This is a genomic window from Xylanibacter ruminicola (assembly GCF_900107775.1).
Classification (GTDB): domain Bacteria; phylum Bacteroidota; class Bacteroidia; order Bacteroidales; family Bacteroidaceae; genus Prevotella; species Prevotella ruminicola_C.
In genome coordinates this window covers 173,852-230,566 of record NZ_FNRF01000005.1, presented here as the reverse complement: position 1 = coordinate 230,566, position 56,715 = coordinate 173,852, and the positions used below count along the sequence as shown (strand labels likewise).

Here is a 56,715-nt window from a genome sequence, read left to right as displayed (position 1 = left end):
TTGGTAAGCTTACCCAGCATAGCAGGCTGACCGATACCAGCCATATCCTTCAAACAGATCTCCTCGGCACCAGCAGCGATTACCTCGTCGGCAATAGCAGCATAGTACTCAACGGTGTGAACTGGCGAAGTGGTGATACACAATGTAGCCTGAGGTGTCATACCACCCTCCTTGGCCCACTTGATACTTGGAATGATATTACGGGTATCGTTCAATCCACAGAAGATACGAGTGATATCTACACCCTGAGCGTGCTTAACCTTATACATCAGTGCACGAACATCATCGGGTACAGGATACATACGGAGTGCGTTGAGACCGCGATCCAGCATGTGAGTCTTAATGCCAACCTCGTTGAAAGGCTTACAGAAAGCACGAACAGCCAGGTTAGGATTCTCACCTGCCATCAGGTTCACCTGCTCAAAGGCACCACCATTGGTTTCTACTCGGGCAAAACAGCCCATATCGATAATGGCGGGCGCAATGCGTTCCAGCTGGTCTTTACGAGGCTGGAATTTGCCTGAACTCTGCCACATGTCTCTGTAAACGAGACTGAATTGAATCTTCTTTTTTGCCATATTTTATAAGCTTATTTTCAAAATTTGAATGCAAATATAGCACTTTTTCTGCACATAGCGGTATTATTACTAATATTTTTATGTTTTTTAGCGCATTCATTTCTTTCGACACCGAAAGAAACGAATCAAAGAAAGGTGCGAAAACGTCCTGAGCTCGGAGGCCGGCACACAAATTCTTCAAATCACTCAAAGAACTCGCTACGCTCAAACAGCTTTTCGTATTTCGTTGCTCAGATTGCGTTCCGCAATCAGAGACTCAATGTTGATTCAAAGAATTTGCATTCCTCTAAAGACCTCCTCGTGCGGAATGTTTTCGAACGTTTTATCCCAACGAAGAAGTGCGTAAGACAAAAGTAACTAGAGAAAAAGAAAGTAATCCCAAAAACATTCCGCACGAGGAGGTATTTATAGGATGTACTATTATCGGAATCATTTTCGATTCTTGTATCGCGTAAGCGAGACAAGCAAATCGACATGAGGAGCTGTTTGAGCGAAGCGAGTTCTCCGAATGATTACGATAATCGGACATCCGGCCTCCGAGCCAGGACGTTTTTGGGACTACTTTCTTTTTCGACCCACGCGAGGACTACTTTTTCGTTTCCGCGAACTAACTAATCAAATCATTTGAAAGTGTGATTCATTAGTCTTTGTTCGGCGAGGGTTTCGAATTTGGTGCCGGGGCGACCGTAGTTGGCGTAGGGGTAAATGCTGATACCACCACGGGGAGTGAAAAGACCGATTACCTCGATGTACTTGGGATCCATGAGACGAACCAAGTCCTTCATAATCACATTCACACAGTCCTCATGGAAATCACCATGGTTACGGAAGCTGAACAGATAGAGCTTCAAACTCTTACTCTCCACCATCTTCTCACCCGGAATATACATAATCTTGATCTCAGCAAAATCAGGCTGACCCGTGATAGGGCACAACGATGTAAACTCAGGACAGTTGAACTGCACCCAATAATCATTCTCAGGATGCTTGTTCATAAACGTCTCAAGCACCTCGGGTGCATAATCACTCTTGTACTCAGTCTTCTTACCGAGTGCCTGCAAACCTTCTTGTTCTCTCATCATAAACATTCTTTTAGTCGCTAAAGCTTTGTAAAAGCGAGCAAAGCTCGAGCGAAACATTAAACACTATAGTTCCTTGACCTTGAAGATGTTGTACGTTACATCCTTGTCGAACACATCCTCGTGGTCGTGCTTCTTGGTAAAGTTTACCACACGGATGGTTACAGGAAGTGCAATGATTTCGTAAACCGTCTTCAGTGTTACCTGTGTGATAACCAGCGATGGCATCTCCTCCCAGGGGATAACACCACCCAGCGCCAGGGGGAAGAAGATGATTGAGTCGGTAAGCTCACCCCAGACAGTACTCATCACTGCACGTGCCGAGAAATTCTTACCGTTCGAACTCAACTTCATCTTACTCATCACGTAGGCATTCATAAACGATCCTGCCAGGAAAGCCAGGAACGATGCACCGGCGATACGAGGCGCCAATCCGAAAATCTGATGGAATCCCTCCTCGCCATGCCAGTACGAGGCACCAGGAATCCAGTCGGCGATGGCACCAAACACCACAAACATAAAGTTCATGGCAAAGCCCAGCCAGATGAGCAGACGCGTACGACGGTATCCCCACACCTCGCAAACCACATCGTTGATGATGTAACTTACGGGGAACACAATGAGTCCAGCCGTCATGTTAGCAGGTCCAAACGAAATCTGTTTTGTCTCCAATACGTTTGCCGTAATCAGGCACACGCAAAACAGTATGCCGTAAAACATAAACAGCACACTGATCCTCTGATTGTCTTTTAATTTTTCCATATTTCTTGTTTTTTTAAAGGGGGTGTTCAAGTACCCCTGTTATCCACTATAAAAGATACAGCAACCAACCCATGTAGCCCATAAAGGTAAGTATCAGTACCCATCCCTCGCGGCGCGATACAAAATACTTGGTGATTGCAAATATCCACATCAGTCCAATACTAATCAGCATCATCATCAGGTCGACGATGGTGATACCCATAATGCGCATGGGGTGAACCACCGAAGTGATGCCGAGAATAAGCAGAATATTAAACACATTCGAGCCGATGACATTTCCGATAGCCATGGCCGAACGACCCTTGTAAGCAGCCACCACGCTGGTAGCCAACTCGGGTAGCGACGTGCCGCCAGCCACGATGGTAAGACCTACCACACTCTGACGGATACCGAAACGATAAGCCACATAGGTAGCACCGTTTACAAAGATATGACTGCCCACGATTAAGCAGCCCAGTCCGAGACCAATCCAGAACAGGTTACGCCACAGGTGCGTATAATCCTTCTTGGGCTTTTCGCGCTCCACACCCAGTTCCTCGTCAAGGAAATCCAACTTTCCATCTTTTGCAGCCATCTGGAAGGTGTAAACCATAAAGGCCACAAAGCCGATGAGCAGGATGATACCATCCGAACGACTGATTTCGTTACCCCACAGGTGTACCGAGCCCATATCGTCGGCACAGAGCATAAAGAGTAGCAACGAGGCACCGATAGCAAAGGGAATATCCTTCTTTACCGTGTTGGGCGCCACAGCGATTGGCGCTACTGCAGCCGAACAACCTACAATAAGCAGGGTGTTGAAGATGTTAGAACCTATCACATTACCTACAGCCAGATCGGGTGTACCCTTCAGGGCCGACATCAGACTCACAAACAGCTCGGGCGCCGAAGTGCCGGCAGCTACGATGGTAAGACCTATCACGATTTCGGGCACACGCATGTCGCGGGCCAGCTTTGAGGCTCCATCCGTCATACGATCGGCTCCCCAGATAACGAGGATGATACCTACGACGATCAGTCCGATGTTAAATAATGTCATAGTTTTCTCGGTTTTTATTCCATGTCGCTGATAAACGCATCCAAACTGCGACGATCCTTCTTGGTGGGACGACCGGTACCACGGGCACGATCAACGAAACCACTGATACGCGTCATCTCCAGCAGTTCGTACTGCTCAGGAGCCGTCACATTCTCGTAGATTTCGGGCAGGAGTTTTGCTCCTACACGCTGTTCGATAGTCTTCAGAATACGGAACGAGTAGGTAATGGGCGGTTTGCGCACGCTTACAGTCTCGCCTACCTTCACCATACGCGAGGGCTTTACGTTCACCCCACCGATGGCAACGCGACCGTTCTTACAAGCATCGGCTGCAATAGAGCGGGTCTTAAAGATACGCGATGCCCAAAGCCACTTGTCAATTCTTGCTTCTTCCATAAACTATTTCTTACCCAGTTTGTTAAACTGGTTCATAGTGATATCGATACCAGCCAACACAAAGCTCTTGATAATTTCGCAAGCAGTATCGATGCTTGGTGCGAGGGTTTTCATATCCTCCTCGTCGTACTTGCCGAGCACCCAATCCACCTGCATGCCGCGTGGAAAATCGTTGCCGATACCCATACGCAAGCGAGCATAGTTCTGTCCGATGAGCTGCTGAATATGGCCCAATCCATTATGTCCACCATTAGAGCCACCAGCCTTCAAGCGGAAAGCACCGAGAGGCAGAGCCACATCGTCGCTGATAACCAGCAAACGGTTCTGTTCGATATTTTCCTTATTCAGCCAGTAACGAACGGCGTTACCGCTCAGGTTCATGTAGGTGGATGGCTTAAGCAGGATAACCTTACGGCCCTTCAGCGATGTTTCGGCCACAAAACCATAGCGTTTATCTTCAAAATGAATATTGGATGCCTTGGCAAAAGCATCCAATACCATAAAGCCTGTATTGTGGCGGGTGTTCTCGTACTCGTCGCCGATATTTCCCAGTCCAACAATCAAGTACTTATCCATTCGCAAACGAATTAGATAAATTACTCAGCAGCCTGGGCAGCTGCAGAACGAGAAGCACGTGTAGCCTTAACTGAGCATACTACAACCTGAGCAGGAGTAGCGATCTGCAGACCATCGAAGTTCAGCTCAGCTACCTTGATAGCCTTACCGAGCTTGAGCTCTGTAACGTCTACATTCAGAACCTCAGGAATCTGCTTGTAAGGAGCTGTTACGTTCAGTGTGCGAACAGCCTGGCTCAGACGACCACCATCACGAACACCCTGAGCGTGACCAACGAGCTTAACAGGGATACCAATTGTGATTGGCTTCTCCTCGTTTACCTCATAGAAGTCAACGTGCAGCAGAGCATCTGTTGTTGGGTGGAACTGGAGCTCCTTCATTACAGCCTTGTGAGCCTCACCATCGATAGTCAGGTTTACAACATAAACATCAGGTGAATAAACAACACGACGGAGCTGTGAAGCAGGAATAGCAAAAGACATTGAAACGGGCAGACCGTTCTCACCCTTTGCCTCACCGTACATGTTACAAGGTACAAGACCCTCCTTACGCATTTCCTTGCTGGCCTTCTTGCCAGTTGTGGCACGCTTCTGGCCACTTACGCTAATTTCTTTCATAAATGTGTTACTCTAAATTAAGTTTAAAAATTTACGTTTTGCTTAATTCGCCATCACACGAATCTCGGCACGAAGCCGAAAAAGCGGTGCAAAGGTACTACTTTTTTTGATACCAACCAAATATTTGGCTAAAAAACCTCAATTTTCTGTATTTTTCTTGCTTATTCCGACCTTTTTTACTAATTTTGCAGCCGATTTAAACGAAAAGTTTATATATAAATAGGTATAATAATAAAAAACATCAAGTGAGATGATTAACAGAGAAATTATCAGAATTAAGATTGTTCAGTTAACCTACGCCTACTATCAAAACGGTAACAAGAACATCGACACGGCTGAAAAAGAGTTATTTTTCAGTCTCTCGAAAGCTTATGACCTCTACAACTACATGCTGGCCCTGATGGTGGCCGTAAATAAAGAAGCAAGCCGCCGTATGGAGGTGATGGTACAGCGTGCCAAGCGTGAAGGCACACCCGAGCCATCGCAGCGTTTTGTATTGAACCGTTTTGCCATTCAGTTGGCCGAGAATAAGCAGCTTAACGACTTTATCAGCACCCAGAAGAGCGGTTGGGACGAGAATGCCGCATTTGTAGCATCGCTGCTCGAGAAGATTGAGCAGAGCGAGGTTTACCAGGAGTATATGAACAACCCCGAGGATAGCTACGATATCGACCGTGAGTTCTGGCGCAAGATATATCGCACCCTGATTCAGGACAACGACGAGCTCGACGCTATTCTGGAGGACCAGAGCCTGTACTGGAACGACGATAAGACCATCGTTGATACATTTGTACTGAAGACCATCAAGCGTTTCGACGAGGCTAACGGCCCCAAGCAGGAGTTGTTGCCCGAGTGGGACAGCGAAGAGGAGAAGGACTTTGCGCGCAAGGTGTTCCGTGCAGCCATCATGAATGCCGACGAGTACCAGCGCTACATGAGCGAGGCTTCGCGTAACTGGGATTTCTCACGTCTGGCTTACATGGATATCATCCTGATGCAGATTGCCATCGCCGAGATGATGACCCTGGCCAACGTGCCCATCAGCGTAACCATCAACGAGTACGTTGAGATTGCCAAGTTCTACTCTACCCCCAAGAGCGCCGGCTACATTAACGGTATGCTGGATGGCATCGCCCGCAACCTGGTTGAGAGCGGACGCCTGGCTAAGTTCATCGAGCCTAAGAAGGAGAGAGAATATAAACCCAAAAAACAAATTATAACAAAGAAACATGACTAATTTTGTACTCGCTGCACAGGCAGCACAGAACGGTGGCGGTATGAGCATGATTATCATGATGGTAGCCGTATTTGCCATCATGTGGTTCTTCATGATCCGCCCACAGCAGAAGAAACAGAAGGAAATCCAGAAGTTCCAGAACGAACTTTCGGAAGGTACCGAGGTTGTTACCGGTGGTGGTATCCACGGCACAGTTAAGAGCATCGACCTGGCTAAGAACACAGTCGACATCAAGATTGCTCGCGACGTGGTTGTTACCGTCGAGAAGACATCGGTTTACAAAGATATGGCAAGCACCCAGCAGGGCAAGTAAATGAAGAAATTTCTGGGAAGCATTGCACGGTTACTGCACAAGCTCCTTTTTAGCAAGACTAATAAGGAGCTGCTGCTTTTCGTGTTCTTCCTGGCACTTTCGGGCATCTTCTGGCTGCAAACCACACTTAACGAGGTTTACGAGCGCGAGTTCGCCATCCCCGTGTCGGTAGTAGGCATTCCGAAGAATGCTGTGCTCACCAGCGACGAGACTGATACGGTGCGCGTAACCATCCGCGACAAGGGCATCACACTCCTTACTTATATGTATGGCGACATACTGCGTAAGGTAAATGTGAACTTTAAGAACTACTCGCACGGCAACGGTACTGGTGTGATTTCGCAGCAGGAAATACAGAAGTTGGTTTACCAGCAGCTGGCCAGCGGATCACGCATCACGGCTATGAAGCCCGAGAAGCTGGAGTTCTATTACAACTACGGCGACAAGAAAACGGTGCCCGTACGCTGGAGCGGACGTGTAATTCCCGAGGAGCTGTTCTTTATTTCGCGTGTGGCTTACAGTCCCGATAGCGTTACCATCTACGCTTCGCCCGAAAAGCTTGACAGCATTAACGTGGTTTACACCGAGCAGCTTAACTACGCCAACTTCCGCGATACGCTGCGTGCCAACTGCGAACTGGCCAAGATTAAAGGCGTAAAGATGATACCCGACCATGTGCGGGTTACCTTCTGCACCGACGTACTTACCGAGGAGAGCATCGAGGGTGTACCCATCAAGGCCATCAATCTGCCTAAGGGCAAATCTATCCGCACGTTCCCATCGCGCGTAAACGTAACATTCGTAACGGGTGTTAGTGTGTACCGAAATCTTAAGCCTACCGACTTCTACGTGGTGGCCGATTACAATGAGATTAAGGACCACCCGCAGGAAAAGTGCCACATTTATCTTAAGAGTGTGCCACGCGGCATTTCCAGAGCACGTTTGGAAACCAGCATGGTTGACTATCTGATCGAATCCGACGAAGAATGAAAGTAGGTATTACGGGCGGCATTGGTAGTGGTAAAAGCTACGTGTGCCGTGTGCTGAAAGAGCAGGGCATCGAAGTTTTCGATTGCGACAGCGAGGCCAAACGCCTGATGCGTAACTCGCCTGAGCTGCGCCAGCAACTTACAGCGCTGATTGGTCCCGAAACCTACACCCCCGAAGGCACGCTGAATAAGGCCGCTGTGGCCAAATTCCTGCTGGCATCGCCCAGCAATGCCAAGGCCATCGACGCCATAGTACACCCAGCCGTGTTCGACGCCTTCCGCCAAAGCGGGTTGAACTACATGGAAAGTGCCATCCTGTTCGAGAGCGGCGCCAATGTACTGGTAGATAAGGTGATTGTGGTGATAGCGCCCAAGGAGATTCGTCTGCAGCGTGTGATGGAGCGCGACGGTATCAGTCGCGAACAGGCGCTGCAATGGATGAACCGCCAGCTACCACAGCAGGAGGTGATACGTAAGGCCGACTTTGTGCTGATTAACGATGGAGAAGCTGATATAGATAATCAAATTAATAAAATAATAAAACAATGCAACAAACCATTTTAGCTATTGCCGGCAAGCCCGGTTTATACAAGCTTGTTACCCGCGGTAACAACAATCTGATTGTAGAGGCTCTGGATGCTACTCACAAGCGTCTGCCCGCCTTCGCAACCGATCGCATCACATCACTTGGCGATATCGCCATGTTTACCGAGACTGATGATGTGCCCCTGACAGATGTTCTCGACAACCTGAAGAAGCTGGAGAACGGTAAGCGTGCCAGCATCAACGAGAAGAAGGCTTCGAGCGCCGAGCTGCGCGAGTACTTTACTAAGGTACTGCCCGAGTGGGATCAGGACCGCGTAAAGGATAGCCACATCAAGAAGCTCATCACTTGGTACAACATCCTTATCGAGGCCGGTATCACCGACTTCAAGGACGAGGAGCCCGAGAGCGAGAGTGCCGAATAGTTTTTTGGGCACGGATTACACGGATTAACACGGATTAATTATTTAAAAAAAAAGGCACGACTTCGTAATAAAAGCCGTGTCTTTAATTTATTAAAGCCGCGTAAATCCGTGCCTAAAAAAAATCCGTGTTAATCCGTGTAATCCGTGCCTAAATCTTCTTTGCTTCGAAGGTTTGTTTGATTTTCTGTTCGCGATGTTCTACGCGAACCTCGATACCAAACTTTTCGTGGATATGCTCGGCTAAGTGCTGAGCCGAATAAACCGAACGGTGCTGACCACCCGTGCAACCGAACGAGAACATCAGACTGGTAAAGCCACGCTGAATGTAGCGGCGCACATGTGCATCGGCCAACTTATAAACCGAATCCAGGAACGTTAGTATCTCACCATCATCCTCCAGGAATCGTATCACTGGTTCATCCAGACCCGTCAGCTTTTTGTAAGGCTCGTAACGTCCCGGGTTGTGCGTGCTGCGGCAGTCGAACACATAGCCACCACCGTTGCCGCTCTCATCCTCGGGTATACCATTGCGATACGAGAAACTGAACACCTTAACCACCAGCGGTCCCTGCGCATCGTACTTCGAGAATGTAGCCGGTCCGTCCTGTGGATGGGCCTTATAAGGGTTCAAATCAGTCGTCTTATAACCATCGGCACGACTGGCCACCGTCTCAATCTGCTGGAACTGTGGCAGCTCTGTCAGCTTCTGCAGAATCTCCATCAAGTATGGATAATGCCAAGGCGTGCTGCTTGCCAACAACTCGCGAAGGTTCTGTATGGCAGGTGGAATGCTCTCAATAAAATGCTTTTTCTGCTCAAAATAGCCGCGGAATCCATAGGCGCCCAGCACCTGTAAGGTACGGAACAGCACAAACAGCGACAGACGATTTACAAAGTGGCGCACCGTGGGCACCTCGATGTAGTTCTTCAGCGAGTTGTAGTACTCGTACACCAGTTCACGGCGCAGCTTGTGTGGATACTTAGCCGAGGCCTGCCACAAGAACGAAGCAACATCGTAGTAAAACGGACCTTTTCGGCCGCCTTGGTAATCAATAAACCAAGGGTTACCATCGTGGTCGAGCATCACGTTGCGGGCCTGGAAGTCGCGATACAGAAACGAATCGCTCTGTTCCGAAGTCAGGTCCTTCGCCATCAGTCGGAAGTCGGCCTCCAGCTTCAACTCGTGGAAATCAATCTCCGTAGCCTTCAGGAAACAGTACTTAAAGTAGTTCAGGTCGAACAGCACACTGTCCACGTCAAACTCCGCCTGTGGGTAGCAGTTCTCGAAATCCAGATCGCGTGCGCCCTGTACCTGCATCTTAGGCAGCTCGCGAATGGTACGCTTCAGCAGTTCCTGCTCTTTCAGGGTGTAACGTCCGCCCGCTTCGCGACCACCACGGATGGCGTCGAAAAGCGACATGCTACCCAAATCGGTTTGCAGGTATCGCAGCTGGTCGTCGCTGGCAGCCAGGATCTTTGGCACCGGCATCTGCAGACGTGTAAAATGCTTGGTAAGATAGATAAACGCATGGTCCTCGTCGCGACTGGTACCTATCACGCCTATCACCGATTGTCCCTGCTGGTCGGTCAAACGGAAGTAAGTGCGGTTACTACCGCCCCCGGGAATCTGCTGAACGTTAGCCGGCTCAGCCCCCCTCCACTCTGTATATAAATCGATAAGTTTCTGCATAACGCCTGCAAAGTTACGAATAAGCGAGCAAAAATCCAAATATATTTGAGATTTTTCGAGCGGGAGTATCTTCGAGAAGAAGGGAAAAAGATCTGAAAGATATTAACAAAACAAGGAGTTCGCTGCATCACGCGGCGAACCCCTTTTATTTACCTATTAACTTAAAAAAACAATTTATTTATACTTCCCAACCGATGGCCGAGGCACCGAGAACGGCTGCGCTAGCGCCATCGAGACCTGAAACGAGGAACTTGGCCTTGTTCTTGAAGATTTTAAGAACATGGGCATCGTAAGCCTCGCGGATAGGTTTCATAATCAGCTCGCCAGCCTTAACCATACCACCGAAGAAGATGAATGCCTCGGGTGATGAGAAGGCAGCGAAATCGGCACAAGCCTCGCCAAGCATCTTGCCAGTGAACTCGTAGATGTCCTTAGCCAGCTCGTCGCCCTTACCGGCAGCGATTGAAACATCGAGCGATGTGATATCCTCAGGGTTCATATCGCGCAGCAATGATGGACGGTCGGTCTTAGCCAGCATCTCACGAGCAGTACGAGCCACACCTGTAGCCGAGCAGTAGCACTCCAAGCAGCCTGTACGACCGCATCCGCAAGCGCGACCTTCCTCGCCACGAACCATTGTTACGTGACCCAGCTCGCCTGCAAAACCATCATGTCCGTAGAGCAGCTGACCGTTAACAACAATACCTGAACCTACACCGGTACCAAGAGTGATAACGATGAAGTTCTTCATGCCACGAGCCACACCATAAACCATCTCGCCGATAGCAGCGGCGTTAGCATCGTTGGTAAGGGCTACGGGAATGCCTAATGCATCGCTGAACAGCTTTGCCAAGGGTACTACACCATTGTGAGCCCAAGGCAGATTAGGAGCAAACTCGATTGTGCCGTTATAATAGTTGCCGTTAGGAGCACCAATACCCATGGCCTTGATTTTCTCGATACCGCCAACCTGCTCGATGATAGGCTGCAAAGCCTGAACCGATGCGGCTACGTAATCATCAACATTATCGTAACCACCAGTTTTGATGGCAGTTGTGGCCTTGATATCGCCACGGGCATCAACAATACCAAATACTGAATTGGTTCCTCCTAAGTCTAAGCCAATAACGTAAGGCTTAATTTCTGCGTTCTGTTCGTTCATAATTATAATAAGTTTATTAGTCTATATTAATATCGTATTTTGATTTCAAGGCACAAAATTACTAAAAAATTCGGCATAACACTTGACTTTTTACGGAAATTAACCATTATTTTATAAAAGAATGACTAAAATCAGCCGTAAGCGGAAAATTTTTCGTAACTTTGCACCCGTTATGCCCATTCATATACCAATAAATATATTAGACTTCATCTTCAAGGGGATGTTGATCGGTGTGATTGCCAGCGCACCGATGGGACCGGTAGGTATTCTGTGCGTACAGCGCACACTGAATAAAGGCCGCTGGTTTGGCTTTGCCACAGGCATGGGTGCCGCTGTGAGCGACATTATCTATGCGGCGTTTGCTGGCTACGGAATGTCGTTTGTGATGGATTTTATCACCAACGATCAGAACAGATTCTATCTGCAGATTGCGGGTAGCATTTTATTGCTGTGCTTTGGCTGGTACACCTACCAAACCGACCCTACACAGAAAATGCACCAGAGCGGCAAGCAGCAAGGCACACTGTGGTACAACACGTGGACAGCCTTTCTGGTTACGTTCTCTAATCCGCTCATCATCTTCCTGTTCCTGGCCATGTATGCCCAGTTTGCCTTTGTGCTGCCCAACCATCCGTTCGAGATGATTGTGGGCTTTGCAAGCATCGTGGCAGGCGCCATGCTGTGGTGGTGGGGACTGACATGGCTGGTAGATCAGATACGCACTAAGTTTGATACTAACGGTATCAAGATCATCAACAAAGTAATTGGCGTGGCTGTGATCGTGGGCAGTATCATCATGCTGCTCGGATTAACCACCAACCTGGTAAGATTATTCTAGCATAAAATATGTTTATAGCAAACGAACTTAGAAAAACCAACATTGCCGAGTATCTGCTGTATATGTGGCAGATGGAAGACACGGTGCGAGCATTCGACTGCTCGCTGCAACGCATCAAGCGCGAGTACATTGAGCGCTTTGACTACAACGACGAACAGAAGGAAGAGGAGACCGACTGGTTTGGCAACCTGATACGCATGATGAATCAGGAGGGATGCCGCGAGCAGGGACACCTGCAGATTAACAAGGTAACCATGCAGATGCTGATTGAGTTGCACCAGCAGCTGTTACAGAGCAGCAAATTTCCCTTTTACAACACGGCTTACTACAAAGTGCTGCCCTTTATCGTAGAGCTGCGCAACCGTGGCGCCAACAAAGAGGAGAACGAGATTGAAACGTGTTTTAACTCGCTGTACGGAGTGATGCTGCTGCGCCTGCAGAAGAAGGACATTTCGCCCGACACCGCACATGCCGTCAAGGAAATCACAACCTTTATCGGCATGCTCTCAGATTATTATAAGAAGGACAAAGAAGAAGGACTAAAGTTCGAATAAAGTTTTTAGGCACGGATTTCACGGATTTACACGGATTAATTAATAAATTTATTCATCATGAAATAATAAAGGTTACGGAATAATTCGGAAGCGGATAAATAAAAAATCCGTGTTAATCCGTGTAATCCGTGCCAAATATGAATGAAGCGTATGAGAATACTGATTACCGGCTGTAACGGCCAACTTGGAAACGAAATGCAGCTGCTGGAAAAAGAAAACCAGCAGCACACCTATTTTAATACGGATGTGGCCGAGCTGGATATCACCGACGAGGCTGCCATCAACCGATTTGTAACCGACAACGAGATTGACGGTATTGTGAACTGTGCCGCCTATACAGCCGTGGATAAGGCTGAAGAGAACCAGGAGCTGTGCCACAAACTGAACGCCACCGCCCCAGGACTGCTGGCCAAAGCCATTGAGAAGCGTGGTGGATGGATGATTCAGATTTCTACCGACTATGTGTTCGACGGTACTAATCACCGTCCCTATACCGAGCAGGATAGTGTATGCCCCAACAGCACCTACGGTCGCACCAAGCTTGCAGGCGAGCAGGAGGTGATCAATGGTTGCAAGCGCTCGATGATTATCCGCACAGCATGGCTGTACTCTACATTCGGCAACAACTTTGTGAAGACGATGATTCGCCTGGGTAAGGAGAAGCCCGAACTGGGTGTGATCTTCGACCAGATAGGTACGCCCACCTATGCACGCGACCTGGCAGTGGCCATCTTTGCCGCCATCAATCAGGGCATCGTACCTGGCATTTATCACTTCAGCAACGAGGGTGTTATCTCGTGGTACGACTTTACCAAGGCCATCCACCGCATTGCCGGTATCAAGGACTGCAAGGTGCGCCCCCTGCACACCACAGAGTACCCTACTCCCGCCGCCCGTCCACACTACAGCGTGTTAGACAAAACAAAAATAAAGCAGACCTATGGTATAGAGATACCATATTGGGAAGAATCATTAAAAGATTGTATTGAGAAATTATGAATCAGGAAATAGAAAGAAGACGTACATTTGCCATCATTTCGCACCCGGACGCGGGTAAGACTACGCTGACAGAGAAGTTTCTGCTGTTCGGTGGACAGATACAGGTGGCTGGAGCTGTAAAAAGCAACAAGATTAAGAAAACTGCCACCAGCGACTGGATGGATATCGAGAAGCAGCGTGGTATCTCTGTATCGACCTCTGTGATGGAGTTCGATTACACCCCCGATGGCAAGGACATCGAATACAAGGTGAACATTCTGGACACCCCAGGTCACCAGGACTTTGCTGAGGATACCTTCCGCACACTCACCGCTGTAGATTCAGCCATTATCGTAGTGGATGGTGCCAAAGGTGTTGAGACTCAGACCCGTAAGCTGATGACGGTGTGCCGCATGCGCAAAACACCCGTTATCATCTTTATCAACAAGATGGACCGCGAAGGTCGCGATCCCTTCGACTTGCTCGACGAACTGGAGCAGGAACTCGAAATCAAGGTTCGCCCACTGTCTTGGCCTATCAATCAGGGTGCCAAGTTCAAGGGCGTTTACAATATCTACGAACAGAAGCTCGACTTGTTTACACCCGACAAGCAGCGTGTAACAGATAAGGTTGAGGTTGACATCGACAGCGAAGAGCTAGACCAGCGTGTAGGCGAGGAGAATGCCGCCAAATTGCGCGAGGATTTGGAGCTGGTGGATGGTGTTTACCCCGAGTTCGACGTAGAGACATACCGCGAGGCCGAAGTGGCCCCCGTATTCTTCGGATCGGCCCTGAACAACTTTGGTGTACAGGAGTTGCTCAACTGCTTTGTTGAGATTGCACCATCGCCCCGCCCCACCAAGGCCGAGGAGCGCGATGTACAGCCCGAGGAGAACAAGTTTACAGGATTTATCTTTAAGATTACCGCTAATATCGACCCCAACCACCGCTCGTGTATCGCATTCTGTAAGGTATGCTCTGGTAAGTTCCAGCGCAACCAGCCTTACCTGCACGTGCGCCAGGGTAAAACCATGCGTTTCTCAAGCCCCACACAGTTTATGGCACAGCGTAAGAGCACCATCGACGAGGCTTGGCCAGGCGATATCGTAGGTTTGCCCGATACAGGTGGCATGTTTAAGATTGGCGACACACTGACCGAAGGCGAAAAGCTGCACTTCCGCGGACTGCCTTCGTTCAGCCCAGAGCTGTTTAAGTATATCGAGAACGACGACCCCATGAAGGCCAAGCAGCTGCAGAAGGGTATCGACCAGCTGATGGACGAGGGTGTGGCACAGTTGTTCGTAAACCAGTTTAATAATAGAAAAATTATCGGAACCGTAGGTCAGCTGCAGTTCGAGGTTATCCAGTACCGTCTGGAGAACGAGTACAACGCCAAATGCCGCTGGGAGCCCGTACATCTGTATAAGGCCTGCTGGATTGAGAGCGACGATCCACAGGAGCTGGAAAACTTTAAGAAGCGCAAATACCAGTACATGGCCAAGGATAAAGACGGCCGCGACGTGTTCCTGGCCGATAGCGGCTACGTGCTGAGCATGGCGCAGCAGGACTTCGAAAACATCAAGTTCCACTTTACAAGTGAGTTTTAATTATGAAACAAGAAGACGATATTAAACAGGCCGTAGAATGCATGCGTAAGGGCGGTGTAATCCTCTACCCCACCGACACCGTTTGGGGTATTGGTTGCGATGCTACCAATGCCGAGGCCGTGAAGCGTGTTTACGAGATTAAGCAGCGCGAGGATTCGAAGGCGCTGATTTGCTTGGTGGATAGCGATGCCCGCATGCAGCGCTACTTCCGCAATGTGCCCGATGTGGCCTGGCAGTTGATTGACAGCTTGAAAGAGGCCACCGATGCCAAGCCTACCACGCTGATTCTGGATGGCGCTATCAATCTGGCCCCCAACCTGATTGCCGAGGATGGCAGCTTAGGTATCCGTATCACCAACGAGCCTTTCTCGAAAGAGCTCTGCTTCCGTTTCCAGAAGGCCATCGTATCAACATCGGCCAACATCAGTGGCGAGCCAGCAGCACAGAACTACTGCGACATCGATCCACGTATCCTTGAGGCTGTAGATTACGTATGCTGGAGCCGTCGTCAGGAGCACAAGCCCCACACACCCTCGAGCATCATCAAACTGAAAGAAAACGGCGAAGTTACAGTAATACGAAAATAATAATTAGGCACGGATTACACGGATTTACACGGATTAATATATTTAACAAATGAATGAAACTGGCAACGGACAAAACGGAAAACGGATAATAAAAAAATCCGTGTTAATCCGTGTAATCCGTGCCTAAAAAAAATATGGAGACAACAGTTGTAGATAGAAGACCGGAGTGGCTGAAGCGCTTGCACGACTGGCGCGTGGAGCACGTGAGCGAGAGGATGTTTATGATTATCCTCGCCCTGCTTGTGGGCTTTTTCGCTGCCGTGGCTGCCTTTGTGCTGCACTGGATTATCAACCAGATTGTAACGCTGCTCACCAGCTCGTTCAACCAGAGTCGTGCCAACTGGCTCTATCTGGTTTACCCCGTTGTGGGTATCTATCTCACGTCGCTGTTTGTGCGCTATATCGTAAAAGATAACATCTCGCACGGTATCACGCGCATTCTCTATGCCATCTCATCCAACCGCTCGCGACTGAAATCGCACAACTGCTGGTCGAGTGTGATTGCTTCGGCCATCACCATCGGATTTGGAGGATCGGTAGGAGCCGAGGCACCTATCGTGCTCACAGGTTCGGCCATCGGTTCAAACCTTGGACAGCTGTTCCATCTCGACCGAAAGATGCTGATGACACTGGTTGGCTGCGGTGCTGCAGGTGCTATCGCCGGTATCTTTAAGGCCCCGATAGCCGGACTGGTGTTTACGCTCGAGGTGCTGATGATTGATATGACCATGTCGGCCCTGCTACCTATCCTGGTATCATGCGTAACAGCCACCGTGTTTACCTATATTTTTAGTGGCGACTCATCGCTCTTTACCTTCCATCTGGATAGCGAGTGGAGCGTGGAGCGCATACCGGCCTGCATAGGCTTAGGTATTGCCTGCGGACTGGTTTCGCTGTACTTTATCCGCATGATGGGAGCCTGCGAGGATGTATTCTCGAAATTCAAGGATAAGCCCTACGTAAAGCTGGCCATCGGCGGCACCACGCTTAGTTTGCTTATCTTCCTGTTCCCCGCGCTGTACGGCGAGGGTTACAGCAGCATTAACCTACTGTTGAACGGACAGAATGCCGACGACTGGAACCGCATACTTAACAACTCGATGTTCTCGGGTCAGGGTTCGCTGTTGCTGGTATATATCGCCCTGGTACTGTTTACCAAGGTAGTAGCCACATCGGCCACCAATGGTGGAGGCGGCTGCGGTGGAACATTCGCACCATCGCTGTTTATCGGATGCTTTACCGGCTTCCTCTTTTCGCGACTATGGAACATCAACTCCATCGGTGTGTATGTGCCCGAGAAGAACTTTGCGCTGCTGGGTATGGCAGGTGTGATGTCGGGTGTGATGCACGCGCCGCTTACGGGTATCTTCCTGATAGCCGAGCTGACTGGCGGCTACTCGATGTTTATGCCGCTGATGATTGTGAGCGTGGTGGCCTATATGACCATCAGCATTTTCGAGCCTCACAGCATCTATGGCTCGCGCCTGGCCAAGCAGGGAAAACTGCTCACCCACCATACCGACCACGCTGTGCTGACGCTGATGAATCTCGACTCGGTAATTGAGCGCGACTACCTGGGTGTCGAACCCGATATGGAGCTGAACGAGATTGTACACAAAATCAGTCGCAGCCACTCCACAGTACTGCCCGTGCTCGATGCAGGCGGCAAATTGCTGGGCGAGATCGACATTATGAAAATCAGAAACGTAGTATTCAGAATAGAACTCTATCACCACTTCAAGGCGTCGCAGTTGATGACCGATCCCAAGGCACTGCTTACCGACGGTATGCCCATGCGACAGGTAATGCGCACCTTCGACCGCACTGGCGCTAACTGGCTACCTGTGCTCGATGCCGAGAACCGCCTGAAGGGCTACATCTCGCGCCAGCGCATATACACAATGTATCGCAAGATGGTGGCCGATATGAGTGAAGACTAAAAAACATAGCAGATGAAGAAGGAAGATTTACGAATTGTATTTATGGGAACACCTGAGTTTGCGGTGCCAACACTGCAGGCTTTGGTTGAGAACGATTATAACGTAGTGGCTGTAGTAACACAGCCCGACAAACCCGTTGGTCGCCATCAGACAGAGATGCAGCCATCGGAGGTTAAGAAGTATGCCCTCGAGCACAACCTGCCCGTACTGCAACCCGTAAAAATGAAGGATCCCGAGTTTGTAGAGCAGTTGCGCAGCTATCAGGCCAACCTGCAGGTGGTAGTAGCATTCCGCATGCTGCCCGAGGTAGTATGGGATATGCCCGCATACGGCACCTTTAACGTACATGCCGCTTTGCTGCCACAGTATCGCGGTGCAGCCCCCATCAACTGGGCCGTTATCCACGGCGAAACACAAACAGGCGTAACCACCTTCTTCCTCGACCACGATATCGACACTGGTCGTATCATCATGCAGAAGCCTTTCGCTATCCCCGACACAGCCGATGTAGAGTACGTGTACGACGGATTGATGCATCTGGGTGCCGAGATCTGTCTGGAGACATTAGAAAAGATTATCGTTGCCGATGGACACCCCGAGAGCATTCCTCAGGAGCAGATGATACCCGTAGGTAGAGAGCTGCACGCAGCACCAAAGATATTCAAGGAAACCTGCGAGATTAACTGGAACCAGCCAGCTAAGCAGGTTTACGACTTTATCCGTGGTCTTTCGCCCTATCCCGGTGCCTGGACAACATTGGTATCGCCCGATGGTAAGGAAACAGTGCTGAAGATTTTCAAGACCAGCAAAACTGGAAATACCACTGGCGAGCTTGGCCACACCGCCATTATCGACCGCAAGCCCTGCATCAAGGCAGCCGACGAGTTGCTGATGATCGAGGAGCTGCAGTTGGCAGGAAAAAAGCGCATGAATGGCAAAGATTTCCTGAATGGCATTAAAAATTTCGATAATTATATAATAAAATAAGGTATATTTGCGTTACTATAAATAGGTAGAACAATAAAAACAGATTGCCTATGAAGATTTTTACTCCAGACGACAACATGTTCAGCGAGAAGACGTACAAGCCGCGCAAGCAAACGCTCGACCTCATTCGTCTTGTTGCATACACCTATCGTAGTAACTGCAACAAAACGTCGAACCTGAACTAACTTAAAAAATTATGGCATTAGTATCACCATCATTACTTGCCGCAGATTTTCTGCATCTCGACCGCGACATCGATATGATTAATCGCAGTGAGGCCGACTGGCTTCATCTGGATGTGATGGACGGATCGTTCGTTCCCAACATCTCGTTTGGTTTCCCCGTACTCGAGGCAGTAGCAAAAGCTTGCAAGAAGCCACTCGATGTACACTATATGATAGAGCACCCTGAGCGTTACATTGCACAGACAGCCAAGTTGGGTGCTATGATGATGAATGTGCACTACGAGGCTTGTGTGCATCTGCATCGCACCATTCAGGAGATTCACCAGGCTGGCATGAAAGCCGGTGTAACACTGAATCCAGCCACGCCCGTTAGCGTGTTAGAGGATATCATTAACGATGTGGATATGGTACTGCTGATGAGCGTAAACCCCGGCTTTGGCGGACAGAAATTTATCGAGAACACCATCGATAAAGTAAAGCGCCTGCGCCAGCTGATCACTGAGAAAGGCAGCCACGCACTGATTGAGGTTGATGGAGGTGTGCAGGGTGAGACAGCCCCACGCTTGGTAGCAGCAGGTGTTGATGTGCTGGTAAGTGGCAGCTACGTGTTTGGCGCAGCCGATCCCGAGGGCATCATCAAGTCGCTCCGCTCACTCTAAGCTGAGATTCAGATTATATTCGCGCGAGTATTTGCGCATGTTGATCAGGGCGTAACGCATACGTCCTAACGATGTATTGATGCTGCATCCCAACTCCTCGGCTATCTCCTTGAACGACATATCCTGGAAATATCGCATATACACCACCTCGCGCTGTCGTGCAGGCAGGGCATTCATCAGCAGCACCAACTGCTTCAGCGTGCGCTGGTTGGTAAGCTCGGTCTCGCGATTGATATCTACCAGCTCGCTACTTTTCACGGCACTCAGATCGTTCTCCTTAGGCGCATCTACCACAAAATTCTTCTTCTGGTCGCGATAGTAATCAATCACCACATTATGTGTCACGCGAATCATCCACCACTGCAGTTTTCCCGTTTCGGTATACTGGTGGTTCTGTATCTTGCTGATAATCTTCAGGAACGTTTCCTGAAACAATTCATTAGCCAACTCCTCATCCTTCACTGCACTCATAATGTAGCTGAAGATGATGTCCTGGGTACGTGAGAGTAACTCGTCGAATGCATGGTTATTACCATCTAGGTAAGCCTGAACCAATTCCTGGTCAGTCATACTTGTAAATGTACTCATATGCTCAAAAATTTAAAATTGAGTAGAGTTTGTTTCGATAGGCAATAATCATTTAAATTGTTAATAATCTGCGGCAAAAATAGATATTTTTATCCAAATCACCAAAAAAAATGCTCAAAATCTTAACATTGTGACATTTTTTTACTACTTTTGCAGTATCTAAGTAACCTAAAAAAGGAAAAAATATGAAACTATTCGTACCAGGACGCCTGTGTCTGTTTGGTGAACATACCGACTGGGCGGGACACTACCGAACAATGAATGCCGACATTAAACCTGGAGCAGCTATCGTGACGGGTATCGAACAGGGAATCTACGCCGAAGTAGAGAAGTCGAGTATTTTTGAGCTTTACAGCACAGCCGATGAGATTAAGAATGTGTGGCAGGATTTCAGCTGTCGCATGGACGAGACTGAACTAAAGCGTATTGCAAAAAGTGGATCGTTCTTTTGCTACTGTGCGGGTGTGGCATCGTACATGCTCGAGTGGTATAAGGTAGGCGGTGTGCGCATTCGCATCACCGATATGACGCTGCCTATGAAGAGTGGCTTGTCGTCGTCGGCAGCCATCTGTGTGCTGGTGGCACGCGCTTTTAATCAGTTATATAATCTGAATCTCAACACGCTCGGCGAGATGAACATTGCCTACTTAGGCGAGTTGCGCACCAGTAGTCGTTGCGGCCGCTTAGACCAGGCCTGCGCATTTGGTGTAAAGCCTAACCTGATGACCTTTGATGGCGACGAGATCGAGGTGCGCTCGCTGAACGTAAAGAAGCCCTTGCACTGGGTGTTCGCCGATTTGTGCGCCGAGAAGGATACCATCAAGATTCTGTCGGATCTGAACAAGGCCTACCCCTTCCCCAATAGCGATGCCGAACGTGCCGAGCACGAAGCCCTGGGACAGCTTAACCTGGATATCGTTGATCGTGCCATCAAATACATGGCTGCCGGCGATGCCGAGAGCCTAGGAAAACTGATGACCGAGGCCGAAGCGATGTTCGACGAGAAGATAGCGCCTATGTCGGATGCCCTGCACTCACCCAAGCTGCATGCCACCCTGCAGGATCCCAACATACAGCCACTGGTATGGGGTGGTAAAGGTGTAGGTTCGCATGGCGATGGTTCGGTACAGTTCCTGGCCCGCGATGCCGAATCGCAGCAAAAGGTGGCCGATTACCTCAATGCGCATGGCATGAAGGCCTACACGCTCACCCTGAAACCCGTGCACACCGTGCGCCGTGCTATCGTGCCCGTGGCAGGTTTCGGTACGCGTCTTTACCCCGCCACACGCGTCATCAAGAAGGATTTCTTCCCCATCCCATGTCCCGACGGCATGGTGCGCCCAGTGATACTCATCCTGCTCGAGGAGCTTATCCAGAGTGGTATCGAGGAAATCTGTCTGGTGTTAGGTTCCGAGGAGGAGCGCCAGCAGTATGCCGAATTCTTCGAGCATCCCCTGCCCGATGAGCATCTGCGCAAGCTGAACCCCGAAGCCCAGGAGTACGAGAATCATATATTAGATATTGGTAAGAAGCTGCACTACGTATATCAGCGCGAAAAGCGTGGCTTTGGTCATGCTGTTTACCAGGCAGCGCAGTTTGCAGGTAACGAGCCCGTATTGCTGTTGCTGGGTGATACACTGTATCGCAGCGATTCAAATAAGCCTTGTGCCTTACAGATGATCGAGGATTACGAGCGCTACAACCGATTGATGGTAAGTATCCATCCTATCCCCCTGGCCGAAGTGAGCCGCTATGGCATTCTGCATGGTGTTTGGGAGGATAACGACCACACCATCCTGAATGTGAACGCCATGTGCGAGAAACCCAAGGCCAGCTATGCCGAGGAGTTCTTAGGCGTACGCAACAAGAAAGGCGACAAGGAGTACTACAGCGTATTCGGACAGTATATCCTTACCCCCGAGGTATTCTCGCAGTTACACGAGGACATCATGCAGAAGGAGATTGAGGGCGACCATGTAACCGAGATTGAGCTCACTGCAGCCCTCGAGGCTGTTCGCAAGCGCAGTGGCATGGTAGGTGTAAGGTTGCGCGGACGTATGTACGACATGGGTAATCCGTCATCGCTCGCCAAAGCGACACTTGAATTTCCACAACCATAACAATAAAGAATCCCGCACTTAAAAATGCGGGATTTCTTATTTTATTTTATTAAGCTTAATAGATATTTGCCGTAATCGTTCTTGGCCATCGGTTTGGCCACCTCCTCAAGCTTCTCCTTGCTTATCCAGCCACGCTTAAAGGCTATCTCCTCTAAGCAGGCCACCTTCAGCCCCTGGCGCTTCTCGATGACCTCGATAAAGGTCGAAGCCTCAGAGAGCGAGTCGTGAGTACCGGTATCCAACCAAGCAAAGCCACGCTGCAAGGTCTGCACCTTCAGTTTCTTCTGTGCCAGATACTCCTGGTTAACGGTGGTAATCTCCAGCTCGCCACGTGCCGATGGTTTGATGTGCTTGGCAATCTCTACCACGCTGTTGGGGTAGAAATAAAGGCCCACCACGGCATAGTTCGACTTTGGGTGCTCAGGCTTCTCTTCGATACTCAAGCAGTTACCCTCACCATCAAACTCAGCCACACCATAGCGCTCGGGGTCGTTCACATAATAGCCGAACACAGTAGCCTGTCCACGCTTCTCGGCATTCTCAACACTCTCCTTCAGCAAGCCTGTAAAGCCCGAACCGTAGAAGATGTTATCGCCCAGTACCAGGCAGGCGCAGTCGTCGCCAATAAACTTCTCACCTATGATAAATGCCTGTGCCAGTCCATCGGGTGATGGCTGCTCGGCATACTCAAAACGCACACCGTAATCCGATCCGTCGCCCAACAAGCGCTTAAAACCAGGCAGGTCGTGTGGTGTCGAGATTATCAGAATCTCGCGGATACCAGCCAGCATCAGTGCCGAGATGGGGTAATAAATCATCGGTTTGTCGAAAATAGGTATCAGCTGCTTACTGATGCCCTTAGTAATGGGGTAAAGGCGTGTACCTGAACCACCAGCCAAAACAATTCCTTTCATACGTTGATATTTAAAATTTGGTGCAAAGATACAGTTTTTGGCACGGATTACGCGGATTACACGGATTTTTTATATAAAATTATTATTAATCTGTGTTAATCCGCGTAATCCGTGCCTAATTTTTATTAATTTTGCAGTCGATTTGTAATTATAAATAGATTTTTATGGGATTTTGGAATAAATTATTTGGCAATAACAGCGAACAGAAGGTTGGCGGCATGGAGGATTTCATGACGCTGATTCGCGTATATTTCCAGGCAGCCATGGCAGCCGACTTGGGAATTACCAACCTCGCTGCCCTGCCCGACCTACGCGTGTTTAAAACCACACTCAAGGTTCCCACTGTTAACAATAAGTTAGGTGTTGGCGAACGTAGCCGCTGTAAAAAGATGCTCAAGGAGATGTATGGCATGGACGACGATTTCTTTAAGGAGATCGACTCAAGCCTGCGCAAGCGTTGCAAGAAGATTCAGGATGCACAGACCTATCTGCTGCAGTTCCAGGGCTTTACTCAGGACATCATGATGCTTACCGGCAACCTGATGAAGTTTAAGCTCCGCCTGCCCGGATTCATGAAGAAGGCACTCTACACCATGACCGAGAAGACCGTGAACGACATCTTTAACAAGAACGACTTTACCGACCCCGCCGTACTGAAGAGCGTGGTAGCCGTTCGCGAGTACAATCGTCGCTTAGGTTTCTCACAGAAGTGGGTTACCGACTTTGTGTTCAAGGTGGTGATGCTGGCTAAGAAAGAACCTAAGCCCGCACAGGACGAGAAGTAAAAAGCTTAAAATATCTTAAAAGATAGCTAATACGCTATACTTTAAAAGATAAATTATATAACTTTGTACACCAAATAGTTATATCATGAGTGCAAACGAGCAAACAATATTGGCGTTCGAGACGCGTGTAAGACAGATGATTCTCCACTTCAAGCAGTTGAAGAAGGAGAACGAGGATCTTCTGGCACAAATCGAAAAGGGTAAACAGGACATAGCCGACCTGCAGGCCAAGCTTACTCAGGCACAGAATGATTTCAATTCACTGAAGATGGCTAAGATGATGCAGATTACCGATGGTGATCTTGAAGGCGCAAAAGCCCGCGTCACCAAGATGATAAAAACGGTTAACCAGTGTATAGCCATTCTGAGCGACGAACAATAAATAAAAGGTGCCCACAATGACAGAAGTGAATAACGAGAAACTACATATCAGGTTGCACGTCTACGACGAAGAAATCGAGGTAACCATCAAGCGTTCCGACGAGGAATTCTATCGTAAGGCAGCCAAACTCATTACCGACCGTTATAATGCCTATTCGCAGGCTTATAAGGGTAAGAAGGGTGAGCATACCATAGCGCTCATGACGCTGATTGATATCGCCCTGATGTACGAGCGTGAGCGCGGCAACCACGACACTGATCCTTATAATAGTATTCTCACTAAGTTGACTTCTGAAATAGAGGAGGCACTTAAGTGAGAATATCATTTTATTAACATAGATTTTATATGGATATTATTATTGTACTACTGATCGCTGCAGGCGCCCTCGCATTAGGAGGAGTCTGCGGATATCTTGTATTCCGCTACGTTCTTAAGGGGAAATACAACGAAATGATTGACACAGCCACCAAGCAGGCCGATGTCATCAAAGAGAAAAAGCTGCTCGAGGTGAAAGAGAAATTCATCAATAAGAAGAGCGAGCTGGAGAAAGAGGTGCAGCAGCGCAACCAGCACATCCAGCAGAGTGAGAACAAACTCAAGCAGCGCGAGATTTCGCTCAACCAGCGCCAGGAAGAACTGGGTCGCCGTAAGAACGAGCTCGACAACCAGCAGCAGCGTATCGAGAACGAGAAGAAACTGCTGGCCGTAAAGGCCGACGAACTCGAGAAGATGCAGCTCAAGGAGCGCGAGAAGCTCGAGGAGGTATCAGGTCTGAGCGCCGAAGAGGCTAAGAATCGCCTGGTAGAGTCGATGAAGGACGAGGCTAAGACAGCCGCAGCCAGCTACATCAACGAGATTATGGACGAGGCCAAGCTGAACGCTAACGCACAGGCCAAGAAGATAGTTATCCAGACCATTCAGCGTGTAGCTACCGAAACCGCTATCGAGAACTCGGTAAGCGTGTTCCACATCGAGAACGACGAGGTTAAGGGTCGTATCATCGGTCGCGAGGGTCGTAACATCCGCGCACTCGAGGCCGCAGCAGGTGTTGAAATCGTTGTCGACGATACCCCCGAGGCAATCGTTATCTCTGGTTTCGATCCTGTACGCCGTGAGGTTTGCCGTCTGGCACTCCACCAGCTGGTTAGCGATGGCCGTATCCACCCCGCACGTATCGAGGAGGTGGTTGCCAAGGTTAAGAAACAGCTCGACAACGAGATTATAGAGACTGGTAAGCGCACCGCTATCGACCTGGGTGTTCACGGTCTCCACCCCGAGCTCATCCGCATCATCGGTAAGATGAAGTACCGCTCATCATACGGACAGAATCTGCTGCAGCACGCACGCGAAACTGCCAACCTGTGTGCCGTTATGGCCAGCGAGCTTGGCTTGAATCCTAAGAAGGCCAAGCGTGCCGGATTGCTGCACGATATCGGTAAGGTGCCCGACGAGGAGAGCGAGTTGCCACACGCTATCTACGGTGCCAAGATTGCCGAGAAGTTCAAGGAGAAGCCCGATATCTGCAATGCCATCGGTGCTCACCACGACGAGATGGAGATGCAGACACTGCTGGCTCCTATCGTACAGGTGTGCGATGCCATCTCAGGAGCCCGTCCAGGTGCACGCCGCGAGATTGTAGAGGCTTACATCAAGCGTTTGAACGACCTCGAGGCTATCGCCATGAGCTATCCCGGTGTTACCAAGACCTACGCCATCCAGGCTGGTCGCGAGCTCCGTGTAATTGTAGGTGCCGATAAGATGAACGACGCCGAGAGCGAGGCCCTCAGCGCCGATATCGCTACAAAGATTCAGAACGAGATGACCTATCCTGGTCAGGTAAAGATTACCGTTATCCGCGAAACACGTTCTGTGGCTTACGCCAAGTAATCTTTAAATAATCTGTTTGATATCAAGTAAATCAGATACCGTGTAAGTGGGGGCCTCAGGGTCTCCACTTTTTATGTCGTATCCCCAACGGTTAAACAGCAGCGCATCCATGCCCGCAGCCATCGCGCCTTTAATGTCGGTTTGCAGGTTGTCGCCTATCATCAGCGTAGTTTCAGGCTTAGCCCCAGTCTGCTTAAAGGCATACTCAAAATAACCCGCAGCAGGCTTGTTTACCCCCGCATCCTCGCTCAGCACAATCGTGTCAAAATAGTCGCGCAAACCGCAGGCTGCCAGTTTTTTGTACTGCACCTCGTGGAATCCGTTGCTCGTCATGTGCATGCGGTACCCCTTTTCGCGCAGGTATTGCATCAGCTCGTGAGCCCCCTTAACCGTGCCAGGCTTACAGCTGCAGTACTCCAAAAACTTATCGCTCATCTCCAGGCAGTACGCCTCGGTGGCAGCATCGCCCATCCCCACACTCAGTGGTCGGCGGAATCGCTCCACTATCAGGTAATCGCGCGTAATCTCGCCCTTCGAGTAGCGCCCCCAAAGGTCGATATTCGCCTCCCAGTAAGCATCGTAAAACACCTGAGGATCAGCAAAATAGCTACTCAGCTGGTAATACTCGAACGTTTCGCGTATGGCAATCTCCGAGTTGCCATAGGTGTCGTAGAGCGTGTCGTCAAAGTCTACAAACAAATCCTTATATACCTTATTCTTTTCCATACGTCTGCAAAGTTACGTATTTTTTTGGCATGCCGTTTGGTTTTCTGACAAAAAATCACTAATTTTGCAACCAAAGTTCTATAACAAGCCCTAAGCAATGAAACGTCTATTAATAATATTTATCGCCTTAACAGCGGCTTTTACAAGCGTTAAGGCGCAATCGGTGGAAAAAGAATTGCAGGCCGACCCTAACCGTGCGGCAGGTATGTTCTATGCCCTCCCCATAGGCAAGATGCCTAAGGATACCCCCGCGCCCGCCGGTAAAAGACCATTCTACATCAACCACTACGGTTGCCCGGGTTCGTATTATCTCGATAAAAAGGATTACTATACCGATACTTACGCCACCTTTGCAAAGGCCGACAGTTTAGGCAAGCTTACCAAGCTGGGCAAGGATGTGTTCCGCCGTATCAAGTTACTGTGCCAGGATGCACAGGATCGCGATGGCGAACTCACCCCTATCGGCGCCCAGCAGTCGCGCGACATGGTAAAGCAACTGGTTGAGCGTTACCCCGATATGTTCACCCCCGATGGCTACTACAGCGTGCGCAGTATTGTTGAGAACCGCTGCATTATGACCATGCAGGAGGGGCTGCTACAGCTCTCGGCCATGCATCAGCCCATCATTGCCCGCAGTAAGGCATCGCTACAGGAAAACAGGTTTATGAACCCTGTTGATAAGCAGCTTACCTCGCAGCGTACCGATTCGCTCACCCTGCTGCATTACAATCGCTTTGTATCGCTCAACTCCAGCGACAACCGCCTGATGCAGTCGCTCTTTAACGATCCCTTCTACGTGGTTTCAAGCATCGATGTACCCAAGCTGGCCCGCCAGTTGTTTATTCTGGCAGGTAACGTGCAGCATGCCAACATCAATAAAAAAGTTACCCTCTGGGATATTTTTACAGATAAGGAGATTCACCAGCACTGGCGCAAGCAAAACGCCTGGCACTATATTAACTATGGTGGCTGCACCCTTAATGGCGGCTATCAGGCCTACCTGCAGCGCGCCACTCTGCGCAACATGATGCACATGGGCGACAGTGTGCTTAAGCGCTATAGTCCACTGATGCACCTGCGCTACACCAACGAGCAAGTTATCATGTCGCTGGCCTGCCTCATGGAGCTCAATGGCTGCGGTTTGCATACCGACAACCTCGACTCGCTCGAAGCCTATGGCTGGGCCAACTATCGCATCGCCCCCTTAGGTGGCAGCATTATCATGATTCACTATCGCGCCAATCACGACGATCCCGATGTGCTGGTAAAAGTACTGCTCAACGGCGAGGAGGCACGCCTGCCCATCAAAACCGATTGCGCCCCCTACTACCACTGGAAGGATGTTAAGCGCTACTATCTGCGCAAAATCTATCGCTACGAGAACCGCCGATTCAGCCACCAAAAAAGATAACATTTCATGAACACCAAAATCAAATACACGCTCCTGTTGATACTGGCCGTAAGCAGCTGTAGGCTGTCTGTGGCCCAAAGTGTTATCGACCTGATCAAGCAGCGCCCATCCTACGCATCATGCAATTACGATGTGTATCCCGATAGCATCACCGCTAAGCTCACACCAGCCCCCGCTGGAAAAAAGCCGTTCTATATTTCGCACTATGGTCGCCATGGTTCACGCTACATCAGCAATCGCAGCGGATTCGACACCCCCTACTTCATGATGCTGCATGCCGACAGCCTCGACGAGCTTACACCTACAGGCCAGCAGGTACTGCGCCACATGAACAATATCATGCGCAACACCGAAGGCCGCTGGGGCGAACTTACCGGCTATGGCAAACAGCAGATGCAGAATATAGGTCGCCGCATGGCCGAACGCTTCCCCGAGGTGTTCCATCCAGGCGCCAACGTTACCTGTATCAGCACCGTTGTGCCCCGTTGCATCGAGTCGATGGGCTCTTTAGCCATGGAGATGCTGCAGGTATGCCCGCAGTTGCACATCACCATGCAAGCCTCAAAGCGCACCCAGTGGTATATGAATTATCAGGACAAGAAATTACGTAAGAGCTATATGACCCCCGAGGCTCAGAAAGCCTTAGACGCCTATACCGCCACCCGTATGGGTAACACCCGACTGATGGAGCTGATATTCAAGAATCCCGATATCGCCGAAGAGTTTGTAAACCAGGAGGACTTCAGCTATTACCTCATGAAGATGGGACTCTTCCAGCTCAACACCAACTTTAATCGCAACACCAACCTTATTGGTCTTTTTAATACCAACGATCTGTATCGCATGTGGCAGGTCGACAATGCCTACTGGTACCTGCAGCATGGTGCCTGCAAACTTAACGGTGGTAAACAGCCTTACACGCAGCGCCACCTGCTTAAGAAGATGATTGCCGATGCCGACAGCTGCATCAAACTACCCGATCCTGGTGCACAGCTGCGTTTTGGTCACGAAACCGTACTGCTCCCTTTGGTATGTCTGATAGGTGTTAACGGTTTTGATTTCTCTACCGACAACCTCGACGAGCTCGAGGGCCATGGCTGGTGGTGCAGCAGTGTGTTCCCTATGGCCAGCAACCTGCAGTTCATCTTCTACCGCAGCAATCCCAAGGATAAGGATGTGCTCGTAAAAGTACTGCTCAACGAGGTCGAGGCCACCCTCCCCATCTCCACCGACTGCGCCCCCTACTACCACTGGGCCGACCTGCGCCAGTACTGCCTCAACAAACTCGCCGCCTATAAGCAATAACTGCTTATATCATTTATACTACGCTTGTATAAACGCCACCTTACGTCTGTTATCTTTCGGACGCACGGCAAAAACAAAAAGTTGCGGCGTGCTGTGTGCTGCGCCATAACCTTACCAGGTTTTCGATAAGTCAAATGATTAATATTGTTTACAATTTCAACGCAACGCAACAATATTTTTTTTACAAAATCATTTATAAAAAAATAATATTCACATCCATCTTGTAAGCTCCGAGAATACGTACATTGTGATAGTACCACGCCGCACGCAGCACGCCGCACGCCGCAACTTTTTTGGTTTTGCAATGCGATGGTGGCAAGAACTGAGAGGAATTTGTTAGTATTATAAATATTATATATTATTATATATATTATAATATATATAATAATATATAATATTCTGCGAACAAGGTAGTGAGTGTGTAGATTACGGAAAAGTTGCGGCGTGCGGCGTGCGGTGTGGTGGTAAGTACAGGAAACGAGATTGTACTAATTTGAGCGAAATCCGTAAAATTCGGAGCCATAGAATTACTATTCTTTGCGCAAGAAATGAATAACCAAAATATTTTCGCTTTTTGATTAAAAAAGTGGCTAAAATATTTGGTAGTTTGAAATATTTTTTGTACCTTTGCATCGTTAATCAAAAACAAAGCGCGCACAACTTTTGAGAGACACAAACAACACTTAATTATTAACCATTTTAAAAATTAAAACACACAACATTATGGCAAAGATTTTTTATCTGCTGAAGCAGAACAACACCAAGACCTCGAAGATTTACGGCAAGTGGTTTGCCCGAGGAAAAACCACCGAAACACTGAACACCCGAAAGATGGCCAACCACATTGCAGAACACGGAAGCATCTACACCCCAGACGTGGTATTCGGAGTGCTGGAGAAATTCAGAAGCTGTCTGCTAGAGATGCTGCTGAACTCGAAACGAGTAAAGATCGACGGTCTGGGCATCTTCTTCACCACCCTGGAGAACGAGCCAGGCGGAGCCCTGAGAAAGGAGGATTTCTCGCCAGCCAAGAACCTGAAAGCCCTGCACATTAGATTCCTGCCCGACCAGGAGGCTGAGACCAACATCTCAAGCAGGGAGTTTATCAAAAGGGCTGAGTTTGTGAATGCCGAGACATTTGCAGGACAGCTGACCGAGGAGGAAGATAAACCAAGTGGTGGTGGTAGCAACCAGGGCGGCAATACCGGTGGAAACACTGGTGGCGGCGGTAACCAGAACCAGGGTGGCAACACCGGAGGCGGTGGCGACGACGACGAGTCGTACGGAGATTAGTGGTTGGGGGCTAAGGCCCCAACCTTCACATTAAACATGAAACATTAACCTATTAAACCTTTAACCATTATGACAAAGAAAGAGACATTGAAGTTTATCGTACAGATGATTGCCAGTATCGCAACAGCGATTGTTACTGCCCTTGGCGCCACCAGTTGCGTGGCAGATTGAACAACAACCACGAACCATTAACCATTAAAAGAGATAGAGCCCACAGCATGGTCTGTGAGCTCTATTTTTGTACCATGACCTAACCACCTAACAAACTAACATTTGGTATTTTAGTTATTCGACAAGATATAAAAATATAAAGTAGAATTATTATAAAGTAGGATTATATTCTTAATTTTGCCTAAAATATTTGGTAGGAAAGCCTAAACTCCGTATATTTGCGGCACGATATAAATTGCAAGAGATATGGAGTTTGTTGACAGACAGAAGGAATTTTCACGCTTGCAGGCTGCTCTAAAGAGAGAGAAGCCTCAGTTTATAGTGGTTTATGGACGTAGACGAATTGGAAAGTCGACACTGATAAAAAAGGTGATGGACTTTGAACGTGGCGACATTTATTTCTTGGCTGATAAAACCGCTGAGCCAAGTCAGCGTCAGCTTTTCTCGTCACTTATCGACATGAGTATCGAAGGCTTCAGCATGGCTAACTATCCTAACTGGGAATCGCTGTTGCTAAGTTTAAACAGGTCTATCAGCCACCGCATAACCGTTTGTTTGGATGAATTTCCATATCTTGTTAAAAGTTGTCCTGCTCTGCCATCGATACTGCAGAGACTGATTGACGACAAAAAACTGAAATACGATTTGATAATCTGTGGATCATCGCAACAGATGATGCAAGGTGTTGTACTCGATAGCACAGAGCCTCTGTATGGTCGCGCCGACGAAATAATGAAAATGAAACCTATCGCCCCCACTTTTGTTGGTCAGGCGCTAAGATGTGATGCCGAACAGGCTGTTAGAGAGTATGCTGTTTGGGGCGGTGTGCCAAGATACTGGGAACTGCGCGAAAACTATGACAGTTTGCATGCAGCAATAGAAAACCTAATGCTTACATCCGAAGGAACGCTTTACGATGAGCCATCACGCCTACTGCAGGATGAAATGCGCGATACAGTACAGGCCTCTTCTATATTATCATATATAGGCAATGGCGCAAATAAACTATCCGAAATTGCTGCCCGTGCCGAGAAACAAGCAACAGATATTACTCCCCAGTTGTCGCGACTGCGCGAACTTGGCTTTATAAATAAAGAGGTGCCATTTGGCGAGAGCGAAAAGAAGAGCAAAAAAGGGTTGTATCGCATATCCGACCCACTGTTGTGTTTCCACTATCGATATGTACTGCCATATCGTTCACTCATTGAGTTGGATAATAGCGCGGCAGTATTGGATGTATTCAAAAAAACGGAGAACGAATATGTTAGTATGGTTTGGGAAGAACTATGCCGAAACCATATCAGCTCGCAGGGTGTTGATGGCATTTTATATAAATTAGCATCTCGCTGGTGGGGCAGCTATTATAACGAAGAAAAAGGAGAATATATCCCTGTAGAACTTGATGTAGTAGCCGAATCGTTTGACGGTAAGCATCTGTTCATAGGCGAATGTAAATGGCAGGAGCATATAGATGCAAGCGAGGAAATATCGCGATTACAGAAAATAGCGAAGGGACTTCCCTTCGCCAAGGACCACGAAATACATTATGGCCTATTTTTAAAAGAAACTCCCAAAAACGCGGAAAATGCAAGGATATACTATCCTGCTGATGTAATGGAAAAATAGTAATACGCGATATCGGCATAGCAGTAAAGGCGGGTGCTGCGGGTTTTGATAACATCGGTGTGGTAATGGCGGTGGTGCTGCATTTTGCGTATCTGACTATAGGAGGCGGTAAAGGAGCGGTTATAGGCGGTGGCTAAGAATCGCACCTGGTCCTTGTGCGACAAACGGGACAACTGGGGATGGCGCTGCTGTTGTAACAAGATAAAAATGGCCAGATAACGGCACTGGCCTTGCATGGTGGAGAGTCGGCGAATGCGCGAGCGACGGGCTTGGCTGTTGGGCTGCAGGTTGAACACAAAGCCGTATTGCTTGGATAACGAGGAACGGTTCCACGCCTGCTCTACCTGCTCGGCAAACGAGGGTTTCATCTGGAACCGACCAATAGAGAAGTCGGCACCCTGACTGCCTTTGGTAACATAAAGACCATTAACGGCGGCTCGCTCTATCTCGTCCTGCCACATGGAATAGCGGATAAGCTCTGGAAACACGATAGCCTCGGCCAAACGTGCATCCACACCAAAGGGCGCAAACTCCTGCTGCCACTCGGCGTGGTGATCGGCCACATAACGTGCTGCCGAGGTCCAATCGCTACCAAACACTTTTTGATAACGTGTGGAAAAAACAGTGGTGCTGCCCATAAAGAGCAGCAACCACAGTATGAGATAGCGCAAACCTACCATTTTACAGTTTGTAAGTACACTTTACAATCTTACCCCCATCGAAGATAATCCACTCTAAACGATCGGGGTTAGCAGTGAAGGCCGCTGGAGCGTAGGTGGTCATACCATTCAGGATAATCTCGCCCGTTTTAGAGTACTCTACAACGCGCTTGCCACTACGACTCTTATAAACACCATAAGGCGGGTTAGTGCCTGAATCAGCGCCCTTCTTCAGTCGGGCATCGGCCTTTTTATTAATGGCCTTCAGCTCATCCTCGTTAATCTTGCGGAACTTGCCATTCTCGACTACTGCATACTCGCCAGCCTCAGCGTTCTGGGCCAACAAAGGCCAGTTGCCACCAGGTGATTTAAAATCGTTTACGCCACCAATGTAGCCACGGCACTCCCAGGCGCCAAATGTCCAGCCTTTTGGCAGTTCGTAGACGGTTTCCTGACAAACGGGCGATGCCTGCAGCTCGGGCAGATCCTTATAGGCCTGGTCTAAGATGTTGCCCACGGCAATCACGCTATTCAGGTCGGCACGACCGATGGCACATTCTGGCAGATCGCCACTGGCAACCACCTCACGCGACAAGCGGGTATATTCGGCAGCAAACTTCTTGTGCTCGGCTATCAGGCGCAGCAGCGAGGCGCGATACTCCTTGGCAGCCTCTAAACGATAGTTGTACAGCAACTGATCGGCCTCATCATAAAGGGCATCAATCTTGGCTGCATCATCTATACCACATATCTGCTCGTACAGCTTTTGTAACTTGCTATCGTACTTTTTGCCAATGGCACTGTAATCGTGATTGGCCTCGCGCGTAATCACCTTAGCAAAGTTTTGAGCCAGCTGTCCCACCTTAGCCTCATAGCCTGTAAGGACACCTGTAGTTTGCTGCATCTGCTTGCTAAAGTTGCCAGCATTCATGGCCATCTTCTGCATCTTCTGTACAAAATCGGGGTGAGCCTTGATGTAAGCCTCTTGCTCTTTCTCGCTCATCTTCTCAAAGCGTTCCATCTCGCTCATGTTAACATTGCCACCCATGATTTTAGCCATCACTTTTTGCTGGATGGGCTCCTTCTTCGAGTCGGGCGCGTTCTCATCGTTCAGGATAGCCATCTCCTCTTTGGTAAGGCCAAACATATCCTGCACTTTGCGCTCCCACTTTTGGCGCAGGGCTTCCATATCGGCATCGGAGCATCCGTTGGCACCCTCCTGCAACTGCTCGGCACGTGCCACAACGCGGGCTATCTTAAGTGCATAGGCATCGCGCTCCTCCATGGTGCTGCGGGCCATCTTCTCGGCCGATGGCAACTGTGGCAGCTCGGCCATCAAAGCCGAAGCCGACGAGGCCGATGAGGGGGTAAAGGTTCCATCTCACGTAACTGTAAGGGTTTTACGCTTAGGCACGATATCGTCGCCAGCGGCCACAGCCAACTTAGATGGGTCGGCAGGCTCATCGCTATCGTCCTGCACAGCCTCGCTTATCTCGGCAGTTGCTTTTTTACCGATAACGGCTTGCTGTGCCTTTTGTTTTAGTTTGCCCAGAAATCCCTGAGCATTGGCGCCTGCTGTGCCCATCATGAGCAAGGCAGCCAGCATTACTAAGTGTTTTTTCATATCGGTACTTGTTATTTCTTAATAAACTCTACACGGCGATTCTGGGCGCGGCCGGCATCGGTCTTGTTGTCAGCTACGGGTTCGTGACTGCCTTTGCCTACGGCACGGAGGTTGAACTCGTCGCAACCTAACTGAGCGAGGGCTTTAACAACGGCCTCGGCACGCTGCTGCGAAAGGGGATCGTTGATTTTATCGGAGCCCTGATTATCGGTATGGCCCTGCACTTCGAAACGCACACTGGGGTTCTTCTTCATATAGTCGGCCACCTTCTGAATCTCTTCCATCGACTCGGGCTTCAGGGTAGCCTTGCCCGTCTCGAACAGGATATTATTGGTGACGAACTTACCCGTCTCAGCAATGGCTTTCTCTACAGCTGAGAGATCGGTAGCCTGGCGCTGATAGAGCTCTACTGCACCCTTGGCAAGCACCACATTGGCAACGCCACGATAGGGATTCTCGTCCTGGATAATGAATTCGAAACGAGCGGGGGCTGCTACATTAGGCAGATTGATGATGCGCGTGCCATTGAGGTAGAACTTAAAAGCACGCTTGTTGAACGAGATGGCGAAATGATTCCACTGGCCAACCTTGGTGTATTGCTTTAAATGATCCCAATCCATGCTGCCACCAACATGCTGATCGATACCACCACCCTTCTTAAAGGTATAGTTGCCATAACAATCGGGGGTGCCTGGGCGATAGCGCAGATAGATATGGCCCGTCTGATTGCCACTTGCATCAAGGAACTGGAACTCGAAGAGGAAATCGGGGATTTCGCCAGCCTTACAGAAGAACTCATCCCACTCGAGGGTGAACACATCGGGCAGGTACGACTTCATATTCTCCATCAGCGGCGAGAATCGTGAGTCGGGGGCATTACTATGCGCATACTTCTTACCATTAATAGAGGCTGTCTCCAAGCTACCATCACTGACATCCCATTTTGAGGGGAACTCACCCATCTGTTCGTTAGCAAAGTCGTCCTGGAACAGAATGACGCTACCACGAACAAAGTCGCTCTTCTGGTTCTGACCTACGGCATCGGGGGTGTCGTCGACCGCTTCGGCATCGTCGGCCTGGTTTTTAGCTTTCGAGTTTTTCTGGCCCTTTTTACCGTCGAGCACAGCATCCATCTCGCTATCAACGGCGCGCTCAACCTTGTTCTCAATCTTGTCTTTTGCTTTTTCGAGGGCTTTATCCTTCAACTTCTTCAGAAAGCCCTGCGCATCGGCCGTTGCACTAAAAGCAACCATAGCCAACAATAGTAATAATAGTTTTTTCATAAGCTTTTAGTTTTAGTATAAATAATATGATAACGATTAGATTGGGGCAAATATACGAAAGATATTTGAAAGTTGCAAGTTATTGGCGCTAAAAAAACAAAAACGACTTTTTGTTTGGTTTCTCGGCTTTCTTGGTCTCTTTCTTAGCGGCTTTTTCGGCTTTCTTGGCGTCGCGCTTGGCCTGGCGCTCGGCTTTACGGGCCTCTTTGCGCTCGCGTTTGGCCTGCTTGGCCTCGTCGCTCATCTTATGGAACTTCATACGACCGCGATTTACCTTGAGCTTGTGCATCTGGTTGGTATCGGTAAACGAGAACGAACAGGAGATGTCGCGCCAGTTGCCACGCTGGATGACATCACCTGTAGCCTCAGCGCCATTGCTATTTACAGTAACATCGATATTACGCACATGCACACCTTTATAGCTGCAATCATGGATGGTGGCATTAACAGCGCCAATGGGCAGCTTGCCACCCAGCTTGCGACGCATAACAGCGGTGCGGGGCTTGCTGATATCGATCTTGAAATCGGCCTTGGCAGCCAGAGGCCCTACATCTTTCATGCCCATGACCTTTCCAAAATGCAGTTTCTGGGTGCTGGCATTACCTACGACATACTTGTTGCGCTCGTCGAGCCAGAACAGGAACTTAAGACTACCCACGGCAGTGCCAAGGGTGCCCCAGAAGCGCTCCTCCTTGCGGATGACACGGAAACTACCCACATAGCTGATATTACCCAAATTATGCAGTTGCGCCATCATGAGGCGCTTTACGGGGAACTGACTGATAATGCGCTCCTTGATGCCGCTCTTGGCCGTCATACGGTTGACATGGAACAGCACAGTGAGCTTTTCCTTGCTCTTGAGGTTGGTGATATCGCCAGTGGCAGCGATGGCCAGGCGCTTATCGGCGGTGCCAACCTTTACCTGACGGAAGCTGAGCACATCCTGACTGCCACTCATAGTACAGCTGAGCTGGAGGGGCAGCGCAAACTTACTGAGCACGGGGGCAAAGGCACGCGAGATATCCTGGAGATAAACGGTGCCAGCGATGGGGCCTGTGCTGAAACTGAGGGGGATGCTATCGCGCTTACTGGGCAACTGCATAGCGGCATGGGCGATGTGTAGCTGGGTGTGCTTTTGCTGTACCTGCACATTGTTTAAAAGCAGCTTTTTACCTGCCAAGCGCACCTGGGCCTGCAGGTTGCGGATATCGATGCCAGTAATGGAATCGCGAGCCTGCAACTCAGAGAGATTAAAGCGGAGGGTGTCTCTTTCGCTCGCATCGATAGCAGCCTTGAAATGGCAGGTGACATCGAGATGACCTACATCGAAGAAACCGCGTTTGGGCTTGCCTGCATTTTTGCGGGGCTTATGATTATCGGTAGCCAGCTGCAATTGGGCCTGCGCCTGATATTTACCCTTGCGCCCCTTGATGAGTGCCTGGGCGAGCTGCAACGACAGCTGATTATAGGTTACCTGAATGTCGTTAAGGCGCACGCTGTGGATATCGAACTGGATACGTTTGCGAGGCGCCACCGTGGTATCGCGTTTGGCCTTGGGTTGCTTTTTAAAGGCATCGATGATGAACTGGAAGTTGGATACCGAATCCTTTGAGGGCTTGAGCAACAGGGCGCGGGCCCCCGACAACTCGACATCCTTGATGGAAACCTTATTGCCCAGCAGTTCGCTGATATCTACATCTACCCCGGCCTGACGGACAGTGAGCAGGGGGCGCTGCTGCTGGTCGGCTACATGCAGTCCGTACAGGCGCAGCTGCTGTGCCATAAAGCGGATATCGACACTATCGATACTTACCTGCGTTTGCAGGCGCTCGCTCAGCATCTGGGTGGTTTGCCGCAGCACACGCTGCTGGAAAGCCTTGGTATTTACCAACACCACGCCTGCACCCACCAACAATACTACCAGCAGCAGGAAGGCTGCCAGCAGCTTGAAGGCCAAGCGAAGGGGTTTCATGCTAAAAGGCTACTAGAACTGAGGCATGTTGGGCAAGCACACGGCCTTAACGGCCATGCACTCCATCTCGATGAGCCACCCGGGGCGGCACACCGGCGCATGAACGATGACACAGGGTTTGCCTGGGAACCGTTCGGCATAGAGACTGCGCACCAGCTGATAATCGGCCACATCGCGCAGATAAACAATCATGTGGGCTACATCGTCGAAATTGCAATCGGCCTCGACCAGCAGTGCCTCGACATTCTCCCACATACGTTGGGTTTGTTTCACGATATCGTTGGGATACATCACCTCGCCCTTATTATTGATAGAGGCGGTGCCAGAGATGAACACATGGCGGCGATCGGCATAGCTGACCATGGTGCCCCGCTCGAACGATACACCATAATCGCTGGTGCGATTAAGATGGGTAGGCGCATAGAGATAATGCACCTGTTCGGGGCGCACGCCAGCGATGGCATAGTTATCCATCTGGGCGAGCACATTAGGATCCTGCTGGCGACCACCGATACCGGTAGAGGCAATGAAGTGGGTATTGACAGTAAGCCCCTGGGTGAAGAACACCTGATTGCGGGCACGTACCACACCACCATAGTTCAAGTCGATATCGTTGACAAACAGCCAGGTGCGGATACAGTTATCGGCCAGCGTACAGCGCTCCTGAGCCAGCTGCATGATATACTCGTTGAAGAGCAGACGCATCTGATACTCGGAGTTGGCTGCCAGGTTATGGGCCGAGGCATTGAACAAGTGGCGGAACTGACCGTGACTAACCTCATAGAGCTCGCTCGGAGTCATGCTGGTTTGCACATCGGTCATGAGCCACACCCACAGCGCCACCTTGGTACCATCCAAAGGGGCCTGCTGGATAATGCTCTTGGCACAGTCGGTAACATCGTTTACTACTATAGCGTCGGCCTGATTGGCTGCATCGCTTAAAAAATAACGTTTAAATACGGCTTGCGCACCAGGCAACTGGGCCAGCAAGCTGTTGTAGGCATTCAGCACAGCCTCGACCTGCTGGGCAAACGGAAGGCACGCCTGCTGCACGCGAATGATGGCATGATACTCGCGCACCTGGGTTCCGTTATCAAAACAGAACACGTCGGCCCCAGCCTGATCGAAATCTATGTGAGATAGTTTCTGGTTCATATAGTTACTTACTTTTGGGCACAAAGGTACGAAGAATAATTGAGAAACGTGCAGCAAGCAGCAAAAAAATACCTAATAATAAGTATTGTATATATCGAAAAATAGTATTAATTTTGCACCCGTAATCATTAATAGGCATACAGGTAAGGAAATGAAGAATCAGAAGATGTATGAAGCGGACGATAAAATGATATCACTGATCCGCGATAACTACGATTTGTTGCAGGCCCTTGGAAGCTTTGGCATAAACCTTGGTTTTGGAGATAAAACGGTACGCGAAACCTGCGAGGACAATGATGTGGACACCTACACATTCCTGGCAGTGGTGAACTACGCCATGAACGGTTATGGCGAGTTTGACAACGACGAACAGATCAGCGTGCCCACCCTGCTGCACTATCTGGAGGCCAGCCACGCCTATTTTCTGGAGTTCCAGCTGCCTTACATTCGCAGAGAGCTGAGCGAGAGTCTGGACGAGAACGACTCGCTGGGCCGACTGATACTGAAGTTTTACGACGAGTATGCCCACGAAATACGTCGCCACATGCAGTACGAGCAGAAAACCTTGTTCCCCTACGTACAGCAGCTGATAGATGGCGAGCCTGCCAATGATTACAACGTAGAGACATTCTCGAAGCACCACGGTGCTACCGACAAGAAACTGCGCGAGCTGAAACTGCTGATTATCAAATATCTGCCACAGGACGGGCTGCACAACAACCAGCTTACCGCTACACTGCACGATATTTACGAGAACGAGGTTTGGCTGCGCCAGCACGCACAGGTTGAGGACCATATTTTTGTGCCCGCCATCCGCCGATTGGAGCAGATTACCAAGCAACAGGACGTGACACGTAACATTTCGGGTATGGTGTTTGGCAATGCCACCGCACAGAACCCCGACGCACTGAGCGACCGTGAAAAAGATGTGATTATTTCGCTGGTACAGGGTATGTCGAACAAGGAGATAGCCGATCACTTGTGTATATCCATCAACACGGTGATTACCCATCGCCGCAACATAGCCCGCAAGCTACAAATACATTCACCAGCCGGATTGACCATCTATGCAATAGTCAATGGGCTGGTGGACATATCAACTGTAAAGTTATAAAAGGTGTAGTTGTTTGCTTAAGAATGTAACAACAGCACAAAGCGTGTACCCTTGGTGAACTCGGGATCGATATCGAGGTCGCCCTTCATCTTGATGGCCATCTGCTTACAGATAGGCAAGCCAAGACCGTCGCCTTCGGTAAAGTCCTTCACCTCGGTAAATGGTTTGAATACGTCGTCGCGCTTATCCTCGGGGATAGGCTCGCCGGTGTTAGATACCAGGAACTGGTGAACATGCGCACCACGCTTCTTGTATTCCAACCAGATAGTACCATCCTTTGGAGCATAGATAGCAGCATTTGCCAGCAGGTGCTGCAGGATATGCTGTACATACTCCTTGTTCATATTAACGCTCAAGGCAGGCACGTTGGTTTTAACGGTAACACCAGGATTAACCTTGCTCTTGATAGCGCCAACCAGCTCGTTGCAGAATGGGGTGAGCTGAACATCGGCTGTTTCAACAGGCTGATCGATGGTGTTCTCAATATCAGAGAGGGTGGCTATGTGCTCAGAAAAATCGAGCAGGGCCTTAACCTCAGGATTCTTGGCATCGAGCTTGTGGAGTGTAGGATTAAGCTGGGCCGAGATATTGCTGATGAACTTTGCCTTGAGGGCATTGTTCTCGTTGGCCAGGTTAATCAGCTTCTTCTGCTTACGGGTAAGCAGGATAAAGCGCATGAGTACGATACCACCCAGAACCAAAGCTGCAGCCAGAGCTACTGCCAGGATACAGAGACCTACGATGATGGCCTGGCGCGCTGTGAGCGAGCTAGCCTGATCGTCGATCTTTGCCTCGTTATCAGAAATCTGCTTTTTCAGCGCTCCAATCTCATCGGCATGCTTCAAGGTGTTAACCGAGTCTTTCCAAGCCAGATAGTTGCTGTACGACTGTGCCACCATATTGGCATTGCCACTACGACGGGCATTGGCAATCAGGGTTTTGTAAACCTCGTCGACCTTATCGTACTGCTTTGAGGCGGTAAGCTTACCGGCCATCTCCTTGAACACCTCATTACCCTGGGCATTCTGTCCGAATGAGTAATGATATACGGCTTTATTATAAAGAAGGTCGTTCTTGAGTTCCTCGTCGGCAGCGTAGGTAACCTGGGTCTCCATCAGACCAAGCTGATCCTTGGCACTATCACTCTTGCGCAGCTTGATGTACATGGCCAAACGCTCTTTGGTGATGATATAATGGAGGGCAGCCTTCTCCTTGGCATTCTTGCTGCGTGCATCAATCTCGGCATCGGCACGGCGAAGCAAATCGAAAGCCTCTTTCCAATAGTTTTCCTTGTAATACAAAGCAGCACCGCGAGTGGCACACTCCATACCAACCTTTAACTGGCCCTGACGGGTGTACTCTTCGAAAGCGCGGATAAAGCTAAAGCGGGCACCTGCCACACTACCTTTCTGCATTTCGCTCTCGGCACGTTGATGTAACTCACTCTTCGTGGCTTGCTGAGCCTGGGCAATGCCCACACTGAAGCACACGGCTAACAGAAGAACAAAAACCTTTTTCATAATATGCGTTAGATTAGATTAGAACTTTGCCATCTTGATGGCTACAACGGCACACTCATCACCCTTATTACCCAAGCGGCCACCGGCACGGTCGAGTGCCTGCTGCTTGTCGTTAGTGGTGAGCAATCCGAAGACTACAGGGATATTGCTTGTTGCATTAAGACGAGCCACACCCTCGGTAACGCCCTGGCAGATGTAATCGAAGTGAGGAGTCTCGCCACGAATCACGCTACCAAGAATAATCACGGCATCGTAACCATCGTTGAGGGTCATCTGGTGGGCGCCATAGATCAGCTCGAAGCTACCTGGCACTGTCTTAACATGGATATTCTCAGGCAAAGCGCCATGCTTTTCGAGTGTGCTAACACATCCGTCGAGCAGGGCGCCTGTTATTTCGGGATTCCACTCGGCCACGACAACTCCGAAGATCATGTTCGAAGCGTCGGGCACTGTGGTAATATCGTATTCCGATAAATTTTTAGTAGCCATGGCTATTATTTTGCTGAAACACGCTCAATATAACCATCGATAGTCTGATAGGCCATAGAGTTGAAGTACTTCTTCTTAACCTCCTGATACAGCTTCAGGGCCTCATCGTTCTTACCCTGGCTCTCGAGAATCTCACCAGCCTGGATGAGGAAGGTGGGCGACAGAGAGTTGTTGTCGGCCTTCTCGGCAGCGTTCTTCAGGTGTGATACAGCCTTGTCGAGCTGGTTCAGGTGTGCATAGGCGTTACCCAGAGCACCCTCGGCTGCTGGAGAAATCATCTGATCGTCGGCACCATCGAAAGCCTCGAGGTACTTGGCAGCATCCTCCCACTTGTTAAGCTTAGCGTAGCAGAGACCGGCATAAAGGTTTGCCAGGTTACCAGCTGCTGTACTGCTGAACTCGTCGGCGAGCTTTACAAAGCCCTTGAAGCTGGCGCTATCGCCATTCAAAGCCTTCTGATAATCGCCTGCCATGAAGAGCTCCTGACCCTTGGCGATAGCTGTGCTAGCCTTAACCTCCTTAGGACCGCTAACGTAGGTCTTGTACAGAACCACACCAGCGATGATGATTACAATTGCTGCTACTGCAGCAATAACGGCCTTCTGGTACTTTACGAAGAAAGCCTCACTCTGATTCAGGCTCTGCTCAGCTGTCTGGGCGGCCTGCTGTTGATTTGTTGTATTTGCCATTATAATATTTATATTTAAATTTCCAAAAATCGGGTGCAAAGTTACTAAAAAAGACACACATTTTATATTTTTTTGCGGAAAATATTTATTAATCTGTGTTAATCCTTAGCATCAATGCCCAAAAAACGCTACCTTTGCACTATGATTCTAGAAAAGTTATCGGTCATCAACTACAAAAACATAGCAGAGGCCACACTGGATTTCTCGCCCAAAATCAACTGTCTGATAGGACAGAACGGGGTGGGTAAAACCAATGTGCTGGATGCGATTTACTACCTGTCGTTCTGCCATTCGGCCAATAATCCTATCGACTCGCAAGTGATACGTCATGGGGCCGAATTCTTTGTGCTGGAGGGCGCCTACGAGGGCGACCTGCACATTTACTGCGGCATGAAGCGAGGCACAAAAAAGCACTTTAAGCGCAACAAAAAGGAGTATCGCCGTCTGTCGGAACACATCGGCCTGATACCCGTGGTGGTGGTATCACCATCCGACACCCTGCTGATTGAGGGTGGCAGCGAAGAGCGACGCCGCCTGATGGATATGGTGATTGCCCAATACGACCATGGCTATATGGAGGCCATGAACCGCTATAACAAGGCCCTGCAGCAGCGTAATGCGATGCTGAAACTTGACGAGGAACCCACCCCGGATGTAATCAGCCTGTTTGAGGAACAGATGGCCTACGAGGGGGAGCGCATCTACAAGAGCAGAAAGGCATTTGTTGAGGAGCTGACGCCTATCTTCCAGCGTATTCACGAAACCATCTCGGGTAATCGCGAGCAGGTGGCACTGAACTACGTGTCGCACTGTCAGCGCGGTCCGCTGTTGGAGGTGATACAGCGAGACCGATTCAAGGACCGTGCCATAGGTTACTCACTGCATGGTGTGCACCGCGACGACCTGGAGATAACCTTAGGCGGGCACCTGATGAAACGCGAAGGCAGTCAGGGACAGAACAAGACGTTTGTGATTGCCCTGAAACTGGCACAGTTCGACTTCCTGAAGCGTACCAATTCGAAGACTACCCCACTCTTGTTGCTCGACGATATTTTTGACAAGCTGGACGCCCAGCGCGTGGAGCAGATTGTGAAGTTGGTGGCAGGCGATGATTACGGACAAATTTTTATTACCGATACCAATCGCGACCACCTGGACCTGATACTGAGCCGGCAGACGCTGGACTATAAGATTTTCCACGTAGATAACGGAGAAATAACTGAAACGCAGAAAGATGTTTAAGCGCGACGTACATAATGTAAAAGATTTGATTCTGAAGAATCTGAGAGCACAGGGACTGGAGACGCCCTTGTTGCAGAAGCGACTGATGGACTCGTGGGCCGAGGTGGTTGGCGAATTTGTGGCTAACTACACCGAGAGTATGTACATTAGAAACCAAACGCTATACGTACATCTGACCAACCCTGCCATGAGGGCTGATCTGTCGATGATGCGCAAAGAAATAGTAAACAAGCTGAATGCCCATGTGGGCACTCAGGTAATAGCCGATGTGAGGTTTAACTAATCAAACCATCCATACACACATCGTGTTCATCAACGGGAATCGCATCTACACGCTGAAAATCAAAACAAACGCCATAAAACACAGCATGGCGTGGCTTGGGGAACGAGTTAAGGAAACGATCATAATAGCCCTTACCTCGACCCAGACGGTGGTTTTCCTTATCAAAAGCCATACCAGGCACCAGCACAACACGAATGTCTTCGTACTTATCTTTTGGCAAAACAGGCCCCGTTGGCTCCATAATGTCAAAAGCCCCCTTCTGCAGGCTATCACGCCCCGTATATTGGCACAGTACCATCTCGGTATCGCTCACCACCTTTGGCAAGTAAACAGTTTTTCCTGCTGTCACCAGCTCGTCGAGCAACTGATGGGTACATACTTCGTCGGGAAGAGAGTAATAGGCCACGATATTGTCCATCAACATTAGATACTCCCTCATATGGGATACCACAATAGCAGACAGTTCACCCAACTGCTGTTGAGTGAACTGCTGTTTACGTTCGCGCATCAGGGCACGGAGTTCGTTCTTATTAAGCATGAGCTATCATTTTGCTGACCAACCTGATTTCGCGACTGTCGGCTATCTTTGCCACCTGCTTGCCCTTGGTTTTAGGCATCGGTTTTTGAGGGAACGCGCCCTCGGAATGGAACAGTCGCAGAGTCTCATCGATCACAGGATCGTTCTGATTGAGATACTCGGTCCAGGCCTGCTCGTTATGAATGTTATAGATAATTCGGCTTACGACAAAGCGCTCGAGTAACTTGTACGACTTCTGAATCATCAAATTACGACGCTTCAGGCCGTTCTTATCAGCAAAGTTTACAAACTGTTCAACGATATTCTGGCGCTTCAGATAGGTCTCCATCTCCTTCACGTTGGTAATCGCACCCAGCTTGGCACGGTTATCATCGGTATAGGTAAAGGCAAACTGCAGAATAAGACCCGACATGGCAGCCTCCTTGTAGTAAGAGGTTACACCAAGGGTATCCTCAGGAATAAAGATATCAGGAGTGATACCACCACCGCCGTACACAATACGACCATTGTTGGTGTGGTACTCGGGACCTGTATTCTTAATGCTATCCTTAGAGAAGAACTCACCATGCTGATAACGGGTCAACCAATCGTCGTCGTAGTGGTTGCCATTGTTATAAGGCTTCTGGATGCAACGACCAGATGGGGTATAATAACGGGCAATGGTGAGGCGAATCATCGAGTGATCGCTGAACTCCATAGGTTTCTGAACCAAACCCTTACCAAACGAACGGCGACCGATAATAGTACCACGATCGTTATCCTGGATGGCACCTGCCAAGATCTCAGAAGCCGAAGCAGAACTCTCGTCGACCAGCACTACCAGAGGCAAGCGCTGATAAGAACCACGACCATCGGCACGATAATCCTGACGTGGGAAAGCACGACCCTGGGTGTAAACAATCAGCTGGCCACGCGACAGGAACTCGTTGGCGATCTGCACAGCTGATTCCAAGTAACCACCGGTGTTGCCACGAAGGTCGATAACCAGATTGCTGAAACTCTGCTGCGACAGCTTGGCCAGCGCAATCAGCAATTCGGGATAGGTATTCTCGCCAAAGTTACGAATCTTGATATAGCCACACTCTTCGTCGAGCATGTAGCAAGCAGTAACGCTCTTGGTAGGAATCTCACCACGGGTAATAGTAATGTGACGGATTTTCTTCTCGCCATAGCGGATAACACCCAGTTTAACCTTGGTATCCTTAGGACCCTTGAGGCGGTGCATGGCCTCCTCGTTGGTAACCTTCTTACCTACAAAGGCCGAATCATCAACCTCAACAATCTTATCGCCAGCCAGCATACCGGCACGCTCGGCAGGACCATTACCAATCACATTCTGGACACGGATGGTGTCCTGACGGATGGTAAACTCGATACCGATACCAAAGAACGAGCCGCGCAGGTCGTCATTGGCAATCTCGCCATCGCGGGCACTGATGTAAACCGAATGGGGATCGAGCTCAGCCAGAATCTGGGGCATGGCTTTCTCAACCAGCTCGTTGATATTAACCGTATCAACATACTGATCGTTGATGATATGGAGCAGGTTGTTGAGCTTGTTACCACTCGAATTAATAATGTTCAGGCGATTGCCTGAGAAATGGTTGGCATAAAACGTTCCGATAACAATACCCACAACCACACATACGGCCATGAGCAAAGGCATGAAACGATTAGTTCTATTCTTACTCATTTTTATTTGTCTTCTAATCCAATATAGATAACCTCGATGCCAGCACGCTCAAGCAGCTCGATGCCATCGGTGAGGCGGTATTTCTCGCCATAAACCACACGCTTGATACCAGCCTGGATAATAAGCTTGGCACACTCGATGCAAGGCGAAGCAGTAATGTAGATGGTGGCGCCATCGCTGTTGTTATTGCTACGCGCCAGTTTAGTAATGGCATTGGCCTCGGCATGCAGCACGTAAGGCTTGGTTACGTTGTCGTCGTCCTCACAAACGTTCTCAAAGCCGCTGGGAGTGCCGTTGTAACCATCGCTGATAATCATCTTATCCTTTACCACCAACGCACCAACCTGACGGCGCTTGCAGTAGGAGTTCTCAGCCCAAATACGTGCCATACGCAGATAGCGTACGTCAAGTTTACTTTGCTTGTCGTTTTTTGATTCCATTTCGTTTAAGTAATGCGTCAATGGTGGGTTCGCCACCCTTGAACCGTTTATATAGTGTCATCGGATTTTCGGTACCACCTTTCGACAGGATATTCTCGCGGAAACTTCTGGCTGTCTTCTTATCGAAAATGCCATGTTTCTTGAACACGCTGAAGGCATCGGCATCGAGCACCTCGGCCCACTTATAGCTATAATAGCCTGCAGCATAGCCACCTGCCATAATGTGCGAGAACTGCACCGTCATACAGGTATCGGGCAACTGGGGCAGCACCAAGGCTTTCTCCCATGCCTTCTTCTCGAACGGAATGATATCGGCAGTAAACTCGTCCTTCTGGGTATAGTAGGCCATATCCAACAGACCAAAACTTACCTGACGCATGCAAGCATAAGCCACATTATAGTTGCGACTCTTTACAATGCGGTCGATGAGTTCATCGGGCAAAGGTTCGCCTGTCTGATAGTGGAAAGCGAAGGTGCGCAGGAACTCCTTCTCGATCGAGAAGTTCTCCATGAACTGCGAGGGCAGCTCCACAAAGTCCCACCATACGTTGGTGCCACTCAGACTCTCGAAACGGGTGTTGGCAAACATGCCATGCAACGAGTGTCCGAACTCGTGCAGGAAGGTCTCTACCTCGCTAAGTGTGAGCAGGGCAGGCTTCTCCTCGGTAGGTTTGGTAAGGTTCATAACCACACTGACGTGGGGGCGCACATTACGCATATTATCATCGCCAAAAGGTTTCTTCTGGTCGATACGTTCTTTCCATTGTCCCTGGTATTCGGTCATCCAGGCTCCACCCTGCTTACCTTTGCGAGGATGGAAATCGGCATAGAATACAGCCAGGAACGAGCCATCCTCATCAAACACCTCGTAGGCCTTTACATCGGGATGATAAACGGGGATATCCTTGTTTTCCTTAAAGGTGATGCCATACAGGCGGTTGGCCAAACCAAACACACCATCGATCACCTTCGAAAGTTCGAAGTATGGGCGCAGCATCTCGGCATCGAGATTATACTTTTGGAGCTGGAGCTTGTGCGAATAGAACGAAAAGTCCCATGGTTCGAGCTTAAAGTTGTTACCCTCCAGCTTGCGCGCCATTTTCTCGATAGCCTCTACCTCCTTGATGGCAGTGGGCTTGTAGGCTTCAATCAGGTTGTTAAGCAACTTATACACATTACGTACATTGCCAGCCATACGGTGCTTGAGCACATAATCGGCATAGGTTTTGTGACCCAGCAACTGAGCCAATTCGCGGCGCAGGTTGATGAGTCGCTTACATATCTCGAGATTGTTCTCGGTATTATCGTGGATACACTCCGTATTCTTGGCCATATACAACTGGCGGCGAAGTTCGCGCTGGGTGCTGTAGGTCATAAAGGGCGAATACGAGGGGAAGTCGAGCGTGAACACCCAACCCTCCTTTTGCTGTTCCTTGGCTGCCAAGGCTGCTGCCTCGCGAGCAGTATCGGGCAGTCCATCAAGCTGAGCCTCGTCGGTAATATGCAGTGTAAAGGCCTTGTTCTCCTTCAGCAGATTCTGCGAGAACTGCAAGCCAAGCATCGAAGCCTCTTCGGTAAGCTGGCGCAAACGCTCTTTGCCAGCGGCATCGAGCAGAGCACCACTACGCACAAAACCATCGTAGCAGTTATCAAGCAGCATCTTTTCTTCGGCAGTAAGCTTACGATGGTGCTGATGAACATATTTTACGCGCTCAAACAAGCGCTCGTTCAAACGGATATCGTTGGCATGCTTGGTAAGGATGGGACTCATCTTCTGAGCCAACGCATCCATCTCGTCGTTGGTCTCGGCCGAAAGCAAATTAAAGAATACGGTAGAAACGCGACCCAGCAGATCGTAGTAGCCCTCCTTATCCTTCTCGTCATCTACACTGATAATGGTATTGTCGAATGTAGGTTTTGCAGGATTATTGATAATACGCTCTATCTGCTCATCGTCGCGACGGATACCTTCCAACATAGCCTCTTCGAAATCTTCCATACGGATACGGTCGAATGGGGCTGTGTCGTGAGGTGTGTTATAAGGTTCAAAGAACGGGTTCGTTCTAGCTTTCTTTTCGTTCATCATTATACTAACTCTTTTCGGATTGCAAGGACGGTGCACCCCGTTCTCGCATTTTCGATGCAAAGTTACGACAAAAATCCGATACTTTACAAAACAATACATTAAAAAAGCTGAAAACGCAAAGAATAGGCGTTTCTACTTGGTATAAAGCAGGCGTTCGAGCTGTGGAATCTCTATTTTTCCACGACTCAACTCTATCAGTCCACGGTGCTGCATATCGTTCAGAATACGCGACACATTGAGGCGACTATCGTTCACCTCCTCGGCCAATCGGGTCATCAGGATATTAAACGTTTTATGACCGGCTGGATACAGGCAACGTTGGGTAAGGAATCGTACCACACGGTCCTCGAGCGACTGGGGGGCACGATACCACACCTGGCGCATCTGTTTCTGCGTCTGGGTGGCAAAATGATTAATCATATTCAGGCGGAAAACCAGGAAATCTTCGGTAAGGCGCACAACCTCCTCCTTATCGAGCGTCAGGAAGTTCACATCGGTCTGGGCTATGAAATCGCGAGTGTAGCGCTGGTTATAGCCAAACACCGCCTCCAACTGAATGATGTAAGGGGCCGAGATCTGCTCCTCCACATGATAGCCATAGTCGTCGGCAAACGAGCGCACTTTCAGACTACCATTTATCAGGAAATAAAGCTGATGACAGTTATCGCCCGATTTCATCACGGTCTTGCCGGCATTCAACTTCAAGAATCCGAAACGGGTGTGACCAGCCACAATCTCCAAATCGTCGCGACTCATGCCCTGGAACAAAGGGAACTGCAGCAGCTTATCAAAAATCTGGAGAACAGCCATACGCTTTTATTGCTGAATCTTACTCTTAAGCGAGGGCGAATACCAAACGGCATTCTTACCATCCTGATCGCTGTAAATCAGATAAGCCATCAGTTCAGGGTGCTGCGCAAGTACCTGCTTCGCCTTTTCAACACCCATCACCATAAACGAGGTGGCATAGGCATCGGCCACAGCACAGGTGTTGGCAAACACCGTAGCCGAGAGGATGCTATGCTGAACGGGAAAACCCGTCTTAGGATCAATTGTATGGGCGTATTTCTTACCGCCCTTATAGTAAAAATTCCGATAGTTACCACTGGTAGCCATCGCCTTATCGGTAATAGCCACAATGCTCTGAACCTCCTGACCTGCACCCTGCACATCGTCCTCAGGCTTTGAAATACCTACGCGCCATGGTTTTTGATCAGGATTCAAACCACTGGTCACAATCTCGCCACCAATCTCAATCATAAAGTTATTAATACCCTTACTACGCAGCAGTTTGGCCACCACATCGGTGCCATACCCCTTAGCGATAGCTGAGCAGTCGAGCATGATGCGATCATCGGTCTTACTGATCATACCTTTTTCGAGGGTAACCTTCTGATAGCCAATAATCTGCATCAGACTATCAACCTGTTGTCTCGAGGGCTCGATACCATTCTTAAAGCCAAAGCCCCAGGCATTAACCAGAGGGGCAACGGTGATATCGAAAGCGCCATCAGTCTCCTTCGAGATGCTCATCGCTAATTTGTACACATCAAGGAACATATCGTTAAGCTGCACGTTCTGATTCTGGTTTACAGCAGTGATAATCGATTGTGGATTGAATGGCGACAGCGAGGCATCTACCTTAGCCAACTCAGCGTTGATGCTATACGTCATATCCGAATCGCACTGATACACAGCGTGATAGAACGTTCCGAATACCTTATCGGCACTTTTCTGATAAGGCATATTACGCTGCTGACGGATAATCAGCACCGTACCAACAATCAGCAGTACCAGAAATGGCAACTGCCACAAAAGCTTTTTGTTCTTGGGTTGCTGCATCAGTTTCTTAGATATCAATAATCACATTGAAGGTTCCACCCAGACGGGTATCGCCAAAGATTCCAAAGCCTGGCACATACCAAGTATTACCAAAATCGCCCTCTTCCTTATGGGCAATGCGGCGCTTATAGCGCAGGCTCCAGCCCAAATGCAAGGGACCATAAATCTTGGCATCAACACCCACTACAGCCTCTATCCAATGGTAGTTGCAAGGGGCATCTAACACACCATAACCAGTAGGCCACTTCCAAGTGGGATCGGTAAAATCGGGGCACGAAATATCAACCTTATACGATGTAAAAGCATAACGCAAACCACCATACAAACGGTTATCACCGTGTTTATCCTTCAATAGATTCTTATCGATACCAATACGGAAATAAGGAGCCGATGTGCTATAGTGAATCTTTGTTACATCATCGTTGTGATTAGCACGTCCCAATCCAGCCTCGATAATCGGGAACCACTCGTCGTGCAAATTAACACGCAGGGCACCTTCGTACTGACCATTATCAGTAAAAGCCATCAGTCCCGCTCCAACCAGATCGAACGAAACAGCAAAACCACGGAACATGGGCACAGAGTCTTTCTGGAACGAGAAAAACTTCTGAGCCTGAGCTGGCACCGATGCCGAAAGCACCAGGATACTAATCGTCGCTCTTAGGATAGAGGTAGAAATGAACCGTCTTAGAATCATAGGTTACTGATGGGTTATTAATCACAATTGAGTCGATGTAGTTGTGGGTATAGCGCACATTGGTGAGCGTGTGGAAAAAAGTAGTATTACAATCCACCGATTCGAAATGGGGATAGTCGTCCTTCTTAATCCATACGGTATCGCGAACCAGCGAATCAGTATTGGCTATTTCAAACTTGAACAGCAGCACATCCTCGGGATGCGAGTAACTGATAGGCAAGTTAAACTGACTAATGCCTACACCTTTATTATATATAATAGAGTCGCGACCACTGTAAAGTACAACGTCCTCATTATCGACATTAACGGTCGAAATGGTCATTGTATCGGTAATCGTTAACTCATCGCCATCGCTGGTACGTATCTGATAAAGGGTTGCCACCGTCCTGTCGACAGGACAATCAACAGACGAGCAGGCTACCATCAGCGCTGCCAACGACAGATATACCAGACGTTTCATCATATCTTCTCCTCTATCTGATAATCATTACGTCCGCTCGACGAGCGACTAATCAGATCGCCCAGAAAGCCTGTCAGGAACAGCTGTGTTCCCATCAGCATCATGGTAAGCGCAATGTAGAAGAATGGTGAATTGGTTACCAATCTCTGGGGGATATGGTTAGCCAAGCACCACAACTTATCAGCACCAATCCAAGCTGCAGAAATAAAACCAATAAAGAACATCAGAGTGCCCAGAAATCCGAACACGTGCATAGGCTTCTTGCCAAATGTGCTCAGGAACCAGAGTGTGAGCAGGTCGAGATAACCATTCACAAAGCGGTTCAAGCCCATAAACTTCGACGAACCATACTTACGTGCCTGGTGCTGTACCACCTTCTCGCCAATCTTATTGAATCCAGCATTCTTGGCCAGATAGGGGATATAACGGTGCATCTCGCCATACACCTCGATATTCTTTACTACTGCCTTGCGATAAGCCTTCAGTCCGCAGTTAAAGTCGTGCAGATTCTTAATGCCGCTGATCTTACGGGCTGTGGCATTAAACAGCTTGGTAGGAATAGTTTTCGAAATAGGGTCGTATCGCTTCTGCTTATAGCCACTCACCAGATCGTAGCCATCTTCCTTAATCATACGATACAGCTCAGGAATCTCATCAGGCGAGTCCTGAAGGTCGGCATCCATAGTAATCACCACATCGCCCTGAGCCTGCTCAAAACCACAATACAGAGCAGGACTCTTACCGTAGTTTCGGCGGAACTTGATGCCCTTTACCACACCGGGCTGCTGCTTATTCAACTCCGAGATAATCTCCCACGAACGATCGGTAGAACCATCGTTAATGAAAATCACCTCATAGCTGAAGTTGTTTGCCTTCATCACACGCTCTATCCACGCATAAAGCTCAGGGATAGACTCATCCTCATTATAAAGAGGTATAACTACTGATATATCCATAATTTCAATTCAATGCTTCTGTTTTCGAGAACTTCAATCCTTTAATTCTTCAATCCTTTTGCGCTGCATAATCAGGCCGATGGGCACACCAAGAATGAAACCCAACGAGATATTGATGGTGAGAATATTCAGCGCATAGTCGATAGGACGCGTCATAGCCATTTCGGCCAAACTCTCGTCCACCATTTGGGTCATACCATATTGCTCCAACATGGCCTTACCCTCCTCAGTGCTCATCATCTTGGCAAACGAACTTACCAGATAGCCATTATCCATATAAGCAAAATACAGATACTGAACCACTGCCAACAGCACGGCGCCATAAAAGAACACAAAAATAGTATAAGCATAACTGCGGGCAAAGGAGATAATACCCTCCCTCCCCTCGTCGCGGAATTTGCGCAAGCGGTTGGCTACAAAGAATGGCGTCATCACAGCCATCAGCATAGCAGCCATAGCCAGAACTTGATTAGTCAAGCCAACAATGTAGCTTGCGAAGCTAGCAATCCAAAGGATAGCCAGAAAGAAACCATCCTGACGAGCGTAAGCCTTTAATTGTACATATTCTGGTGCGGTCATCTTTTAACATTTACCTCTTACAGGGTGCAAAATTAAGCATTTTCCTGCATATAACGGGGGCAATCCCTAAAAAAATAGTTAAAATCACGAAACTTTTAGCTTTCTACTTCCCTCTTTTCACTTTTTTATTGTACCTTTGCACCCGCTTTAAGCAAATAGTTCTTTAAAATTACACGGGTAAGTCCTGTACGGCCAGCTCCCTTTGAATCCCCCAGGGTGGGAACGCAGCAAGGGTATTAGGTTGTAGCGGCGCGATGCAGATCGCTTACCCACCCGCCTCTTTAGCTCAGTTGGCCAGAGCACGTGATTTGTAATCTCGGGGTCGTTGGTTCGAATCCGACAAGAGGCTCGTTTTGAATATGAGGATTGACGTTAGTCAGTCCTCTTTTCATTTTCAGAAGTATGGACGATAAGCGTTATATCCATAGCCTCATTCGTGAAGGCGAACACCAGCAGCAGGACTTCAAGTACCGTGTGTCTGACGCCTGTAAACTAGCTAAATCAGTATCGGCATTTGCCAATACCGATGGAGGACGGTTGTTGATTGGAGTACGCGATGATGGAAATCTATCAGGCGTTCGTTCCGAAGAGGAAATATTCATGATGCACCAAGCTGCTTACAGATATTGCAAGCCCGAAGCAAGCATTAAGTTCGACACATATCATATTGAAGGACGTACAATCGTAATTGCTACCGTTCCGCCATCTACCCGCAAACCAATTTGTGCCATCGATTCAGAAGGTAAAGCACGAGCATATATCCGCATCAACGACGAGAACATTGTAGCCTCTCCTGTTCACCTGATCCTATGGCGCGAATCACAGAAAACCAAAGGCGCCATCATGACCTACGACGGTACGATCCGCCAACTCCTCGATGCCATGCCCACAAAGCAAACACTTAACCAGATTGTACGCCAATCACGCCTACCACGCCACAAGGTTATCACACTCCTGGCCCGACTTATACGTTTCGGAACAGTCAGTTGGCAATACACAAACCAGCAGTTTCTATTCAGTATTATATAAAGATTTTCTTAAATCAACACCACTTTCTTAGTTAATTTGTTTATCTTTGCAACGTGAAACAATTAATATTAAGCATTATGGATTTATTACATATTATTGCAGTAGTAGCCCTCATCATCATTGGTGCAGCTATTTATATCAATAAGCGTAATGGCTAAGGAATTCTTAGCCATTACGTTTAAGAAACTACATATCAAGGATTTACGGGCTGCCCAAGCATCTGCTTGATATGAGTATCAAGAATATGGAAGGCAGGATCTACCATACCACCATGTCCATGACCATCTATCTCATATAAATAGGTTTGCTTGTGGCCAACCAATTTCATCATACGAGCCAGATACTGATTCTCATCATATCTACCATATAGTTCCAATTCACGATCACCACAAATCAACACCAATGGCGGACAATCATTACGAACCCAGTAAAGCGGCGCATATTGGTCGATAGTTGGCTGCAAAGGCTGGATGCCCTGCATCTTGCGCACATTATAATGGGTAATAGCCTGACCACTAAAAGGAATATACTGCCAAACACTATCAGCATCTACCTGATAGTTTTTTAGCCATGTCTTATTCAAACAAAGCATCATGGCGAGATAACCGCCAGCAGAATGACCTGTTACAACTATTTTTCGCGCATCGCCACCATACTCCTTAGCATGTCGAAAAACCCAGGCTACAGCTTCGGCAGCATCATCAATCGTTTTATCAACAGTAACTTTAGGCAATAAACGATAGTTGGCACCAATCACCACATACCCTTTATCCTTTAATCGCTGTGGAATCTCTTTCTGGCCAGCCTCTAATCCTCCACCATGAAACCATACTATTACAGGACAATCTTTCTTGCCTCCTGGGTAATACACATCCAGTTTTAAACGCTCTTTAGCATAAGCATCAGTTTTTGAAGTATAACTGATGTTTGAAACAGTTTTGTAATTCTGTGCACTGATGGCGACAACCATCAAAAGCAATACGGCTAATACATTTAATCTCTTCATAGTTCGTTAGTTTTTGAAAATAAAAAAGCCCTAGAGAAGTGTATCTCCAGGGCTATCGTTAAAATAAAGACGGCGGCTTCCTACTCTCCCGCATTGCATTGCAGTACCATCGGCGCAGGTGGGCTTAACTTCTCTGTTCGGAATGGGAAGAGGTGGGACCCCACTGCAATAACCACCTAATATAGGTTATTGACATTGTCGACACAAGAAACTTTGTTAGAGGTTGCTTTTGGAAACAACTACATCTGATAATATCAGCATGAAGCGAAAGAGTTCGGGCAATTAGTAGTGCTCGGCTTTGACGTCACCGTCTTTACACCTGCACCCTATCAACGTCATCGTCTATGACGACCCTCAATGGAGTCCTCATCTTGCGGCTGGCTTCGCACTTAGATGCTTTCAGCGCTTATC

60 protein-coding genes, 1 tRNA gene and 1 rRNA gene (1 of these 62 running past the window's edge) are annotated in these 56,715 nt (G+C 48.9%); 29 read left to right on the top strand and 33 right to left on the bottom strand.

Going from position 1 to position 56,715, the window contains the following annotated elements:
* The 7 genes from BLU97_RS13280 to BLU97_RS13250 all read right to left on the bottom strand — a co-directional run.
* Positions 1-578: the start of an oxaloacetate decarboxylase gene (locus BLU97_RS13280; protein WP_074761972.1), read on the bottom strand. 1,204 nt of this gene lie to the left of the window's left edge; 578 of the gene's 1,782 nt are visible here — the first part of the coding sequence; it begins with the start codon at positions 576-578; the stop codon falls past the left edge of the window.
* A gap of 620 nt (positions 579-1,198) precedes the next feature.
* On the bottom strand, positions 1,199-1,660 hold the full coding sequence (gene queF, locus BLU97_RS13275) for a preQ(1) synthase (protein ID WP_175456387.1): 462 nt from the start codon (positions 1,658-1,660) through the stop codon (positions 1,199-1,201).
* A gap of 63 nt (positions 1,661-1,723) precedes the next feature.
* Positions 1,724-2,419 (bottom strand): queuosine precursor transporter, encoded by a 696-nt coding sequence (locus BLU97_RS13270; protein ID WP_013064422.1) that lies wholly within the window; start codon positions 2,417-2,419, stop codon positions 1,724-1,726.
* A gap of 46 nt (positions 2,420-2,465) precedes the next feature.
* Positions 2,466-3,458 carry a calcium/sodium antiporter gene (locus BLU97_RS13265; protein WP_013063960.1) on the bottom strand — a complete coding sequence of 331 codons (993 nt, stop codon included), beginning with the start codon at positions 3,456-3,458 and terminating at the stop codon, positions 2,466-2,468.
* A 14-nt stretch (positions 3,459-3,472) separates the two neighbouring features.
* Positions 3,473-3,853, bottom strand: coding sequence for an RNA-binding S4 domain-containing protein (locus BLU97_RS13260; protein ID WP_074761970.1), 381 nt, complete (start codon positions 3,851-3,853; stop codon positions 3,473-3,475).
* Between the two features lie 3 nt (positions 3,854-3,856).
* A complete protein-coding gene (pth, locus tag BLU97_RS13255; protein WP_074761969.1) occupies positions 3,857-4,429 on the bottom strand; it encodes an aminoacyl-tRNA hydrolase in 573 nt (190 codons plus the stop codon).
* Positions 4,430-4,449: 20 nt separating this feature from the next.
* Positions 4,450-5,046: a 50S ribosomal protein L25/general stress protein Ctc gene (locus BLU97_RS13250; protein ID WP_074761968.1), complete on the bottom strand. Its 597-nt coding sequence runs from the start codon at positions 5,044-5,046 to the stop codon at positions 4,450-4,452.
* A gap of 250 nt (positions 5,047-5,296) precedes the next feature.
* Between BLU97_RS13250 and nusB the strand changes: the two genes are divergently transcribed.
* The 5 genes from nusB to BLU97_RS13225 are packed head-to-tail and all read left to right on the top strand — an operon-like array spanning position 5,297 to position 8,553.
* Entirely contained in the window at positions 5,297-6,283 is a 987-nt protein-coding gene (nusB, locus tag BLU97_RS13245; RefSeq protein WP_254771725.1) for a transcription antitermination factor NusB, read from the top strand.
* Positions 6,276-6,596, top strand: coding sequence for a preprotein translocase subunit YajC (gene yajC, locus BLU97_RS13240; RefSeq protein ID WP_074761967.1), 321 nt, complete (start codon positions 6,276-6,278; stop codon positions 6,594-6,596). Before nusB ends, yajC begins: the two co-directional genes overlap by 8 nt.
* The gene (locus tag BLU97_RS13235; protein WP_074761966.1) at positions 6,597-7,586 is read left to right on the top strand and encodes a hypothetical protein; all 990 of its coding nucleotides are present in this window, start codon (positions 6,597-6,599) and stop codon (positions 7,584-7,586) included.
* Positions 7,583-8,149, top strand: coding sequence for a dephospho-CoA kinase (coaE, locus tag BLU97_RS13230; RefSeq protein ID WP_074761965.1), 567 nt, complete (start codon positions 7,583-7,585; stop codon positions 8,147-8,149). Before BLU97_RS13235 ends, coaE begins: the two co-directional genes overlap by 4 nt.
* The gene (locus BLU97_RS13225; RefSeq protein WP_074761964.1) at positions 8,131-8,553 is read left to right on the top strand and encodes a DUF5606 domain-containing protein; all 423 of its coding nucleotides are present in this window, start codon (positions 8,131-8,133) and stop codon (positions 8,551-8,553) included. The genes coaE and BLU97_RS13225 overlap by 19 nt, the downstream gene beginning before the upstream one ends.
* 148 nt (positions 8,554-8,701) lie before the next feature.
* Here the strand turns inward: BLU97_RS13225 and BLU97_RS13220 are convergent, their stop codons facing one another.
* Both BLU97_RS13220 and BLU97_RS13215 read right to left on the bottom strand, forming a co-directional pair.
* Positions 8,702-10,243 carry a phosphotransferase gene (locus tag BLU97_RS13220; RefSeq protein ID WP_074761963.1) on the bottom strand — a complete coding sequence of 514 codons (1,542 nt, stop codon included), beginning with the start codon at positions 10,241-10,243 and terminating at the stop codon, positions 8,702-8,704.
* Between the two features lie 178 nt (positions 10,244-10,421).
* A complete protein-coding gene (locus tag BLU97_RS13215; RefSeq protein ID WP_074761962.1) occupies positions 10,422-11,405 on the bottom strand; it encodes an ROK family protein in 984 nt (327 codons plus the stop codon).
* Between the two features lie 172 nt (positions 11,406-11,577).
* On the opposite strand from BLU97_RS13215, the gene BLU97_RS13210 reads away from it, so the two are divergent.
* The 9 genes from BLU97_RS13210 (at position 11,578) to rpe (ending at position 19,740) form a co-directional block, all read left to right on the top strand.
* Positions 11,578-12,243 (top strand): LysE family translocator, encoded by a 666-nt coding sequence (locus BLU97_RS13210; RefSeq protein WP_074761961.1) that lies wholly within the window; start codon positions 11,578-11,580, stop codon positions 12,241-12,243.
* Positions 12,244-12,251: 8 nt separating this feature from the next.
* Complete coding sequence (locus BLU97_RS13205; RefSeq protein WP_013064904.1) at positions 12,252-12,797, top strand: DUF4924 family protein; 546 nt, start codon at positions 12,252-12,254, stop codon at positions 12,795-12,797.
* A 150-nt stretch (positions 12,798-12,947) separates the two neighbouring features.
* Entirely contained in the window at positions 12,948-13,796 is an 849-nt protein-coding gene (gene rfbD, locus BLU97_RS13200) for a dTDP-4-dehydrorhamnose reductase (protein WP_074761960.1), read from the top strand.
* Positions 13,793-15,382 carry a peptide chain release factor 3 gene (locus BLU97_RS13195; protein WP_074761959.1) on the top strand — a complete coding sequence of 530 codons (1,590 nt, stop codon included), beginning with the start codon at positions 13,793-13,795 and terminating at the stop codon, positions 15,380-15,382. Before rfbD ends, BLU97_RS13195 begins: the two co-directional genes overlap by 4 nt.
* A 2-nt stretch (positions 15,383-15,384) precedes the next feature.
* Positions 15,385-15,969 carry an L-threonylcarbamoyladenylate synthase gene (locus tag BLU97_RS13190; protein ID WP_028907423.1) on the top strand — a complete coding sequence of 195 codons (585 nt, stop codon included), beginning with the start codon at positions 15,385-15,387 and terminating at the stop codon, positions 15,967-15,969.
* A 134-nt stretch (positions 15,970-16,103) separates the two neighbouring features.
* On the top strand, positions 16,104-17,909 hold the full coding sequence (locus BLU97_RS13185) for a chloride channel protein (RefSeq protein WP_074761958.1): 1,806 nt from the start codon (positions 16,104-16,106) through the stop codon (positions 17,907-17,909).
* Between the two features lie 12 nt (positions 17,910-17,921).
* A complete protein-coding gene (gene fmt, locus BLU97_RS13180) occupies positions 17,922-18,896 on the top strand; it encodes a methionyl-tRNA formyltransferase (protein WP_074761957.1) in 975 nt (324 codons plus the stop codon).
* A 50-nt stretch (positions 18,897-18,946) separates the two neighbouring features.
* The gene (locus BLU97_RS16330) at positions 18,947-19,081 is read left to right on the top strand and encodes a hypothetical protein (protein WP_255327352.1); all 135 of its coding nucleotides are present in this window, start codon (positions 18,947-18,949) and stop codon (positions 19,079-19,081) included.
* Positions 19,082-19,089: 8 nt separating this feature from the next.
* Positions 19,090-19,740, top strand: a complete 651-nt coding sequence (gene rpe / locus BLU97_RS13175) for a ribulose-phosphate 3-epimerase (protein ID WP_139209033.1) — start codon at positions 19,090-19,092, stop codon at positions 19,738-19,740.
* Here the strand turns inward: rpe and BLU97_RS13170 are convergent.
* A complete protein-coding gene (locus BLU97_RS13170) occupies positions 19,732-20,328 on the bottom strand; it encodes an RNA polymerase sigma factor (protein ID WP_074761955.1) in 597 nt (198 codons plus the stop codon). The genes rpe and BLU97_RS13170 overlap by 9 nt on opposite strands.
* Positions 20,329-20,513: 185 nt before the next feature.
* Here BLU97_RS13170 and BLU97_RS13165 point away from each other — a divergent pair, with 185 nt between their 5' ends.
* Complete coding sequence (locus tag BLU97_RS13165; protein ID WP_074761954.1) at positions 20,514-22,448, top strand: sugar phosphate nucleotidyltransferase; 1,935 nt, start codon at positions 20,514-20,516, stop codon at positions 22,446-22,448.
* A 41-nt stretch (positions 22,449-22,489) separates the two neighbouring features.
* Here the strand turns inward: BLU97_RS13165 and rfbA are convergent, their stop codons facing one another.
* Entirely contained in the window at positions 22,490-23,362 is an 873-nt protein-coding gene (gene rfbA, locus BLU97_RS13160; protein WP_074761953.1) for a glucose-1-phosphate thymidylyltransferase RfbA, read from the bottom strand.
* 164 nt (positions 23,363-23,526) lie between these two features.
* Here rfbA and BLU97_RS13155 point away from each other — a divergent pair, with 164 nt between their 5' ends.
* From BLU97_RS13155 to rny, 4 genes are all read left to right on the top strand, one after another.
* Positions 23,527-24,147, top strand: a complete 621-nt coding sequence (locus tag BLU97_RS13155) for a hypothetical protein (RefSeq protein WP_074761952.1) — start codon at positions 23,527-23,529, stop codon at positions 24,145-24,147.
* 85 nt (positions 24,148-24,232) lie between these two features.
* Positions 24,233-24,529 (top strand): hypothetical protein, encoded by a 297-nt coding sequence (locus BLU97_RS13150; protein ID WP_074761951.1) that lies wholly within the window; start codon positions 24,233-24,235, stop codon positions 24,527-24,529.
* Positions 24,530-24,545: 16 nt separating this feature from the next.
* The gene (locus BLU97_RS13145) at positions 24,546-24,845 is read left to right on the top strand and encodes a cell division protein ZapA (RefSeq protein ID WP_013063326.1); all 300 of its coding nucleotides are present in this window, start codon (positions 24,546-24,548) and stop codon (positions 24,843-24,845) included.
* A 29-nt stretch (positions 24,846-24,874) separates the two neighbouring features.
* Positions 24,875-26,416: a ribonuclease Y gene (gene rny, locus BLU97_RS13140; protein ID WP_074761950.1), complete on the top strand. Its 1,542-nt coding sequence runs from the start codon at positions 24,875-24,877 to the stop codon at positions 26,414-26,416.
* 3 nt (positions 26,417-26,419) lie between these two features.
* Here the strand turns inward: rny and BLU97_RS13135 are convergent, their stop codons facing one another.
* The gene (locus BLU97_RS13135) at positions 26,420-27,142 is read right to left on the bottom strand and encodes a YjjG family noncanonical pyrimidine nucleotidase (RefSeq protein WP_074761949.1); all 723 of its coding nucleotides are present in this window, start codon (positions 27,140-27,142) and stop codon (positions 26,420-26,422) included.
* Between the two features lie 97 nt (positions 27,143-27,239).
* On the opposite strand from BLU97_RS13135, the gene BLU97_RS13130 reads away from it, so the two are divergent.
* The 5 genes from BLU97_RS13130 to BLU97_RS13115 all read left to right on the top strand — a co-directional run bounded on the left by BLU97_RS13130 (position 27,240) and on the right by BLU97_RS13115 (position 32,948).
* Positions 27,240-28,553: a hypothetical protein gene (locus tag BLU97_RS13130; protein WP_074761948.1), complete on the top strand. Its 1,314-nt coding sequence runs from the start codon at positions 27,240-27,242 to the stop codon at positions 28,551-28,553.
* A gap of 6 nt (positions 28,554-28,559) precedes the next feature.
* Positions 28,560-29,858: a histidine-type phosphatase gene (locus tag BLU97_RS13125; protein ID WP_081353032.1), complete on the top strand. Its 1,299-nt coding sequence runs from the start codon at positions 28,560-28,562 to the stop codon at positions 29,856-29,858.
* A gap of 723 nt (positions 29,859-30,581) precedes the next feature.
* Complete coding sequence (locus BLU97_RS13120) at positions 30,582-31,151, top strand: hypothetical protein (RefSeq protein WP_074761947.1); 570 nt, start codon at positions 30,582-30,584, stop codon at positions 31,149-31,151.
* A 69-nt stretch (positions 31,152-31,220) separates the two neighbouring features.
* Positions 31,221-31,322 carry a smalltalk protein gene (locus tag BLU97_RS16125; RefSeq protein ID WP_175456386.1) on the top strand — a complete coding sequence of 34 codons (102 nt, stop codon included), beginning with the start codon at positions 31,221-31,223 and terminating at the stop codon, positions 31,320-31,322.
* 246 nt (positions 31,323-31,568) lie between these two features.
* Positions 31,569-32,948, top strand: a complete 1,380-nt coding sequence (locus BLU97_RS13115; protein WP_074761946.1) for an ATP-binding protein — start codon at positions 31,569-31,571, stop codon at positions 32,946-32,948.
* On the opposite strand, the gene BLU97_RS13110 is transcribed toward BLU97_RS13115, so the two are convergent.
* From BLU97_RS13110 to BLU97_RS13085, 6 genes are all read right to left on the bottom strand, one after another.
* A complete protein-coding gene (locus BLU97_RS13110) occupies positions 32,921-33,619 on the bottom strand; it encodes a hypothetical protein (protein WP_139209032.1) in 699 nt (232 codons plus the stop codon). The genes BLU97_RS13115 and BLU97_RS13110 overlap by 28 nt on opposite strands.
* 10 nt (positions 33,620-33,629) lie before the next feature.
* Entirely contained in the window at positions 33,630-34,943 is a 1,314-nt protein-coding gene (locus tag BLU97_RS13105; RefSeq protein WP_074761945.1) for a hypothetical protein, read from the bottom strand.
* Positions 34,944-34,988: 45 nt separating this feature from the next.
* Entirely contained in the window at positions 34,989-35,231 is a 243-nt protein-coding gene (locus tag BLU97_RS13100; protein ID WP_139209031.1) for a hypothetical protein, read from the bottom strand.
* Positions 35,232-35,242: 11 nt separating this feature from the next.
* On the bottom strand, positions 35,243-36,514 hold the full coding sequence (locus BLU97_RS16285; RefSeq protein WP_081353030.1) for an OmpA family protein: 1,272 nt from the start codon (positions 36,512-36,514) through the stop codon (positions 35,243-35,245).
* Positions 36,515-36,602: 88 nt separating this feature from the next.
* A complete protein-coding gene (locus tag BLU97_RS13090) occupies positions 36,603-38,486 on the bottom strand; it encodes an AsmA family protein (RefSeq protein WP_139209030.1) in 1,884 nt (627 codons plus the stop codon).
* A 12-nt stretch (positions 38,487-38,498) separates the two neighbouring features.
* Positions 38,499-39,641: a Rid family hydrolase gene (locus BLU97_RS13085; protein WP_074761941.1), complete on the bottom strand. Its 1,143-nt coding sequence runs from the start codon at positions 39,639-39,641 to the stop codon at positions 38,499-38,501.
* 151 nt (positions 39,642-39,792) lie between these two features.
* Between BLU97_RS13085 and BLU97_RS13080 the strand changes: the two genes are divergently transcribed.
* Positions 39,793-40,755, top strand: a complete 963-nt coding sequence (locus BLU97_RS13080) for a LuxR C-terminal-related transcriptional regulator (protein WP_175456385.1) — start codon at positions 39,793-39,795, stop codon at positions 40,753-40,755.
* 17 nt (positions 40,756-40,772) lie between these two features.
* Here the strand turns inward: BLU97_RS13080 and BLU97_RS13075 are convergent, their stop codons facing one another.
* The 3 genes from BLU97_RS13075 to BLU97_RS13065 are packed head-to-tail and all read right to left on the bottom strand — an operon-like array spanning position 40,773 to position 43,453.
* Positions 40,773-42,275 carry a sensor histidine kinase gene (locus tag BLU97_RS13075; RefSeq protein WP_074761940.1) on the bottom strand — a complete coding sequence of 501 codons (1,503 nt, stop codon included), beginning with the start codon at positions 42,273-42,275 and terminating at the stop codon, positions 40,773-40,775.
* 18 nt (positions 42,276-42,293) lie between these two features.
* A complete protein-coding gene (gene ribH / locus BLU97_RS13070; protein ID WP_074761939.1) occupies positions 42,294-42,764 on the bottom strand; it encodes a 6,7-dimethyl-8-ribityllumazine synthase in 471 nt (156 codons plus the stop codon).
* 5 nt (positions 42,765-42,769) lie between these two features.
* Positions 42,770-43,453: a tetratricopeptide repeat protein gene (locus BLU97_RS13065; protein WP_074761938.1), complete on the bottom strand. Its 684-nt coding sequence runs from the start codon at positions 43,451-43,453 to the stop codon at positions 42,770-42,772.
* Between the two features lie 141 nt (positions 43,454-43,594).
* On the opposite strand from BLU97_RS13065, the gene recF reads away from it, so the two are divergent.
* Together recF and BLU97_RS13055 are read left to right on the top strand one after the other, a co-directional pair.
* Complete coding sequence (gene recF / locus BLU97_RS13060) at positions 43,595-44,695, top strand: DNA replication/repair protein RecF (RefSeq protein ID WP_074761937.1); 1,101 nt, start codon at positions 43,595-43,597, stop codon at positions 44,693-44,695.
* Positions 44,688-44,978: a DUF721 domain-containing protein gene (locus tag BLU97_RS13055; RefSeq protein ID WP_074761936.1), complete on the top strand. Its 291-nt coding sequence runs from the start codon at positions 44,688-44,690 to the stop codon at positions 44,976-44,978. Before recF ends, BLU97_RS13055 begins: the two co-directional genes overlap by 8 nt.
* Here BLU97_RS13055 and BLU97_RS13050 read toward each other — a convergent pair.
* The 10 genes from BLU97_RS13050 to BLU97_RS13005 form a co-directional block, all read right to left on the bottom strand.
* Positions 44,971-45,516 carry a 5-formyltetrahydrofolate cyclo-ligase gene (locus BLU97_RS13050; RefSeq protein ID WP_074761935.1) on the bottom strand — a complete coding sequence of 182 codons (546 nt, stop codon included), beginning with the start codon at positions 45,514-45,516 and terminating at the stop codon, positions 44,971-44,973. The two genes, BLU97_RS13055 and BLU97_RS13050, sit on opposite strands and share 8 nt — an antisense overlap.
* Complete coding sequence (locus BLU97_RS13045) at positions 45,509-47,209, bottom strand: S41 family peptidase (protein ID WP_074761934.1); 1,701 nt, start codon at positions 47,207-47,209, stop codon at positions 45,509-45,511. The genes BLU97_RS13050 and BLU97_RS13045 overlap by 8 nt, the downstream gene beginning before the upstream one ends.
* Positions 47,210-47,211: 2 nt before the next feature.
* Positions 47,212-47,649 carry a deoxycytidylate deaminase gene (locus BLU97_RS13040; RefSeq protein ID WP_013065511.1) on the bottom strand — a complete coding sequence of 146 codons (438 nt, stop codon included), beginning with the start codon at positions 47,647-47,649 and terminating at the stop codon, positions 47,212-47,214.
* Positions 47,621-49,735 (bottom strand): M3 family metallopeptidase, encoded by a 2,115-nt coding sequence (locus BLU97_RS13035; protein ID WP_074761933.1) that lies wholly within the window; start codon positions 49,733-49,735, stop codon positions 47,621-47,623. Before BLU97_RS13035 ends, BLU97_RS13040 begins: the two co-directional genes overlap by 29 nt.
* Before the next feature lie 132 nt (positions 49,736-49,867).
* Positions 49,868-50,545: a Crp/Fnr family transcriptional regulator gene (locus BLU97_RS13030; RefSeq protein ID WP_013064931.1), complete on the bottom strand. Its 678-nt coding sequence runs from the start codon at positions 50,543-50,545 to the stop codon at positions 49,868-49,870.
* Positions 50,546-50,551: 6 nt separating this feature from the next.
* Complete coding sequence (locus tag BLU97_RS13025) at positions 50,552-51,577, bottom strand: FAD:protein FMN transferase (protein ID WP_074762075.1); 1,026 nt, start codon at positions 51,575-51,577, stop codon at positions 50,552-50,554.
* A 7-nt stretch (positions 51,578-51,584) separates the two neighbouring features.
* Positions 51,585-52,274, bottom strand: a complete 690-nt coding sequence (locus BLU97_RS13020) for a DUF6048 family protein (RefSeq protein ID WP_033149357.1) — start codon at positions 52,272-52,274, stop codon at positions 51,585-51,587.
* Positions 52,225-52,737 carry a DUF6452 family protein gene (locus tag BLU97_RS13015; RefSeq protein WP_074761932.1) on the bottom strand — a complete coding sequence of 171 codons (513 nt, stop codon included), beginning with the start codon at positions 52,735-52,737 and terminating at the stop codon, positions 52,225-52,227. Before BLU97_RS13015 ends, BLU97_RS13020 begins: the two co-directional genes overlap by 50 nt.
* Positions 52,734-53,690 (bottom strand): glycosyltransferase family 2 protein, encoded by a 957-nt coding sequence (locus BLU97_RS13010; RefSeq protein ID WP_028908581.1) that lies wholly within the window; start codon positions 53,688-53,690, stop codon positions 52,734-52,736. The genes BLU97_RS13015 and BLU97_RS13010 overlap by 4 nt, the downstream gene beginning before the upstream one ends.
* Positions 53,691-53,723: 33 nt before the next feature.
* Entirely contained in the window at positions 53,724-54,269 is a 546-nt protein-coding gene (locus BLU97_RS13005; RefSeq protein ID WP_074761931.1) for a DUF4199 domain-containing protein, read from the bottom strand.
* A gap of 275 nt (positions 54,270-54,544) precedes the next feature.
* On the opposite strand from BLU97_RS13005, the gene BLU97_RS13000 reads away from it, so the two are divergent.
* Both BLU97_RS13000 and BLU97_RS12995 read left to right on the top strand, forming a co-directional pair.
* Positions 54,545-54,618: transfer RNA gene (locus tag BLU97_RS13000), tRNA-Thr, on the top strand.
* 53 nt (positions 54,619-54,671) lie between these two features.
* A complete protein-coding gene (locus BLU97_RS12995; protein ID WP_074761930.1) occupies positions 54,672-55,298 on the top strand; it encodes a helix-turn-helix domain-containing protein in 627 nt (208 codons plus the stop codon).
* Positions 55,299-55,491: 193 nt separating this feature from the next.
* Here BLU97_RS12995 and BLU97_RS12990 read toward each other — a convergent pair whose 3' ends face one another.
* Together BLU97_RS12990 and rrf are read right to left on the bottom strand one after the other, a co-directional pair.
* Positions 55,492-56,304, bottom strand: a complete 813-nt coding sequence (locus BLU97_RS12990; protein WP_074761929.1) for an alpha/beta hydrolase — start codon at positions 56,302-56,304, stop codon at positions 55,492-55,494.
* 67 nt (positions 56,305-56,371) lie between these two features.
* Positions 56,372-56,484: ribosomal RNA gene (gene rrf / locus BLU97_RS12985) — 5S ribosomal RNA — on the bottom strand.
* Positions 56,485-56,715 lie beyond the last annotated feature (231 nt).

What these genes read in the sequence shown, in the direction of transcription:
- queF (WP_175456387.1), bottom strand. Translation starts at nt 1,660, where the DNA reads ATGATGAGAGAACAAGAAGGTTTGCAGGCACTCGGTAAGAAGACTGAG.
- BLU97_RS13270 (WP_013064422.1), bottom strand. Translation starts at nt 2,419, where the DNA reads ATGGAAAAATTAAAAGACAATCAGAGGATCAGTGTGCTGTTTATGTTT.
- BLU97_RS13265 (WP_013063960.1), bottom strand. Translation starts at nt 3,458, where the DNA reads ATGACATTATTTAACATCGGACTGATCGTCGTAGGTATCATCCTCGTT.
- BLU97_RS13260 (WP_074761970.1), bottom strand. Translation starts at nt 3,853, where the DNA reads ATGGAAGAAGCAAGAATTGACAAGTGGCTTTGGGCATCGCGTATCTTT.
- pth (WP_074761969.1), bottom strand. Translation starts at nt 4,429, where the DNA reads ATGGATAAGTACTTGATTGTTGGACTGGGAAATATCGGCGACGAGTAC.
- BLU97_RS13250 (WP_074761968.1), bottom strand. Translation starts at nt 5,046, where the DNA reads ATGAAAGAAATTAGCGTAAGTGGCCAGAAGCGTGCCACAACTGGCAAG.
- nusB (WP_254771725.1), top strand. Translation starts at nt 5,297, where the DNA reads ATGATTAACAGAGAAATTATCAGAATTAAGATTGTTCAGTTAACCTAC.
- yajC (WP_074761967.1), top strand. Translation starts at nt 6,276, where the DNA reads ATGACTAATTTTGTACTCGCTGCACAGGCAGCACAGAACGGTGGCGGT.
- BLU97_RS13235 (WP_074761966.1), top strand. Translation starts at nt 6,597, where the DNA reads ATGAAGAAATTTCTGGGAAGCATTGCACGGTTACTGCACAAGCTCCTT.
- coaE (WP_074761965.1), top strand. Translation starts at nt 7,583, where the DNA reads ATGAAAGTAGGTATTACGGGCGGCATTGGTAGTGGTAAAAGCTACGTG.
- BLU97_RS13225 (WP_074761964.1), top strand. Translation starts at nt 8,131, where the DNA reads ATGCAACAAACCATTTTAGCTATTGCCGGCAAGCCCGGTTTATACAAG.
- BLU97_RS13220 (WP_074761963.1), bottom strand. Translation starts at nt 10,243, where the DNA reads ATGCAGAAACTTATCGATTTATATACAGAGTGGAGGGGGGCTGAGCCG.
- BLU97_RS13215 (WP_074761962.1), bottom strand. Translation starts at nt 11,405, where the DNA reads ATGAACGAACAGAACGCAGAAATTAAGCCTTACGTTATTGGCTTAGAC.
- BLU97_RS13210 (WP_074761961.1), top strand. Translation starts at nt 11,578, where the DNA reads ATGCCCATTCATATACCAATAAATATATTAGACTTCATCTTCAAGGGG.
- BLU97_RS13205 (WP_013064904.1), top strand. Translation starts at nt 12,252, where the DNA reads ATGTTTATAGCAAACGAACTTAGAAAAACCAACATTGCCGAGTATCTG.
- rfbD (WP_074761960.1), top strand. Translation starts at nt 12,948, where the DNA reads ATGAGAATACTGATTACCGGCTGTAACGGCCAACTTGGAAACGAAATG.
- BLU97_RS13195 (WP_074761959.1), top strand. Translation starts at nt 13,793, where the DNA reads ATGAATCAGGAAATAGAAAGAAGACGTACATTTGCCATCATTTCGCAC.
- BLU97_RS13190 (WP_028907423.1), top strand. Translation starts at nt 15,385, where the DNA reads ATGAAACAAGAAGACGATATTAAACAGGCCGTAGAATGCATGCGTAAG.
- BLU97_RS13185 (WP_074761958.1), top strand. Translation starts at nt 16,104, where the DNA reads ATGGAGACAACAGTTGTAGATAGAAGACCGGAGTGGCTGAAGCGCTTG.
- fmt (WP_074761957.1), top strand. Translation starts at nt 17,922, where the DNA reads ATGAAGAAGGAAGATTTACGAATTGTATTTATGGGAACACCTGAGTTT.
- BLU97_RS16330 (WP_255327352.1), top strand. Translation starts at nt 18,947, where the DNA reads ATGAAGATTTTTACTCCAGACGACAACATGTTCAGCGAGAAGACGTAC.
- BLU97_RS13170 (WP_074761955.1), bottom strand. Translation starts at nt 20,328, where the DNA reads ATGAGTACATTTACAAGTATGACTGACCAGGAATTGGTTCAGGCTTAC.
- BLU97_RS13165 (WP_074761954.1), top strand. Translation starts at nt 20,514, where the DNA reads ATGAAACTATTCGTACCAGGACGCCTGTGTCTGTTTGGTGAACATACC.
- rfbA (WP_074761953.1), bottom strand. Translation starts at nt 23,362, where the DNA reads ATGAAAGGAATTGTTTTGGCTGGTGGTTCAGGTACACGCCTTTACCCC.
- BLU97_RS13155 (WP_074761952.1), top strand. Translation starts at nt 23,527, where the DNA reads ATGGGATTTTGGAATAAATTATTTGGCAATAACAGCGAACAGAAGGTT.
- BLU97_RS13150 (WP_074761951.1), top strand. Translation starts at nt 24,233, where the DNA reads ATGAGTGCAAACGAGCAAACAATATTGGCGTTCGAGACGCGTGTAAGA.
- BLU97_RS13145 (WP_013063326.1), top strand. Translation starts at nt 24,546, where the DNA reads ATGACAGAAGTGAATAACGAGAAACTACATATCAGGTTGCACGTCTAC.
- rny (WP_074761950.1), top strand. Translation starts at nt 24,875, where the DNA reads ATGGATATTATTATTGTACTACTGATCGCTGCAGGCGCCCTCGCATTA.
- BLU97_RS13135 (WP_074761949.1), bottom strand. Translation starts at nt 27,142, where the DNA reads ATGGAAAAGAATAAGGTATATAAGGATTTGTTTGTAGACTTTGACGAC.
- BLU97_RS13130 (WP_074761948.1), top strand. Translation starts at nt 27,240, where the DNA reads ATGAAACGTCTATTAATAATATTTATCGCCTTAACAGCGGCTTTTACA.
- BLU97_RS13125 (WP_081353032.1), top strand. Translation starts at nt 28,560, where the DNA reads ATGAACACCAAAATCAAATACACGCTCCTGTTGATACTGGCCGTAAGC.
- BLU97_RS13120 (WP_074761947.1), top strand. Translation starts at nt 30,582, where the DNA reads ATGGCAAAGATTTTTTATCTGCTGAAGCAGAACAACACCAAGACCTCG.
- BLU97_RS16125 (WP_175456386.1), top strand. Translation starts at nt 31,221, where the DNA reads ATGACAAAGAAAGAGACATTGAAGTTTATCGTACAGATGATTGCCAGT.
- BLU97_RS13115 (WP_074761946.1), top strand. Translation starts at nt 31,569, where the DNA reads ATGGAGTTTGTTGACAGACAGAAGGAATTTTCACGCTTGCAGGCTGCT.
- BLU97_RS13105 (WP_074761945.1), bottom strand. Translation starts at nt 34,943, where the DNA reads ATGGCCGAGCTGCCACAGTTGCCATCGGCCGAGAAGATGGCCCGCAGC.
- BLU97_RS13100 (WP_139209031.1), bottom strand. Translation starts at nt 35,231, where the DNA reads ATGAAAAAACACTTAGTAATGCTGGCTGCCTTGCTCATGATGGGCACA.
- BLU97_RS16285 (WP_081353030.1), bottom strand. Translation starts at nt 36,514, where the DNA reads ATGAAAAAACTATTATTACTATTGTTGGCTATGGTTGCTTTTAGTGCA.
- BLU97_RS13090 (WP_139209030.1), bottom strand. Translation starts at nt 38,486, where the DNA reads ATGAAACCCCTTCGCTTGGCCTTCAAGCTGCTGGCAGCCTTCCTGCTG.
- BLU97_RS13085 (WP_074761941.1), bottom strand. Translation starts at nt 39,641, where the DNA reads ATGAACCAGAAACTATCTCACATAGATTTCGATCAGGCTGGGGCCGAC.
- BLU97_RS13080 (WP_175456385.1), top strand. Translation starts at nt 39,793, where the DNA reads ATGAAGAATCAGAAGATGTATGAAGCGGACGATAAAATGATATCACTG.
- BLU97_RS13075 (WP_074761940.1), bottom strand. Translation starts at nt 42,275, where the DNA reads ATGAAAAAGGTTTTTGTTCTTCTGTTAGCCGTGTGCTTCAGTGTGGGC.
- ribH (WP_074761939.1), bottom strand. Translation starts at nt 42,764, where the DNA reads ATGGCTACTAAAAATTTATCGGAATACGATATTACCACAGTGCCCGAC.
- BLU97_RS13065 (WP_074761938.1), bottom strand. Translation starts at nt 43,453, where the DNA reads ATGGCAAATACAACAAATCAACAGCAGGCCGCCCAGACAGCTGAGCAG.
- recF (WP_074761937.1), top strand. Translation starts at nt 43,595, where the DNA reads ATGATTCTAGAAAAGTTATCGGTCATCAACTACAAAAACATAGCAGAG.
- BLU97_RS13055 (WP_074761936.1), top strand. Translation starts at nt 44,688, where the DNA reads ATGTTTAAGCGCGACGTACATAATGTAAAAGATTTGATTCTGAAGAAT.
- BLU97_RS13050 (WP_074761935.1), bottom strand. Translation starts at nt 45,516, where the DNA reads ATGCTTAATAAGAACGAACTCCGTGCCCTGATGCGCGAACGTAAACAG.
- BLU97_RS13045 (WP_074761934.1), bottom strand. Translation starts at nt 47,209, where the DNA reads ATGAGTAAGAATAGAACTAATCGTTTCATGCCTTTGCTCATGGCCGTA.
- BLU97_RS13040 (WP_013065511.1), bottom strand. Translation starts at nt 47,649, where the DNA reads ATGGAATCAAAAAACGACAAGCAAAGTAAACTTGACGTACGCTATCTG.
- BLU97_RS13035 (WP_074761933.1), bottom strand. Translation starts at nt 49,735, where the DNA reads ATGATGAACGAAAAGAAAGCTAGAACGAACCCGTTCTTTGAACCTTAT.
- BLU97_RS13030 (WP_013064931.1), bottom strand. Translation starts at nt 50,545, where the DNA reads ATGGCTGTTCTCCAGATTTTTGATAAGCTGCTGCAGTTCCCTTTGTTC.
- BLU97_RS13025 (WP_074762075.1), bottom strand. Translation starts at nt 51,577, where the DNA reads ATGCAGCAACCCAAGAACAAAAAGCTTTTGTGGCAGTTGCCATTTCTG.
- BLU97_RS13020 (WP_033149357.1), bottom strand. Translation starts at nt 52,274, where the DNA reads ATGATTCTAAGACGGTTCATTTCTACCTCTATCCTAAGAGCGACGATT.
- BLU97_RS13015 (WP_074761932.1), bottom strand. Translation starts at nt 52,737, where the DNA reads ATGATGAAACGTCTGGTATATCTGTCGTTGGCAGCGCTGATGGTAGCC.
- BLU97_RS13010 (WP_028908581.1), bottom strand. Translation starts at nt 53,690, where the DNA reads ATGGATATATCAGTAGTTATACCTCTTTATAATGAGGATGAGTCTATC.
- BLU97_RS13005 (WP_074761931.1), bottom strand. Translation starts at nt 54,269, where the DNA reads ATGACCGCACCAGAATATGTACAATTAAAGGCTTACGCTCGTCAGGAT.
- BLU97_RS12995 (WP_074761930.1), top strand. Translation starts at nt 54,672, where the DNA reads ATGGACGATAAGCGTTATATCCATAGCCTCATTCGTGAAGGCGAACAC.
- BLU97_RS12990 (WP_074761929.1), bottom strand. Translation starts at nt 56,304, where the DNA reads ATGAAGAGATTAAATGTATTAGCCGTATTGCTTTTGATGGTTGTCGCC.